Annotated in this window: 56 protein-coding genes and 10 pseudogenes; 34 read left to right on the plus strand and 32 right to left on the minus strand. The window is 64.7% G+C overall.

Annotation, left to right across the window (positions count from 1 at the left end; translation table 11 throughout):
- Positions 1 to 367 (plus strand): alpha/beta hydrolase fold domain-containing protein (locus ON20_RS30935; protein WP_245547592.1); only part of this gene is annotated, 367 nt, incomplete at its 5' end.
- A 10-nt stretch (positions 368 to 377) separates the two neighbouring features.
- Positions 378 to 731: a thiolase family protein gene (locus ON20_RS40800; protein ID WP_040841603.1), complete on the plus strand. Its 354-nt coding sequence runs from the start codon at positions 378 to 380 to the stop codon at positions 729 to 731.
- Positions 732 to 1201: 470 nt separating this feature from the next.
- Here the strand turns inward: ON20_RS40800 and ON20_RS39570 are convergent, their stop codons facing one another.
- From ON20_RS39570 to ON20_RS35375, 6 genes and pseudogenes are all read right to left on the minus strand, one after another.
- Positions 1202 to 1483 (minus strand): SDR family oxidoreductase, encoded by a 282-nt coding sequence (locus ON20_RS39570; RefSeq protein WP_438803461.1) that lies wholly within the window; start codon positions 1481 to 1483, stop codon positions 1202 to 1204.
- Positions 1463 to 1848: pseudogene (locus ON20_RS37115) on the minus strand (MarR family winged helix-turn-helix transcriptional regulator); the annotation flags it as partial. The pseudogene ON20_RS37115 and the gene ON20_RS39570, both read right to left, overlap by 21 nt.
- 17 nt (positions 1849 to 1865) lie before the next feature.
- Positions 1866 to 2507, minus strand: coding sequence for a type 1 glutamine amidotransferase family protein (locus ON20_RS30955; protein WP_040841604.1), 642 nt, complete (start codon positions 2505 to 2507; stop codon positions 1866 to 1868).
- Positions 2508 to 2845: 338 nt separating this feature from the next.
- Entirely contained in the window at positions 2846 to 3196 is a 351-nt protein-coding gene (locus tag ON20_RS30960) for a DUF3703 domain-containing protein (RefSeq protein WP_040841605.1), read from the minus strand.
- A gap of 26 nt (positions 3197 to 3222) precedes the next feature.
- A complete protein-coding gene (locus ON20_RS30965; protein WP_157229148.1) occupies positions 3223 to 3567 on the minus strand; it encodes a hypothetical protein in 345 nt (114 codons plus the stop codon).
- A gap of 480 nt (positions 3568 to 4047) precedes the next feature.
- A pseudogene (locus ON20_RS35375) lies at positions 4048 to 5617 on the minus strand (CaiB/BaiF CoA transferase family protein); the annotation flags it as partial.
- A gap of 37 nt (positions 5618 to 5654) precedes the next feature.
- Here ON20_RS35375 and ON20_RS35380 point away from each other — a divergent pair.
- Both ON20_RS35380 and ON20_RS37120 read left to right on the plus strand, forming a co-directional pair.
- The gene (locus tag ON20_RS35380; protein ID WP_040841607.1) at positions 5655 to 6011 is read left to right on the plus strand and encodes a hypothetical protein; all 357 of its coding nucleotides are present in this window, start codon (positions 5655 to 5657) and stop codon (positions 6009 to 6011) included.
- 848 nt (positions 6012 to 6859) lie between these two features.
- Complete coding sequence (locus ON20_RS37120; RefSeq protein ID WP_051163680.1) at positions 6860 to 7246, plus strand: hypothetical protein; 387 nt, start codon at positions 6860 to 6862, stop codon at positions 7244 to 7246.
- A gap of 470 nt (positions 7247 to 7716) precedes the next feature.
- Here ON20_RS37120 and ON20_RS37710 read toward each other — a convergent pair whose 3' ends face one another.
- Positions 7717 to 7950 carry a hypothetical protein gene (locus tag ON20_RS37710; RefSeq protein ID WP_040841608.1) on the minus strand — a complete coding sequence of 78 codons (234 nt, stop codon included), beginning with the start codon at positions 7948 to 7950 and terminating at the stop codon, positions 7717 to 7719.
- Positions 7951 to 8307: 357 nt separating this feature from the next.
- On the opposite strand from ON20_RS37710, the pseudogene ON20_RS30990 reads away from it, so the two are divergent.
- Positions 8308 to 9539: pseudogene (locus tag ON20_RS30990) on the plus strand (Tn3 family transposase).
- On the opposite strand, the gene ON20_RS35385 reads toward ON20_RS30990, so the two are convergent.
- The gene (locus ON20_RS35385; RefSeq protein ID WP_040841609.1) at positions 9440 to 9967 is read right to left on the minus strand and encodes a helix-turn-helix domain-containing protein; all 528 of its coding nucleotides are present in this window, start codon (positions 9965 to 9967) and stop codon (positions 9440 to 9442) included. The pseudogene ON20_RS30990 and the gene ON20_RS35385 sit on opposite strands and share 100 nt — an antisense overlap.
- A gap of 35 nt (positions 9968 to 10002) precedes the next feature.
- Here ON20_RS35385 and ON20_RS31000 point away from each other — a divergent pair, with 35 nt between their 5' ends.
- Entirely contained in the window at positions 10003 to 10881 is an 879-nt protein-coding gene (locus tag ON20_RS31000; RefSeq protein ID WP_083865543.1) for an alpha/beta fold hydrolase, read from the plus strand.
- 564 nt (positions 10882 to 11445) lie between these two features.
- On the opposite strand, the gene ON20_RS31005 is transcribed toward ON20_RS31000, so the two are convergent.
- The 3 genes from ON20_RS31005 to ON20_RS37125 form a co-directional block, all read right to left on the minus strand.
- Positions 11446 to 12234 (minus strand): class I SAM-dependent methyltransferase, encoded by a 789-nt coding sequence (locus ON20_RS31005; protein ID WP_040841610.1) that lies wholly within the window; start codon positions 12232 to 12234, stop codon positions 11446 to 11448.
- A 7-nt stretch (positions 12235 to 12241) separates the two neighbouring features.
- A complete protein-coding gene (locus ON20_RS31010) occupies positions 12242 to 13201 on the minus strand; it encodes a hypothetical protein (protein WP_040841611.1) in 960 nt (319 codons plus the stop codon).
- Positions 13202 to 13350: 149 nt separating this feature from the next.
- Positions 13351 to 13512: a hypothetical protein gene (locus ON20_RS37125; RefSeq protein ID WP_157229152.1), complete on the minus strand. Its 162-nt coding sequence runs from the start codon at positions 13510 to 13512 to the stop codon at positions 13351 to 13353.
- A gap of 384 nt (positions 13513 to 13896) precedes the next feature.
- Here ON20_RS37125 and ON20_RS31020 point away from each other — a divergent pair.
- A pseudogene (locus tag ON20_RS31020) lies at positions 13897 to 14554 on the plus strand (PIG-L deacetylase family protein).
- Between the two features lie 212 nt (positions 14555 to 14766).
- On the opposite strand, the pseudogene ON20_RS40805 reads toward ON20_RS31020, so the two are convergent.
- A pseudogene (locus ON20_RS40805) lies at positions 14767 to 15300 on the minus strand (IS5 family transposase); the annotation flags it as partial.
- A gap of 556 nt (positions 15301 to 15856) precedes the next feature.
- Between ON20_RS40805 and ON20_RS41195 the strand changes: the two are divergent.
- The 3 genes and pseudogenes from ON20_RS41195 to ON20_RS31035 all read left to right on the plus strand — a co-directional run.
- Positions 15857 to 16366: pseudogene (locus ON20_RS41195) on the plus strand (transposase); the annotation flags it as partial.
- A gap of 213 nt (positions 16367 to 16579) precedes the next feature.
- A complete protein-coding gene (locus ON20_RS41200; protein WP_438803460.1) occupies positions 16580 to 16702 on the plus strand; it encodes a hypothetical protein in 123 nt (40 codons plus the stop codon).
- Positions 16703 to 16908: 206 nt separating this feature from the next.
- A complete protein-coding gene (locus ON20_RS31035) occupies positions 16909 to 17469 on the plus strand; it encodes a site-specific integrase (RefSeq protein ID WP_051163684.1) in 561 nt (186 codons plus the stop codon).
- 96 nt (positions 17470 to 17565) lie between these two features.
- Here ON20_RS31035 and ON20_RS31040 read toward each other — a convergent pair whose 3' ends face one another.
- The gene (locus ON20_RS31040) at positions 17566 to 18228 is read right to left on the minus strand and encodes a response regulator (RefSeq protein ID WP_040841614.1); all 663 of its coding nucleotides are present in this window, start codon (positions 18226 to 18228) and stop codon (positions 17566 to 17568) included.
- Positions 18225 to 19238 carry a sensor histidine kinase gene (locus ON20_RS31045; protein ID WP_051163685.1) on the minus strand — a complete coding sequence of 338 codons (1014 nt, stop codon included), beginning with the start codon at positions 19236 to 19238 and terminating at the stop codon, positions 18225 to 18227. Before ON20_RS31045 ends, ON20_RS31040 begins: the two co-directional genes overlap by 4 nt.
- Positions 19239 to 19418: 180 nt before the next feature.
- Between ON20_RS31045 and ON20_RS31050 the strand changes: the two genes are divergently transcribed.
- The 4 genes from ON20_RS31050 (at position 19419) to ON20_RS31065 (ending at position 21791) form a co-directional block, all read left to right on the plus strand.
- Positions 19419 to 19694 carry a cation:proton antiporter regulatory subunit gene (locus tag ON20_RS31050; RefSeq protein ID WP_040841615.1) on the plus strand — a complete coding sequence of 92 codons (276 nt, stop codon included), beginning with the start codon at positions 19419 to 19421 and terminating at the stop codon, positions 19692 to 19694.
- Positions 19691 to 20194, plus strand: coding sequence for a CBS domain-containing protein (locus ON20_RS31055; protein WP_245547594.1), 504 nt, complete (start codon positions 19691 to 19693; stop codon positions 20192 to 20194). Before ON20_RS31050 ends, ON20_RS31055 begins: the two co-directional genes overlap by 4 nt.
- A gap of 16 nt (positions 20195 to 20210) precedes the next feature.
- The gene (locus ON20_RS31060; RefSeq protein ID WP_040841616.1) at positions 20211 to 21497 is read left to right on the plus strand and encodes an ArsB/NhaD family transporter; all 1287 of its coding nucleotides are present in this window, start codon (positions 20211 to 20213) and stop codon (positions 21495 to 21497) included.
- 90 nt (positions 21498 to 21587) lie between these two features.
- Positions 21588 to 21791, plus strand: a complete 204-nt coding sequence (locus tag ON20_RS31065; protein ID WP_051163686.1) for a Rossmann-fold NAD(P)-binding domain-containing protein — start codon at positions 21588 to 21590, stop codon at positions 21789 to 21791.
- A 165-nt stretch (positions 21792 to 21956) separates the two neighbouring features.
- On the opposite strand, the pseudogene ON20_RS41205 reads toward ON20_RS31065, so the two are convergent.
- From ON20_RS41205 to ON20_RS31075, 3 genes and pseudogenes are all read right to left on the minus strand, one after another.
- Positions 21957 to 22067 (minus strand): annotated as a pseudogene (locus tag ON20_RS41205) (FAD-dependent monooxygenase); the annotation flags it as partial.
- Between the two features lie 173 nt (positions 22068 to 22240).
- On the minus strand, positions 22241 to 22732 hold the full coding sequence (locus tag ON20_RS31070; RefSeq protein ID WP_040841617.1) for a GNAT family N-acetyltransferase: 492 nt from the start codon (positions 22730 to 22732) through the stop codon (positions 22241 to 22243).
- 71 nt (positions 22733 to 22803) lie between these two features.
- Positions 22804 to 23226, minus strand: a complete 423-nt coding sequence (locus ON20_RS31075) for a hypothetical protein (protein ID WP_051163687.1) — start codon at positions 23224 to 23226, stop codon at positions 22804 to 22806.
- A 25-nt stretch (positions 23227 to 23251) separates the two neighbouring features.
- On the opposite strand from ON20_RS31075, the gene ON20_RS31080 reads away from it, so the two are divergent.
- Entirely contained in the window at positions 23252 to 23494 is a 243-nt protein-coding gene (locus ON20_RS31080; protein WP_040841618.1) for a hypothetical protein, read from the plus strand.
- 75 nt (positions 23495 to 23569) lie between these two features.
- Here the strand turns inward: ON20_RS31080 and ON20_RS31085 are convergent, their stop codons facing one another.
- The 5 genes from ON20_RS31085 to ON20_RS31105 all read right to left on the minus strand — a co-directional run bounded on the left by ON20_RS31085 (position 23570) and on the right by ON20_RS31105 (position 28890).
- Positions 23570 to 24652: a tartrate dehydrogenase gene (locus tag ON20_RS31085; RefSeq protein WP_040841619.1), complete on the minus strand. Its 1083-nt coding sequence runs from the start codon at positions 24650 to 24652 to the stop codon at positions 23570 to 23572.
- The gene (locus tag ON20_RS31090) at positions 24649 to 26121 is read right to left on the minus strand and encodes an NAD-dependent succinate-semialdehyde dehydrogenase (RefSeq protein ID WP_040841690.1); all 1473 of its coding nucleotides are present in this window, start codon (positions 26119 to 26121) and stop codon (positions 24649 to 24651) included. The genes ON20_RS31085 and ON20_RS31090 overlap by 4 nt, the downstream gene beginning before the upstream one ends.
- 244 nt (positions 26122 to 26365) lie before the next feature.
- Complete coding sequence (gene tsaA / locus ON20_RS31095; protein WP_040841620.1) at positions 26366 to 26770, minus strand: tRNA (N6-threonylcarbamoyladenosine(37)-N6)-methyltransferase TrmO; 405 nt, start codon at positions 26768 to 26770, stop codon at positions 26366 to 26368.
- A 377-nt stretch (positions 26771 to 27147) separates the two neighbouring features.
- Positions 27148 to 28101 (minus strand): hypothetical protein, encoded by a 954-nt coding sequence (locus ON20_RS31100; protein WP_040841622.1) that lies wholly within the window; start codon positions 28099 to 28101, stop codon positions 27148 to 27150.
- Between the two features lie 114 nt (positions 28102 to 28215).
- Positions 28216 to 28890 carry a TetR/AcrR family transcriptional regulator gene (locus ON20_RS31105; protein WP_051163688.1) on the minus strand — a complete coding sequence of 225 codons (675 nt, stop codon included), beginning with the start codon at positions 28888 to 28890 and terminating at the stop codon, positions 28216 to 28218.
- A gap of 124 nt (positions 28891 to 29014) precedes the next feature.
- On the opposite strand from ON20_RS31105, the gene ON20_RS31110 reads away from it, so the two are divergent.
- On the plus strand, positions 29015 to 29524 hold the full coding sequence (locus ON20_RS31110; protein WP_040841694.1) for a methyltransferase family protein: 510 nt from the start codon (positions 29015 to 29017) through the stop codon (positions 29522 to 29524).
- Here the strand turns inward: ON20_RS31110 and ON20_RS35405 are convergent.
- Both ON20_RS35405 and ON20_RS31115 read right to left on the minus strand, forming a co-directional pair.
- Positions 29521 to 29785 (minus strand): annotated as a pseudogene (locus ON20_RS35405) (ferredoxin). The gene ON20_RS31110 and the pseudogene ON20_RS35405 overlap by 4 nt on opposite strands.
- An 81-nt stretch (positions 29786 to 29866) precedes the next feature.
- On the minus strand, positions 29867 to 30211 hold the full coding sequence (locus tag ON20_RS31115) for a MerR family transcriptional regulator (RefSeq protein WP_040841623.1): 345 nt from the start codon (positions 30209 to 30211) through the stop codon (positions 29867 to 29869).
- 66 nt (positions 30212 to 30277) lie between these two features.
- On the opposite strand from ON20_RS31115, the gene ON20_RS31120 reads away from it, so the two are divergent.
- Positions 30278 to 31084: an aminotransferase class IV gene (locus ON20_RS31120; RefSeq protein WP_040841625.1), complete on the plus strand. Its 807-nt coding sequence runs from the start codon at positions 30278 to 30280 to the stop codon at positions 31082 to 31084.
- A gap of 13 nt (positions 31085 to 31097) precedes the next feature.
- Here ON20_RS31120 and ON20_RS37140 read toward each other — a convergent pair whose 3' ends face one another.
- The 3 genes from ON20_RS37140 to ON20_RS37150 form a co-directional block, all read right to left on the minus strand.
- Positions 31098 to 31295: a hypothetical protein gene (locus ON20_RS37140; RefSeq protein WP_157229153.1), complete on the minus strand. Its 198-nt coding sequence runs from the start codon at positions 31293 to 31295 to the stop codon at positions 31098 to 31100.
- A gap of 41 nt (positions 31296 to 31336) precedes the next feature.
- Complete coding sequence (locus ON20_RS37145; RefSeq protein WP_169332411.1) at positions 31337 to 31486, minus strand: hypothetical protein; 150 nt, start codon at positions 31484 to 31486, stop codon at positions 31337 to 31339.
- A gap of 154 nt (positions 31487 to 31640) precedes the next feature.
- Complete coding sequence (locus ON20_RS37150) at positions 31641 to 31817, minus strand: hypothetical protein (protein WP_157229155.1); 177 nt, start codon at positions 31815 to 31817, stop codon at positions 31641 to 31643.
- A 224-nt stretch (positions 31818 to 32041) separates the two neighbouring features.
- On the opposite strand from ON20_RS37150, the gene ON20_RS31125 reads away from it, so the two are divergent.
- The 3 genes from ON20_RS31125 (at position 32042) to ON20_RS39580 (ending at position 34797) form a co-directional block, all read left to right on the plus strand.
- The gene (locus ON20_RS31125) at positions 32042 to 32899 is read left to right on the plus strand and encodes an IS110 family transposase (RefSeq protein WP_218002721.1); all 858 of its coding nucleotides are present in this window, start codon (positions 32042 to 32044) and stop codon (positions 32897 to 32899) included.
- Positions 32884 to 33264, plus strand: a complete 381-nt coding sequence (locus tag ON20_RS38330; RefSeq protein ID WP_218002722.1) for a transposase — start codon at positions 32884 to 32886, stop codon at positions 33262 to 33264. The genes ON20_RS31125 and ON20_RS38330 overlap by 16 nt, the downstream gene beginning before the upstream one ends.
- A gap of 249 nt (positions 33265 to 33513) precedes the next feature.
- Positions 33514 to 34797, plus strand: coding sequence for an NsdA family TPR-like regulatory protein (locus ON20_RS39580; protein ID WP_245547595.1), 1284 nt, complete (start codon positions 33514 to 33516; stop codon positions 34795 to 34797).
- Positions 34798 to 34813: 16 nt separating this feature from the next.
- On the opposite strand, the pseudogene ON20_RS40810 reads toward ON20_RS39580, so the two are convergent.
- Positions 34814 to 35194 (minus strand): annotated as a pseudogene (locus ON20_RS40810) (NUDIX domain-containing protein); the annotation flags it as partial.
- Between the two features lie 260 nt (positions 35195 to 35454).
- Here ON20_RS40810 and ON20_RS37155 point away from each other — a divergent pair.
- From ON20_RS37155 to ON20_RS39590, 4 genes are read left to right on the plus strand one after another with little or no spacing between them, the layout of a single operon-like run.
- On the plus strand, positions 35455 to 35625 hold the full coding sequence (locus ON20_RS37155; protein WP_157229156.1) for a hypothetical protein: 171 nt from the start codon (positions 35455 to 35457) through the stop codon (positions 35623 to 35625).
- A complete protein-coding gene (locus ON20_RS31135) occupies positions 35622 to 36539 on the plus strand; it encodes a phosphatidylinositol mannoside acyltransferase (protein WP_040841626.1) in 918 nt (305 codons plus the stop codon). Before ON20_RS37155 ends, ON20_RS31135 begins: the two co-directional genes overlap by 4 nt.
- A 37-nt stretch (positions 36540 to 36576) precedes the next feature.
- The gene (locus tag ON20_RS39585) at positions 36577 to 37101 is read left to right on the plus strand and encodes a phosphotransferase (protein WP_086009112.1); all 525 of its coding nucleotides are present in this window, start codon (positions 36577 to 36579) and stop codon (positions 37099 to 37101) included.
- Positions 37041 to 37382 (plus strand): phosphotransferase, encoded by a 342-nt coding sequence (locus ON20_RS39590; protein WP_368853946.1) that lies wholly within the window; start codon positions 37041 to 37043, stop codon positions 37380 to 37382. Before ON20_RS39585 ends, ON20_RS39590 begins: the two co-directional genes overlap by 61 nt.
- Before the next feature lie 213 nt (positions 37383 to 37595).
- On the opposite strand, the pseudogene ON20_RS31145 reads toward ON20_RS39590, so the two are convergent.
- Positions 37596 to 37847: pseudogene (locus ON20_RS31145) on the minus strand (cytochrome P450); the annotation flags it as partial.
- Between the two features lie 1450 nt (positions 37848 to 39297).
- Between ON20_RS31145 and scoE the strand changes: the two are divergent.
- The 6 genes from scoE to ccrA all read left to right on the plus strand — a co-directional run bounded on the left by scoE (position 39298) and on the right by ccrA (position 47807).
- Positions 39298 to 40167, plus strand: coding sequence for a (3R)-3-[(carboxymethyl)amino]fatty acid oxygenase/decarboxylase (gene scoE, locus ON20_RS31150; protein WP_040841628.1), 870 nt, complete (start codon positions 39298 to 39300; stop codon positions 40165 to 40167).
- Between the two features lie 74 nt (positions 40168 to 40241).
- Positions 40242 to 40733 (plus strand): FcoT family thioesterase, encoded by a 492-nt coding sequence (locus ON20_RS40815; RefSeq protein ID WP_040841629.1) that lies wholly within the window; start codon positions 40242 to 40244, stop codon positions 40731 to 40733.
- Between the two features lie 10 nt (positions 40734 to 40743).
- Positions 40744 to 41046, plus strand: a complete 303-nt coding sequence (locus ON20_RS31160; RefSeq protein ID WP_157229157.1) for an acyl carrier protein — start codon at positions 40744 to 40746, stop codon at positions 41044 to 41046.
- Between the two features lie 13 nt (positions 41047 to 41059).
- Complete coding sequence (locus ON20_RS31165; RefSeq protein ID WP_083865551.1) at positions 41060 to 44968, plus strand: type I polyketide synthase; 3909 nt, start codon at positions 41060 to 41062, stop codon at positions 44966 to 44968.
- The gene (locus tag ON20_RS31170) at positions 44965 to 46524 is read left to right on the plus strand and encodes a long-chain-fatty-acid--CoA ligase (RefSeq protein ID WP_040841630.1); all 1560 of its coding nucleotides are present in this window, start codon (positions 44965 to 44967) and stop codon (positions 46522 to 46524) included. The genes ON20_RS31165 and ON20_RS31170 overlap by 4 nt, the downstream gene beginning before the upstream one ends.
- 32 nt (positions 46525 to 46556) lie before the next feature.
- Entirely contained in the window at positions 46557 to 47807 is a 1251-nt protein-coding gene (gene ccrA / locus ON20_RS31175; protein WP_218002725.1) for a crotonyl-CoA carboxylase/reductase, read from the plus strand.
- A 631-nt stretch (positions 47808 to 48438) separates the two neighbouring features.
- Here ccrA and ON20_RS31180 read toward each other — a convergent pair.
- A complete protein-coding gene (locus tag ON20_RS31180) occupies positions 48439 to 49470 on the minus strand; it encodes a ferredoxin--NADP reductase (RefSeq protein WP_040841704.1) in 1032 nt (343 codons plus the stop codon).
- Between the two features lie 97 nt (positions 49471 to 49567).
- Here ON20_RS31180 and ON20_RS37555 point away from each other — a divergent pair, with 97 nt between their 5' ends.
- Both ON20_RS37555 and ON20_RS31190 read left to right on the plus strand, forming a co-directional pair.
- Positions 49568 to 49744, plus strand: a complete 177-nt coding sequence (locus ON20_RS37555; RefSeq protein WP_169332412.1) for an AMP-binding protein — start codon at positions 49568 to 49570, stop codon at positions 49742 to 49744.
- 476 nt (positions 49745 to 50220) lie between these two features.
- Positions 50221 to 50802 (plus strand): putative glycolipid-binding domain-containing protein, encoded by a 582-nt coding sequence (locus ON20_RS31190; protein ID WP_040841706.1) that lies wholly within the window; start codon positions 50221 to 50223, stop codon positions 50800 to 50802.
- A gap of 162 nt (positions 50803 to 50964) precedes the next feature.
- On the opposite strand, the gene ON20_RS31195 is transcribed toward ON20_RS31190, so the two are convergent.
- Both ON20_RS31195 and ON20_RS31200 read right to left on the minus strand, forming a co-directional pair.
- Entirely contained in the window at positions 50965 to 51924 is a 960-nt protein-coding gene (locus ON20_RS31195) for an acyl-ACP desaturase (RefSeq protein ID WP_040841631.1), read from the minus strand.
- A gap of 84 nt (positions 51925 to 52008) precedes the next feature.
- A complete protein-coding gene (locus ON20_RS31200) occupies positions 52009 to 52779 on the minus strand; it encodes a sigma 54 modulation/S30EA ribosomal C-terminal domain-containing protein (protein WP_281032942.1) in 771 nt (256 codons plus the stop codon).
- 492 nt (positions 52780 to 53271) lie between these two features.
- Between ON20_RS31200 and ON20_RS31205 the strand changes: the two genes are divergently transcribed.
- Both ON20_RS31205 and ON20_RS31210 read left to right on the plus strand, forming a co-directional pair.
- Positions 53272 to 53601, plus strand: a complete 330-nt coding sequence (locus ON20_RS31205) for an ArsR/SmtB family transcription factor (protein ID WP_040841633.1) — start codon at positions 53272 to 53274, stop codon at positions 53599 to 53601.
- 216 nt (positions 53602 to 53817) lie between these two features.
- Positions 53818 to 55473, plus strand: a complete 1656-nt coding sequence (locus ON20_RS31210; protein ID WP_083865560.1) for a SulP family inorganic anion transporter — start codon at positions 53818 to 53820, stop codon at positions 55471 to 55473.
- Positions 55474 to 56145: the final 672 nt, after the last annotated feature.

Genomic DNA, 56145 nt, shown 5'->3' on the forward strand with positions numbered 1-56145 from the left:
ACCGCTACGCCTCCCTGCGGGAGAACACCGGGGGCTACGGTCCCGAGACAGCCGCGCCGAAATCTTCAACGCCTTCTACATCGGCAGCGGCGCGGGCCCGGCCGATCCCCTCGTATCACCCGTCAAGCGCGCGGATCTCTCCGGTCTGCCTCCCGCCCTGATCATCACGGCGGAGTACGACCCGATGTGCGACGAGGGTGAGTTCTACGGCCGGCTGCTGGGCGAGGCAGGCGTGGAGGTGACGGTCGGCCGATATGCGGGCGCCAACCACGATTTCGTGCAGAACTTTTCGCGGATCCCCGGGGACCACGGGGTTTTCGCGGAGACGGCCGATTTCCTCGACCGCCGCGGTTTCGACCGGAAATAACCTCACGAACGTGCCCGCCACACCGGGAAAGAGCGATATGACACAAGAAGTGAGTGTTCATCCCCACATCTCACCCTGGGGTTGTTTCGGTCTCTACAGCTTCTTCATCGATGCCCCCGAGCCGGCCATCGTCGATACCGGGACCGTTTTGTCGCCCGCCGAGGGCATGGTGCCCGCGCGCGGACCTCGGCCGCAGTGTCGAGGAGGTTCGCTGGATTCTGCTGACTCACGGCCGTATCGACAGCACCAGGACGAGCTCGCCGCCCGGTCGCACCGGCTCGCGGCGGCGGCGTGGGACGAAGGGCTCTACGACGACCTGGTGGTTCCGGTGGATATGCGGTGCACGGCCAGGTATCGATCGTGAGACATTCTGTCGTTCGTCTCGCCCGAGGTTCCGATGGCAATCGCCGAAAATCCAACGAAGTTCATGTAGTCACTGGTCGGTGGTCGTAGCGCCGGGGCGGCGTCACCCGAGTGATGTGCAAGGCCGACGTAATCTGTTGGCTGACAGTAGCTTCGGGTGCGGTTGGCTATGTCCGCGGGATGGAACCGCTGAGGATGCGGTGGATGGTGGAGCGGCCGACGCTGTATTCCTCGGCGAGGTCGGCCGGACTCGCGTTGTCCAGGCCGGTGCGGTTGCGGCGAGTAGGAGAACCCTTTGTCGGTGAATATCCGCTCGGACGGCACTGCGAGGGTGAGCAGTTGCTCGGTTTGGATCTCGACATCTTGTTCGTCGGCGGAGCAGCGCACGTATCCGTATCCGACGCGGAAGGGCTCGGTCACCATCCGATCAGGCCAAGTCGCCCCTGGTGCTCGCGAACCACTGAGCGGAGTTCAGCGCGTGGTGTAGGCGCCGCCGTTGAGGTGGACGGTCTGGCCGGTGATATGGCGGGCAGGTGGGGAGGTCAGGGGTTCGATGAGACCGGCCACGTTGTCGGGACGCCCCGGCCGTTTGTCATGTGTCGCCGCGATCAGCTGCGCACGGCGTTCGTCGGTGAGTTTGCCCTGGAAGAAGTCGGTGTCCTCGATGTAGCCGGGCGAAACGATGTTTACCGTTATGCCTGTCGGCGCCGGCTCGGCCGAAAGGCCCGCCGAGGCGAAGCGCTGCGAGCCCAGTTCGTTCTGTAGTCGTGCGGCGATCTTCGCGTGTTCCGGGCCGATGCGGGCCACGGCCGCGCGCCCTTCTCGGTGACCGCGACGAGTTTCGCGCGGCGGTGCGCGGGATTGGGGCGATATTCGGTCAGGCCCTTGTCGACCAGCAGATCGGCGATTCGCTGCACGCTCTGCCGGGTGATGCCCATGGCGCGGGCGATCCCGGCCACCGGTAGGGGTTCGCGCCGCGCCGAGCCGAGCATCTGCCACCAGGCGGCGGTGAGTCCCGCCGGGGCGGCCGGTTTCTCGGCGATGGCGAAGAACTGGCCGTTGAGCCGGAAGGATGTGATGGCGACGGTTCTGAAGAGTTCCTGTTCGCCACCGGGCATAGGCCCTCCTGTGTGGATCAGGGGCGGCCGGCGCTCCGTCGGGCCTCGTATTCGGCCAGGACCGCGTAGCCGGCGGGATCGCCGGCGGCGAAGAGCCGATACCAGCCGTCGAGCACGTGGGGTTCGTAGAGGTCGAGGGCGCCCAGGACTTCTCGGGCGAATTCGAACGGGGCCGTCGAGTTGGCGGTGATCACGCCGGCGTCGGTGACCGCGGGTTCGTCGAGGTAGTGTTCGGCCCCGGCATAGCCGGAGGCGGTGAGGTATTCGGCGATATTGCTGGTGTGTTTGCGGTTGTCGAGCAGTCCTTGACGGGCCAGGCCGAAGGTCGCGCCGCAGATCGCGGCGACCGGGACGCCGGCGTCGACGAATTCTTGGGCCTTCCGCGCGAACGCGGTCAGTTCGTCGGTTTCCCATCCTTCGGCGCCGGGCAGGATCAGCATGGCGCTGTCGGCCGGGGTGAGGTCGGCCGGCGTCATATCCGGAATGATCCGCATACCGCCCATGGTGGTGATCGGTTCCGTGCTCGGGCCGACCGTGCGTATCGCGTATCGGCCCGGTTCCTTGTGCCAGGCTCCATTGTTGATATGCGCGGTGGCCGCGCCCACCTCCCAGTCGGCGAGGGTGTCGTATACGGCGAGGTGGACTATTCGTGCAACCATGACAGCATCGTGTCATTTCGGCAGGGGTGCTGTCATGGTTGGAGTTCCGGTAGCAGGCTCGTGGACAGCATTACGAGGCGTCCGCATCACCTTCTCCGGGTCCTGCGTCGGCCCCTTATGACCACGGGTGTTCTCTGGGGTGAGCCGAGGGGAAATGGTTCTCGATACCCCGTGCATGCGTGGGGCGTGTCTTGTCGGGCCTTCACGCCTGCGGTGTCCGTTTCGGGTGAAGATTTCGGTCCGTCGCATTCGTGAACTGCCACCCGGAAGTTCGGTGGCCGGGATCCGCGGGACCTTGTTCGGTGCCGGATCCAGGTCAGGGCGCGCGGATGCGCCCACTATGCCGCTGTCGGGTGGAGCAACGCATCGAGGTCGGGCGGCATCGGCATGGGCCGGCGCAGGCCGACGTTGGCTCGTCCGGTGTTGCCTTCGGGGTAGCGGCCGGATAATGAGCCCGGTGCGGCGACAATGATCCGGATGAACTGCCCGAATGCTTCGCGCCGATCGCGCTGACGGACGGCGAGGGCGAACATGGCGATGTGGTTGCAGGTGTGCAGCCAGGGGTCGGGTTGGGACAGGATGTGCGCACGTTCGAGGTGTGTCCACCGCTGTATGGGGTCGGAAGCGGTCTTCGCGGCATGCATTTCGTCGCGGTAGCGGGCGCGGGCCTGGGCCGGGATGCGGGACATGATGTGCCTTTCGGGGTTGGGTCGTTTCAGCCGAAGGAGAGGACGCCGATCGCGGCGGCGACGCCGGTGCCGATCGCGATCGTGGCGGCCAGTTGTGCGCCGGTGAGCAGGCGATGGTGTCGGATCCAGGTGAATACCAGCGCGGTGACCGGCAGGGCGACAGTTGCCGCGGTGACCATGCCGGGTGAGTAGTCGCCGAACCAGGCCGCGGAGCCGAGATGGACGGCGGCGTTGACCGCGAACCGCGGCATCTCCTCGAGGGTGTGGACCACGAACACCATGAACGGCGTCGACAGCACCAGCGGCCGGAGCAACGCCGGATCGAAGGCCGCGCTGGTCTGCGCTCGAGGGTCGGTAAGTGACTCGGTCATCGACGATCCTTCCATGAATCAATTAATGCGAATGTTACTATATATTGTGCTCGTGTGTGGTCGGCCTCATTTCGGGAAAAGGTCGGTCGCAGTGGTCACAATCACGCCCGACCGTACCGGACGCGGTCAGGGCGGTGGTGGGTGCGGACAGCAGGTGTTGCCACGCCTGCGATCGACGTCTACTTCTACAACCACAACGCCCCGCTCGAATAGATATTCGTGAGCCCCCCGCTACCGCGTCGGCGAGCCGAAACCGTTCCGACCCGCTCCCTTGGTCCGGGCGGAGCAGCCTGGTTTATCCGCCTTCGTTGAGCGCGGCCACCGGTTCGGCCGGCTGCCGAGCGTCGAGATAGCCGCTCAGGGTCTCGGCGGGGAGGCTCGATTGCGGTTCGAAACGTTGCAGCGCCTTGACGATGGCGTTCTGCGCTCGCCGGTCGTGGCCTGTGCTCCGGTGGCGGCCCGTCGCCGCCCGAGTTCTTTCGGCCCTGGTCGAAGTCGCGGCTCGCCGCCGATCACCCCACCCTTTTCGAGTGCGGTGATCTCCGCATCGGTGAACCCGAGCCCGGTAAGCAATGCGCGGTTGTCCTGGCCGGACAGTGGCGCGTGGCGCCGATGGTAGCGCTCAGGACCGGCCGACAGCCGCATGGGTACCGTGCTGTGCCGAGACGTGGGGTTGACCGGTGATCCGCCGGTTCGAAGAAGCCGCGGAACTCGAGCTGTGGAATATCGGTCTGCCGGTGCGGCTGCATCACCTTGCCCACGGGGACACCGACGTCCCGGAGTAGGTGCACGATCTCGTCGGCATCGCGTTCCCCGCACCAGGCGGCCACGTGTTCATTGATGTACTCGTGGCGCCGGCGGCGGCCGGTATCGGTGTCCAGTCGCGGGTCGGTCGCCCGCTCGGGTCGGCCGAGGGCCTCGCGCAGCCGGCGCCAGTGGTCGTCGGTGACCACGGCCACGGCGACCCAGCAGTCCTCGCGACCGAATTCGTCGATACCGGCGGCGCGGTACAGATTCTGCGGCGCCGTGGCGGGCCCGCGGTTGCCGGCCCGTTCGAGCAGCACCCCGTACGCGGGGTATTCGATGACCTGTTCGGCGGTGATATCGGGGGCCGCCTCCACCAGCATTCCGTTACCGGTGCGCCGCCGGTGTTCCAGGGCCGGCAGCAGAGCGACCGGAGCGTGCACCCCGGCATTCGGGTCGCCGAGGGAATACGGTTCCACGGATTCCGCTCCGGATATCCGGTGAGCCAGGCGAGTCCCGAGGTGTCCTCGATGACATAGGCGAAGGCCGGGTTGTCCCGCCACGGCCCGTCCGGCCCGAATCCGGGCATCCGCATCATGATGGCGTCCGGCCGTAAGGCCCGGACCGCGGCGTAGTCCAGGCCGATATTCTCGAGCACGCGCGGCGTGTAGTTCTCGGCTACCACATCACATCCGGCGATGAGCCGGTCCAGCACCGCTCCGCCCCGCTCGGTGCGAAAGTCAAGGGCCAGGCCCAGTTTGTTGGTGTTGAGCCTGGAGAAGATGGGTGATTTCTCCCATCACCGGTCCTCGGTGACCAAAACACCCGCGACGAGACGGGTGCCGTCCGGGCGACCGGCCGATTCCACGTGCACGGCCTCGGCGCACAACATAGCGAGGAGATGGGTACACGACGGACCGGCCCAGAAAGTCGTCATGCCCAGGACCCGCGGACCGCGGAAGGGCAGCGGATCGGCGGAACCGTCACCGGTCTGCCGGCGGGGGATATCGTGGGGGCGGTGGTGTTCGGTGTGTTCACCGAGCCGGGGCGCGTGTCGCGTGCGGCGGAGGATATCGGGGTGCGTTCGATACGGCGGGCCCGGTCGGACGAAGCCGTCGCGCGGATTGGTGGTGAAGAAATCCCGGGCCACATGATGGTCGACGGCCGTGGCATCGGCGCCGTTGACCACCGGCCCGTTGGGGATCCGGAACGCGGTGGCCAGTTCCCGGATCTCACTCACCTTGTGCTCGGCGAACCAGGCATTGCCCTCGGTGGCGTGTTCGGTGATCGACGGGTTGGGGTCCTCGCCCGGTCTGGACTCGCTGCTCACATCGGCGGAGACCGTGGCCGCGGATATGAACGGTGCGGGCGAGGCCACCCGCACGCTGCTCGAGGATTCGGTGCCACTGTTGGATTCCCAGGTGCGGACCGCCGATGCCATTCGCATCTGGGCCCGCGGCCTGGCCGGGGTGACGGATCAACTGGTCGCCGACGATCCCCGTGTGCGCACCCTGCTCGACACCGGACCCGTTTTCGCACAGGAGGTCTCGGGTCTCCTGGACTCGGTGCAGCCGACGCTCGGATTCGCCCACTACGACCCGCGGCCCGGCAGCTATATGGGTTCGGACGGAAAGTTGTATCAGCAGACGGACCTGGTGGCCGGCTCACGGGAGACGTGGCAGGAGATGTTCCCGCACTGATTCCGGGCCGAGCCATCGGATAGTAAGTGCCCCATCGGGTTCCGAATTCGGGAGGCCGCCGTGAACCCGGGTGTATCGGTCCGTGCGCTGGCGGTCATCGCGAATACGGGATGCCCTGCTCTCGGTCCGACACCGTGAACTCAGGGATACCGCGGTCTCGACGACGGAGCGCCCCGGTGTGGGGTCTCCGCCGGGGCTTCGGCCATACGCGTGTCCCTGTCGACTTCTGGGGTCGCCGTAGTTTCTGCCGAAAAAGCGGCGGATATGCCCATTCTCCCTGGTCGGTACAGCCACAACGAAGGGCCTGAACAGGTCTGGGCATACCTCCGAGCAGCATCCCCGTCAGGAGATACGGCGTATCCGCCTGGTTCCATCGATGAATTCCGGTGTAGTTCATCGGTCGGATTCGACGTCATTCGGGCCGAGATGGCCGGAGGTCGTATCGGTGAATCCCGATGGCACCCGAGCACGGCGTTCGCCGCACTCGACTGAACAACCCGGGCCTGGTCAGGTAGAGTAATCGACCACTGCTCAGCCGGGAAGCGACATCGGAATTCCTTACTGTGTCGGGACGGTGATCGGGATGGCGCTGGGGTCCACCGATATAACCAATCCGCCCGATTTTCGGCGAAAAGTACAGCGACCCTACCGATCCTGCCCCCGCCGAGGGACTGTCGAACGACATGGTCGGTTCGACAGTCCCTATCAACTCATGGCGGGGGCAGGACATGAGGTGCTCACGGAAGATATAGGCGCTCGACCGGTGGCACGAAATGGTGTGTCGACGGGGTTGCGCCGAAACCGTGGCCCCGCAGGGGGACTCTCGGTTGGTTCAGCAACTGCTTCCTATGAACGGCAGGTGTCACCAATGGCCGCTTTCGCTGCTGCCGTGGCCGCTGCCGCCGTGGCTGCCGTGGCCGCTGCCGCTGTGGCTGCCGTGGCTGCCGTGGCCGCTTTCGCTGCTGCCGTGGGCGCTGCCGCTGCTGCCGTGGCCGCTGCCGCCGTGGCTGCCGTGGTGGCTGCCGTGGCTGCCGTGGTGGCTGCCGTGGCTGCCGTCGTGGCTGCCGTGGCTGCCGTGGTGGCTGCCGTGGCTGCCGTCGTGGCTGCCGTGGCCGCTGCCGCTGCTGCCTACGGGCTCAAGCACCACCGGGGCGGCGAGCGCAGAGGCCGCCAGGACCGTCACCGGTGTCAGCGCGAGCGCGGCTGCGACGGCGCCGCGTGCCAGCATGCGGTAGTGTCTTGCGGGGCTGTGGTGGATAGACAGACTCATGGATATACCCTTCCCTGGTGCATGAGGTTCGGTCGGTGATCGCTCGGTCGTCCACTCGGGTTTGTACTCGCGTGCACTGGTGAAATCACGTCGAACAGCGGCCGTTCCGCTGTCGTGGAGAGACGTATCCCACCTGGAACGAGGCCTTACTCAGAACTGGCACATGGGTTGGCCATCAATACAGGTCACGATGGTTCGGAACCGTCGGACCGGGTCTGGAACAGGCTCAATGGTAGCCACTCCATACAGCCCGAACAACTTACTGCGGTCGGCGTGTACGAGTCGACGGATTTCGGACGCATCGGGCATTCCGACATCTACGGTCCGGGTGTGCCGGGGATGGAAACGATGCCGGATCGCCCGACCATTACCGTGGCCGTCGATCTGTGTGACCTCGCCCGCAGCGCAGTGCGGCTGCGGCGCCGAAACCTACTACTACTGCTGCGCCTCGACAGGAACGAGCCCGAGTAGCGGCATGTCGAACGGGTAGCGGCCCAGCGTATCCTCAACGAACTCGACCACCGTGTGATCACCGTCGATCTCGAGAACCTCGAATTCGTCGGCCTGGCCGTTGCCTACGGGCGCGTGCGGCGGGCCGTGCCCTTGTGGGTGCTCGTCGACGATCAGTTCGCGGATGAACTCGGCCAGGGCGTCGAAGACGTGGAACACCAGGCACCCGTCGGGAGCGGTGGTGTCGAGAGCCCGTGCAGGGACCGGAACCCGATCCCGCGGCGACGCGGGTCGGCCACGATCATGATCAGGTCCTGCAGGCTGCGGCCCGGCCGACCCCGGGGCCACCACGAGGGTGTCCCCGGCGCGCATGTAGCTCGGGCAGGCAGCGACCGCGACCGGAGCCGACTGATCGTTTGTTGTTTCGGTGACGCACCGGGTCCGCTCCGGCGATGCGTGGAGCGGGGCGGCTCTCCATCGCGCGAGAAGGGCGGACCGCTGTCCGAATCCGTCTGCCGGACGAAGTGGAGAGACCCATGAGACCGGGATGGATCCGCCGCTCAGACAGGTCGAAGGATGAGATCAGCCAGTTGCCGGTTCGACACCCTCGCCGCCGCCGACACCGCCCTGATCGAGGCCCAGGCGCGGATCCCACTGGCAAGAGCGTGGGGCGGTGGGCCGGTCGCGTCGGTGGACGGGCTGCGTTTCGTGGTTCCGGTCCGCACCATCCATGCCCGACCCAACGCCGAGTACTTCGGACGCAAACGCGGTATCACCTGGTTGAACGTGATCAACGACCAGGCCGCCGGCCTCGCCGCGCAAGTTCTCCGGGCACCCCGCGCGATTCGCTGCACGCGGTGGATGTGGTGTTGTGTCAGCAGGGTGGGACGGTGCCGGAGGCAATCATCACCGATACCGGTTCCTACAGCGATATCGTGTTCGGGCTCCTATATCTGCTGGGTCGCCAGTATCGCCCGCAGCCGGCGAATCTGCCGGATCAGCGGTTGTGGCGCATCGACCCAGCCGCCGACTACGGACCGCTGGACAAGGCCGCACGCGGATGGATCGATGTCGAGCGGATCGGCCGGCATTGGGAGGACATGTGCCGGATCGCGGTCTCGATCCACACCGGCGAAGTGTCCGTGCACGAGGTCACCCGCATGGTCTCCCGCGACGGACAACCGACCTCACTCGGGCACGCTGTTTCGCATTTCGGGCGGATCTTCAAGACCCTGCACGTGCTGCGACCGGCCGACGACGAACCCTATCGCCGCGAGATCAAAGCCCAGGCCGACCTCACCGAGGGCCGCCACGACCTGGCGCGGCGGATCTTCCACGGTCGCAAGGGTGAGATGACGCGGACCTATTACGAAGGCATGGAAGACCGGCTCTCGGCACTGGGTCTGGTCCTCAACTGTGTGGTGCTGTGGAACACCGTCTACAGGGATCGCGCGCCGGCCGAGCTGCGCGGCCAGGACTACCCGGTGCTGGATGCGGATGTGGGCGGCTCTCGCCGTTCATTCGGACCCACATCGGCATCGACGGGCACTACAGCTTCCGTCTACCCGACCTCGGAGGAACACACCGGCCGTTACGCGATCCCGACGCCCGCGACGACGAATGAGGCCGACACCGAAAGTGTCGGTCGGCGCAGACGCTTCGGTATGCCGCCTGTCGTGGTGTCGATCTCGACGCCCTTTTCATCGCATCACGTCGGTAGCGGAAAGAAGATCGGGCTGATGAGGTATCTATGGCGGTCACCCTCCGGTGAGTTCGAGGCGACCGACTCGAGGACTTTCTGGAGCTGAGTTATGAGGTGGGCGCGTTCGTCGTCGGTGAGCCACACCGGCATTTGGATGTAGGAGACGTTGTCGCGGTAGGGCTCGGCACCGGTGGTTTGCAGGTAGTGCTGAAAACTCGACGCCAGCACACTCATGGCGGCAGCGAATAAGGATTGATGATCGTCGGTGGTCAATGCGGCCATCTCTGCGGGCGGCATCGCCGCGCCACCGGGTGCGAATCGGTAGGTCCGTTCGACTGCTCCGCGGCGCCGCTCTTCGCGATGCACGATCAATATGCCGGCGTCGAGCAGCACGGCGAGCTGGCGATACAGCGTCGGCCGCGAGACGTCGGGTAGCGAATCCAGCAACGAAGCGGCCGTGAACTCGCGGCCATCCATGACGGTGTTGATGATGCGGATTCGCACAGGGTTGCGAAGAACCTCTACCAGCTTCATATTCCAATGGTCTCATGAAGTGATACTGTTCTCATATGTCGATACCAATCACGTGGCCGATGGGTGAGCGCGTCGCGATCGACGCACGAAGTCTGTGGGTCGTGCGCGCCAAGCCCCCCGGCGATCCAGTTCTCTTCCTTCCGGGCGCCGGCAGTTTCGGACTGGACTACTACCGGGTGTACAACCTGGTCGAGGAGCACTGCACCCCGATCCTGTACGACCGTGCGGGCACTGGATGGAGCGAGGACGTAGCACTTCCCCGCACCCTGGACGAAGTCACCGACGAGATCGCCGATCTACTCTCCGCCCTGGGAGTCGAGTCGACCGTGACGCTGGTCGGTCACTCCCTCGGGGGCGCCTACGCCCAACACTTCGCGCAGCGCTTTCCTGATCGGGTCGCCCGGCTCGTGCTGATCGATCCACTGCACCAGGACTGGGACGACTTCGTGCCGCCCGAGCTGCAGTTCGGCGCGGCACCCGCCACGGACAACGCGCAGATGCCCGAACTTCCGGCGGAAGCGATCGACCAGATACGGACCGCAATGGAAATAGCCTTCAGCGAATTCCCGGCCGAGATCGGCAAAGCAGCTCTGGACCTGCACATGAGCACCGAACGGTTCCCCGTCGGGTTCCTGGAGGGTCTGAACGCGGCGCACCTGCTCAACGAGCTTCGGGAAGGAGGTCCGCTGCCGAAGTCCCGACGCAACTCATCAGCGCGACCGGCACAGACGCACAGCAACGCCTTTTTGTGCCCGCGGACCTTCTACGGCAGCAACTGGAGGGGAGTGAACGGCTCTACGACAGTATCGCCGAAAGGTACTCATGGGTGGAGCGCATCACGGTTGCGGATGCATCGCACGCGAACCTGCCCATGGTCCGCCCAGATGTCATTGCCGCCGGCATCGCGTCTGTGACGCCGGACCACCGGCAGCGCTGACGATCTCATCGAGGGCGCATGCCGCGACGCGATCGAACGCGGCTGTCCTCGATATCGTGCTCCAAAGAGCCTGGGTGCTCAGACCTCCGACCACACCGGCGGTCGGGCATGGTTCTGCTGGACTGATTCAGCGGCCAGTCCGACGCCGTGCCGTATCGCTGTCCGCCTGATACCGGCGAAGTCCCTCATCGGACACGCGCGCATATTTGGCGAGGCTGCGCACCGAGGTATGCCCTGATAACTTCATCAACACCGGTGTCGACGCGCCGTCTTCTGCGACGTGTGTAAGTGCCTGTGTACGAACTGATCGTTTAGCGTTTTCGTGCGTGTGGGCCGGGAAGTACGGTTCGGCTGCCGGGGCGGCTGTTGGTGGCTTATCGTCGGATCGGGGTTCGGTCTGTGTCGGGGAGGTGGTGGCGTAGCTGACCACGGTGGCTCCGCGAAACGCCGGACACCGCGGTCCTTGGGTATGATCTGTTCGCGTTTCCGGCAGCGGTACTCACGCCCCGTGCTGATGAATGGCGGGTAAGGGATTACAGAATCACGGGTGGCTCGGAGAAGTGGGCGAGCCGGCGTGAACTACCAACATCGACTTGGTCAACCGTAGGTCGCGGTCGGCAGGGCAGGCGATTTCCATGTCTTCACAGGTCAGCCCTGCGCCTTCGGCGGTTTCTTCGAACAGCAACGTCGACGTGTAGTAGCGCAGGAATTCATGCCGGTTCGGAAAGACGAGGCCGGCATCGATTGTTTCGGTTCGCACGGTATCGAAACGTTCTCGCACGATGGGAAGGATTTCCTCGCCGAGTCGTGCGGCGCGGATGCGTGTGCGATCGTCGATGCGTCGTCCGGTGAGGCGTTCGTTGAACTCGTAGAGTTCGAGTGCGTTTTCAGCCGTCGAGCCGATGAGCAGCAGGTGGCCGTCGGCTCGCATGGTTCGGGTGAGTTCGCTGATGGTGAAGTTCGGATCCTTGGCGTTGTAGATCGCGAAGACCGATGTCACCAGGTCGAACGTGCCGTTCTGGAATGGGAGAACCTCGTCCATGGACTGCTCGACCAGGGTGAGTCCGTGTGCATCAGGGTAGGCGGCGCGAGCGGTGTCGAGCAGTGCCTTGTCGCGGTCGAGTCCGACCACGTGGCCACCGGGATGTAGGTGGCGCAGATAGATTCCGAGGTGGTTGCCGTCCCCGCAGCCGAGGTCGAGCACGGCCTCCCACTGTCGGGTGCTGACGAATTTCTCGATCCAGGCATCCAGGTCGAATGTGCCGAAGAGCTTGTTCGCTCTGATGCGGTCGGCGAGCCTGTTTTCCTTCTCGTGGAAGCTCAAGTCCATGGTATCCTCAGCGGATTGTTGCCGGTGTCGGGCCCGGCTGCAACATCAGGGTGGGCAGGCCCAGGTGCGTGATCGCGTCCGGCAGTGTCATCGCGCTGGGTAGTTGATCCAGATAGGTTGTCCACCAGTGTCGATCGCGTTTCCAGGCGTCGGTATAGGCGACACAGAAGGCGGGTGTGATCTCGTCGTGGGCGGTGATCGCCGCCTGCAGCGCGGTGTGGATCGCGGCGTCATCGTGGCCGTGGGCGATGCGATCGGCGAATGTGTCGAGCAGCGAGCCCAGGAAGCGGCGTTTGCTCGACAGGAACGCCCGCCAGAAGGTTCGATCCGCTTGGCCCGGGGCGATCCCGTGACGTAGACCGCTGTGCAGTCCCTGGGCGATCACCTCGCCGAATTGCTCGCGTGCGGCTCTGTTCGGATCGTCGAAGGGACGGTACTCATCGTTCACGGCGCGTCCGGTCAACGCGAGCCGTGGAAAAGAATCCTCATCGAGTAGATACAGCCAGTCATCATTGTATATCTCGGGGAAGAACGCCGGTCGTTGTCTGGGGGCGGTCATCAGCACACCGCCCGCGAGGAAGGTGTTGGGCGTTTCCCCGATTCGTCGGCAGGCATGTCCGGCCACGGATAGATCGGGAAACCCCTGCACGGTCAAACCGGTCACCGCGTACTCGCCGAGCAAGTCGGACGCGGCTTGGACATGGCCGGGATCTTCGATCCGTATATCGTCGTCGAGGAGGAAAACCCTTTCCCAGCCGACAAGGTGGGCGAGTACGAGTGCGGTATTGCGTTTCACGCTGACTTCGACGTGATGCCAGAACCGGGTTGGACGAAGCACTTCGGTGGTGGCGAAGGCTTCGGGGGCCGGTGGACAGACTTTGCCGTTGAAATCGATCGCCACCACCGGTACACGGCAATAGGCAGCTTTGTCGACGACATCGCGCGCAGTGATCTCCTTGCTGCACATGACCACAAGCGTGCAACCGAGGGCTTCTGCGAGATGGAGGTGTTCTGCCGTCCGGCCGGCCGGACGCGCAGCGGGCACCACGATAGCGTCCACGCCTCGGTTGCTACGCTCTGCGGGAGATTGCGTTCTCGTCATGCAGTGGCAAGCTGCTAGATGATATCGACCGGCAATACTGCGAAGGCTCGCACCGCGTGGTTATCCAGCAGTGTGGTCCAGTTCGGGTCGACCCCGTCCGCGATCGGCTGCGGGGAAGTCGCCCCGAGGGTTTCCCAGGCGTGTCCGGCGAACTCGAGCAATGTAGCAATGATCATGAGACATCCTCCCGGAACGGGTGCGGTGGGCAGCCGAATCATTGGTGCTGTCAACAGGTTACCGTCTTATCCTCGCGGGTGATTCTTATGCGTGGGAATGCATTTCGGTGCTCGATATGTTTCGCTCGTGTCGGACTCGCAACAGCAGTCCGGTGATGGCATCGAGGAGTGGACGGTCGTGACATATCGTTCCCGAGTCTCCTCGGAGGTTCGGCGTCTTGTCCCGTATCACGATGTGCATTTCGGCCACACGGAATACGTTCTGTGGCCGATACGCCGGACGGAGCACATCAAAGGCAAAGACTATGCGCTCAACCGCACCGGGATCGGTCGGCGACCGCGGGTGGTACAGGAACCCGGCCATGAAGCGGGCGTGCAGATTTGATGTCGTTGACAGGCGAGAGCCTGACCGAGATCGCTGTCCTCGGCGCACATTGTGACGACGTCGCGATCGGCCGGTGGCACGCTGCTGACGTTGGCCGAGGCGAATCCTGGACTGCTGGTCAAAGCCCTCACCCTGTGCGGCCGGGGGTCCGATCGGGAAATAGAGGAGCGGCACGCGCTGGCCGCCTTCTGCCCAGGGGCGCAGATCAGCGTCACCGTCTCCGACATCACCGATGGAAGCGCCCCGGCCGAATGGGCACGAACCAAGCACGCGCTACGGGAGTTTCGCCACGGTTGCGAACCCCAGCTCGTTCTGGCACCGAACCGCGAAGACGCCCATCACGACCACCGGCTCCTCGCCGAGCTGGTAACCACCGAGTTCCGCGACCATTTGGTACTGCGGTACGAGATAGTCAAATGGGAGACCGACACCCCTCGCCCGACGGTGTTTCACCCGCTGACACCAGAGGTAGCGGCCGCCAAGGCGAGATTGCTGACCGAGCACTACCCCTCGCAACGATGTAGGCACTGGTTCGACGAGCGTACCTTCCTCGGATTGGCACGTATCCGCGGCGTCCAATGCGGGACCGAATACGCCGAGGCATTCCTCCTCGACAAGGCAATAGTCGGCTTCCATCGGCCGACCAGCCGGATGTAAGTAGCTGCGTACGAACCGATCATTTCGGTAGCGGGTGGGTCGTGATGCGGGCGAGTCGCCGCCGCATCACGAGGGTCATGGCCCACCAGACCATGGCTTCGTGGTGTTCGGGTAGTCGTTCGTAGTCGTGGACGCAGCGGCGGCGTTGGGTGATCCAGGACAGGCTGCGTTCGACGACCCACCGGCGGGGAAATACTTCGAATCCGGTGGCGGTGGTGCTGCGTGTGACGCTCTCGATGATGTATCCGAATCGGGTGTGCCCAGGTCACGAGCTTGCCGGCGTAGGCGCCGTCGGCCCAGATCCGGGTGATGGTTTCGTACCAGGCGCCCAGGAGGGCCAGGGCCGTGCGGGCACCGTCACGGTCTTGGATGTCGGCGGCGGTCACGACCACGACCAGCAGCAACCCGATCGTGTCCACCACGACATGGCGTTTGCGGCCGGCGATTTTCTTGCCCGCATCGAATCCGCGGCTGCCGGCGCCGACGGTTTCGGCGGCCCGCACCGATTGCGAATCCATTACCGCTGCGGTCGGTTCGCGGGTGCGGCCTTCGGCGAGGCGGAGTTGTTCACGCAGGTCGTTGTGGACCGCGAGGGTGAACCCGCTGCGGTTCCAGCGGGTGAAGATCGCGTGCACGGTGCGCCATCCGATCCCGAAATCGACCGGCAGGTTCCGCCACTTGACGCCATTGTCGACGACATAGGTGATCGCGTCGAGGACCTGGCGGCGGCAATATTTTTCCGGGTGCCCGCCACCCGCTGCGGCACGACAACCATTCCGATCGGTGACCTACCAGCCGAAACCTCACCGGATTCACCAGGATTCGCCCCACCACCGGCCCCGGCCCGCCCGGCTACCGCGCCCGGTCCATCTTCCTCACCGACGAGCTCGACCATCGTCTCTCGGGTGATCTGCAACCGCGACAACCGCCACTCACACGCCTTGAGCTCCGTGGCCAGCTCACCGATCCGCTCACGCAACCGCTGCGCCTGCTGCACGGTCGCGGCCTCGCGCCGGTCGAGTTCCTCACGCCACGACACCATCGCTGCCTCCCGCACGGGGCCCGCCCCCGATCCGACGATAAGCCACCCACAGCCACCACGACAGACAAACGATCCAACCCAGCTCACACGCCCCGAACCGCTGAACGATCAGTTCGTACACAGGGGGACTGTAAAGACAACGGTGTAACTCCGAACCAAGGAGTAGCACTGTGACATCTGATGTGGCGGCAGCCGAACTAGCCGATACTGCTGCGGTGGCCGGGCGTAAGGAAGCGAAAACCTCGGCGGTGGATGCCGAGCTGGTGGGCAAGCCGGTGGAACAGGCCCGCGCCGGCGGGATGCAGCTCAGTGGCGAAGGAGGGCTGTTGCAGCAGCTGACCAAGATGGTGGTCGAATCCGCCCTCGAGGGCGAGATCACCGACCATCTCGGCTATGACCACGGCGATCCGGCCGGACGTGGAACCGGCAACTCCCGCAACGGCACCCGCTCCGAAACCGTGGTCACCGACGTCGGGCCGGTCGATATCGACGTCCCGCGTGACCGGGCGGCGAGTATCGAGCCGCAAATCGTGCGGAAGCGGCAGCGCCGGCTCAACGGGGTCGAGAACATGGTGTTGTCGCTGTCGGCGAAGGGCTTGACTCATGGGGAGATCTCGGCGCATCTGCGGGAGGTTTATGGCGCCGAGGTGTCCAAGCAGACGATTTCCACCATTACCGACAAGGTGATCGACGGGATGGCCGAGTGGTGCAACCGGCCGCTGGATTCGGTGTACCCGGTGATCTTCCTCGATGCCATCCACGTGAAGATCTGGGAGAACTCCTGGTCGGAGTTCGTTCCGTTCCTGGCCTTCGACACGCCGACTGCCGCCGCGGCGGTGTCGATGATCTCGCCTTTACGGATCCATGCCCAGAACGAGCGCTGGACCTCGACCGATATAGCAGGGCGCCCCAACACAAAACCCCTCGTCATGATGGGTGTTGCGTTGACCTCTTGAACCCAAGCAGCCCTGAAATGCGTCTACATGGCGATCATGAGCCTCGACCCCACCGGCGCCGGGCAGAAACGCTGGGTCACCAGGTGGAAAGCCGCGCTCAACGCCTTCGACATCACCTTCGAAGGCCGACTCTCCGCCGGACGAAAGTAACCGAACCACACCGAGTTACACTGTTTTCTGCAGACCCCCGCCGAGTCACACTCGAAATCTGCGGCCAAGCCGAGATCGATCTCTGGCATGCCGAGAACAGCACGCACCGCCGACGAGCGCTGCGATGCTTTCTGCTCTGGTGCATCGAGAGCAAACTCCTGCGTCGCCTCCGCCTGCCGACGTTCGAATCCCGCAGACGCTCACCGATGCCGCCCGAGGACCGCATCGCGGTGATCGGACGGGTGTTGACCGACGATGATCAGCCGCTTCGTTCACGCGCCGCCGCCATCATCGTCCTGCTCTACGCTCAGCCACTCAGCCGCATCGTCCGGCTCACGATCGACGACGTCGTTCACGATGGCGACCACGTGCTGCTCCGCCTCGGAGAACCTCCGTCACCGATCCCGCAACCTGCCGCCGATCTGCTCCTGGCCTGGATCGATAACCGCACCAACATGAACACAGCGACCAACCGCGACTCACGCTGGCTGTTTCCGGGCCGGCGAGCCGGCCAACCCATGCACGCAGCCACGCTCGGTGGCCTGCTCAGAGACCTCGGCATCGCCAACGTCGCGGGCCGAACCTCCGCAATGCGTCAGCACATCCAGCAGATGCCTGCCCCCGTCGTCGCCGACGCCCTCGGCTGTCACCACGTCACGACCACCAGGCTCGCCGCCGAAGCGGCCACCACCTGGAGCCGTTACGTCGCCGCCCCCAGGTTCCGATCACCCGACGGATGGACCCCGGCGAGAACACACGACAGTTGAATATGCGACCTCACCAGTCCGGACCCCCAGGCCCGCGGTGTGCGGTGACCGCTTCGATCGGGATCGGCTCGGAAGCCGAGGCGGTACAGGAAGCGATCAGGGTTCGATCAGGCCGACGCGAATGGCATAGCGCGTCAGCGCCAACCGGTCGCGCAGGCCCAGTTTCTGCAGGATATTGGCGCGATGCCGATCAACGGTCTTGACGCTGATGTACAGGGTGTCGGCGATATCCCGCGCCGAGTACCCCTCGGCGATGAGCTTGAGCACCTCTTCCTCGCGGGGAGTGAGGACACTGTCCGGCGGCGTGTCGCCGGCCTGGGCGCGGTGCAGCCATTCCCGGATCAGCGAGGTCACCGCACCCGGATAGAGGAACGGCTCTCCCCGCAACGTCGCACGGCACGCCTCGAGCAGATCGCGGTCGGCCACGGATTTGAGTACATAGCCGGAGGCGCCGGCCCTGAGGGATTCGAAGAAATACTGCTCGTTGTCATACATCGACAGCATCAGCACCCGTATATCGGGATGCGCCCGGTTGATTTCCCGGGCTGCCTGGATACCCGTCATCCGTGGCATGGCGATATCCAGAATCACCAGATCGATCGGGGTCTCGTTCACTTGTTGGACAGCGTCGTAACCGTTGGCGGCCTCGGCGACCACGGTGAGATCGGGTTCGGCGTCGATGATCATCCGCAGTCCCGCGCGGACCAGCGTGTGATCGTCGGCCAACAGGATACGCGCGGGCGATGCCGGACTGCTCATGGTCGGCTCCGTGGGCCTTTTCGCGGAACGGTCAATTCGACGACGGTGCCCCGACCGGGTGCCGAATCGATGGCGAGGACGGCGTCGACGAGTAGCGCACGCTCCCGCATACCGCGGATACCGGCCCCATCGGTGACGACACCGCCGCGGCCGTCGTCACTCACCCGCAGGACGAGACGGTTCTCGTCGATGCGCAGAACGAGCCGGGCGCGGCGGGCCTGGGCATGGCGGACGATATTGGTCAGCGCCTCCTGCGCGACGCGGTAACAGACCAGCTCGATATTCGGGGCCAGGCGGGGCAGGGTGCGGTCGATATCGCGGGTGATCTCGAGGCCGCCCGTGGCGGCGAATTCGCTGCACAGCTCGCTCAGGGCGCTGTGCAATCCGAGATCGTCGAGGATATCGGGCCGCAGCCGGCGGGCGATACCGCGAACCTCGTCCATACAGGACCGCACGGTTTCCTGGGCGTTGCGCAGATCGTCGATCACCTCGGCGGGAGCCTTGTCGACGGCGCGCTTCATCGACAGCAGTGCCACGGTGAGGCTTTGGCCGATCTCATCGTGCAGTTCCCGGGCGATACGTCGGCGTTCGCCTTCCTGAGCGGCCAGAGCCGAGGCGCTGGCGGTGGTCCGCTCGGATTCGAGCCGGTCGACCATCGCGTTGAAAGTATCGATCAGATGGGCGAGATCGCCCTGGGCGGGACTGTCCAGGCGTCCGCTGCGGCGCAACGGATCCACCCGCTGCATCGAGGCGATCAGGGCGCCCAGCGGGGCCAGGCTCGAGCGCAGCAGCAGCGCGTTCGCGGCCAGGATCACCGCCAAACCGACCACCAGCACCGGGATCTCGGCGACCCGGACCCGGGCGGACACCGTCGCCGGGGAGAGAGCCAACACCAGCGTGCCCAGGGTGAATACCGATCCGTTGATCAGGAAGATCCGTCGGAACAACATATCGGCCGGTGTTCGGGTGTGCCGCCGAAGGAGCCCGCCACCGCTCGCGGAACGGTCCATTCTGCCAGTCTGGCCGCCGGAGCCGATGGTGTCCATGAGGTCTGTCACCCATGTGGACAGCCGGTCACTACACACCGCGCCCGGCCGGAAATGGGTGTTCGCGCCGATAGTGGGTGACCCCGCCACGAACCAGACTGGTGATCGCAACGGTTCGAGCAGGTCGCGGGAGGAGTTCGAGTGATGGACATCGACCGCAGGACGGTTCCCGGCCGGGGCGTTCTACACCACTTCCGGACCCGCGCGGGCGGGCGCTTCGCCCTGTTCACCACCGGTAACCGCAAACAGTTGTTCGTCTACGACGGGCAGCCGCGCGATGAACCATCCCAGACCATCGCCCTGGAACCCGACGAAGCCGACCAGGTGGCCGAACTCCTGTACAGCGCCCCGCTACGGGACCGGGTGACCCGTCTGGAACGGCGCCTGGATCGCCTCCTCGACAGACGAGGCCGCCCATGAACATCACCCCCCGTTTCCTGCACGCCCACCGAGATACTGTCATGCAAGCACGCGATATCGCGATCCAACTCCCGACCGTTTGTGTCGACGACCCTGTCGCCAAGGCCATGCGGCTGATGGTGGTGAACCGCCTGCCCGGGATGATCGTCGTCGACGCCGCCGGCCGTCCGGTCGCCGTGCTGCCCGGCACCCAGGTGCTGCGCCTGGCCATCCCCAGCTCCTACCAGGACGATCCCGCCCTGGTGCGTACCATCGACGAACTCCACGCCGAACTGTTCTGGCACGGGCCCGGCCGCTGGACGGTCGGCGACTGCCTGCCCGAACGGGCCACCACACCGGCCACCATCGGACCCGAGGCCACGCTGCTCGAAATCGCCGCCCTCATGGCACAGAAACACAGTCCGCTCGTCGCCGTCGTCGACTCCACCCGTCGCCTGCTCGGCGCCGTCACCCTCGAACGTCTGCTCATCAGCCTGGCCATCGCCGGAAACAACGACTGACCGAACCGGACGGGTGATGACGAGCCAGATAGCCGCGCTGACGATTTTCGTCGGCGCGTTCTGGTTCATCGCCACCGAACGCGCGAACAAGGTCGCCACGGTCCTGATTGCGGCCGCGCTGATGGCCGTGACCGGGCTGATTCCCGGCGAAGAGGTCTTCTACAACGCCCATGCGGGCATCGACTGGAATGTCATTTTCCTGTTGCTGGGCATGATGATCATCGTTGGCGTGGTCAAACAGACCGGACTGTTCGACTATCTCGCCATCTGGGCCGCCAAACGCTCGAAAGGCAACTCGTTCCGGCTGATGGTCATGCTCATGACCATCACGGCGGTCGCCTCGCCCATCCTCGACAATGTCACCATCATCCTGCTGGTCGCGCCCGTCACCATCGTCGTCTGCGACCGGCTGCGTATTCCGGCGCAGCCGTTTCTCATCGCCGAGGTGCTCGCCGCCAATATCGGCGGAGCCGCGACCCTCGTCGGGGATCCGCCGAATATCATCATCGGCAGCCGCGCCGGCCTGAGCTTCAACGATTTCCTCGTCCACATGGCGCCGGCGGTGGCCGTCATCTTCGTGCTGTTCGTGGTGTTCACGCGGCTGCTGTTCCGACGGCACCTGCGCGGCGACGCCGAATATATCGACACCGTCATGGCTCTCCAGGAACGCCGCGCCATCACCGACCCGCGCCTGCTCACCCGCTCCCTGCTCATCCTGACCGCCGTCGTGATCGGCTTCGCGTTCCACACCGTACTGCACATCGCCCCGTCCGTCGTCGCCCTCCTCGGCGCGGGGGCCATGCTGTTGGTGTCCGACCTGGACGTCGGAGAGGTGCTGCGCGAAGTCGAATGGAACACCCTGGTCTTCTTCATGGGCCTGTTCGTCATGGTCGCGGGCCTCGTGCACACCGGGGTCATCGACCGCATCGGCGGTGCCGCGGTGCGCGCGTTCGGTGACAGTCCGCTGCTCACCTCGGCCGTACTGGTGTTCGGCTCGGCGGTGGTCGCCGCTTTCATCGACAACATCCCCTATACGACGACCATGGCGCCCGTCGTCGAGGAACTCGTCGCCCAGACCCCGGATCCCACGACCGGCCAGGCGCTGTGGTGGTCGTTCGCCTTCGGCGCCGACTTCTCCGGCAACGGCACCGCGGTGGCCGCCGGGGCGAATGTCGTGGCACTCGGAATCGCCCGTCGCGCGGGTCATCCGGTCACGTTCTGGCAGTTCACGAAATACGGCATCGTCGTCACGGTCCTGTCCACCCTGCTCGCCTGGCTCTACATCCTGTTTCGGTATTTCTGAACGCGACGTCCGATTCGCGCCGGATTCCGCCGTCGGGCCTTGTTGTGATGGATGGCGTAGAACCGCACTTCATGAAAGGAACCGCTCCGTTTGGCGAAGGCTCTCGCCGACACCCCGATCAAGGTCACCTCCATCTGCCCCGGCTGGGTGCAGACCGATCTCGCGCCGGGCAACCGTGAAAATGCGCCCACGTCCCCGGAGTCGGCGGCCGAGGTGATCCACCGGGCGGCGACCCTGCCCGATTCGGCGCCGTCGGGGACCTTCATCGACGCCGCCGGCAGCGTGCCGTGGTGACTCCGGTATCACGGTGACTCCCGCTCCCGGACCACTGAATCGTGGGTCGGGTAGGCAGCGGGTCGGCTCCGAGTGTTCGTATTTCATTCGCCGCCGAGAGCCGCACCAGGCGGAAGCCCTCCTCGACCATTGCCCGCTCGTAGTCGCGCACCGCCTCCAAGAGCGGGTCACCTCGGTCAATGCGCCGGCGAGGGCTTCCGCATCGCGTAACGCGGCGTTCGCGCCCGATCCGGCGGCCGGACTCATGGCGTGGATCGCGCCGCCGAATAAGGTCACGTTCGATGTCGGTCACGGCGGTCCGGCCCACCCGGCCCCGCCGCCGAGGCCCTGCGAACCGCTACACAGGAACCCACCGGAGCGGCGCACCGTGCCGTGGGAGGAATCCGGTCGTTCACGGCAGGGAGGCCGTCAACCGAGAGCGCGACACCGAGCCCACGGCGCGCGTGTGTTCAGCGAAGTTCGGTAGTGCCGGTCACTTCGTCGCCTTCGGTCAGGGTGTGGTGGGCACCGGCGTGGACGAGCCGTTGCGCCGCTGCGTTGTCGGCCGTCGTCACGGCCGTGAGGCGATGGGCGCCCAGGCGGGCGGCGATATCTCGCAGCTGCCCGGCGACGACTGTGCCGATACCTCGGCCGCGGTGGGAACGGCCGATCCATATACCCGCTTCCACGGCGTCGCCGTCGGGTTGCAGTCGAGCGGCGCCGACGACTCGGCCATCGTCGGTGATGAGGTACGTGTGCTCGATCGGTCGAGTGGGGTGAAGGGCGCGGCCACGATGGAATTCCACGAACGCCCGGCGGCGTTCGGGTGTCCATCCCGGTGGGCCCGCGACGGCCGGCATCACCTCGAGCGGATCGGCGTCCGCTACCGCTGCCTCGAGCAGCGACGGCAGGTTGTCGGTGGTCAGCGGGACGAGGGTCACGGAAGGTGGCTGCGCGGTCATAGCGCCCGACTCTCCCAATGGAAGCGACCTGCGGGCAACCGATTTATCACTCTTGCCATGACCTGCCGTGCTCACGGTCGGGGCCCATCGCGAAAACCATTGGCCGGCAGATCGAAGGCGCGTTCGGCCTCGGCGACGGCGATCGGGTAGCGCTGTGCCGCACTGCGTCCGGCGACCGGTTCGCGCCGGTTGGCCTCGCTGAGGTTGCGCCGCACCACGATGATGGCCCCGGGCGCCGGTCGCGCGTCCAGATCCCCCGACGGGCCGAGTGCTTCGGCGAGCGACCTCTCGCCACCGGTGAGGAATTGGGACAGCCGCGCGTTCAGTGTCGGCGTGTCCGGCACCAACCGGTAGCAGTCCAGCACCTCGGGTAGCTCGCATAGACCGGTGTCGGGTTCGCGGTTGTCCAGACCGGTTCGGAACGCGGCGTGCAGTGCGGCCAAGGGAGTCTGCCCACGTGCCCGGTCCCGCACCACGCCGGTACTGCCGGCCACCTCTGGTCCGCTGACCCTGCGCGTCGTGGCCGAACTCGCCGACGGCGCGGTGCCGACGTATCGAGCGCTGCTGGACCGAGAGAACGTGTCCGACCCGGTGGACCTGGCCCTCATCGGTGACGAGGAGGTCATGGCCGAGGGGGTGGCCCGCTATGCCGAGGCGGGTGTCGACGAGTTGATCTTCGGCCTCACCGCGTCGGGATCGCGGCGCGGCGAAGAACGAACCTGGGCACTGTTCGGCGAACTGAGCAGGACCGGGCGCGGCTGAGCACGAACACGATGCCGCGGTGCCGAGCGGCGCCTTCGGGCCGGGTACTCGGTGCGGGAGTCGGTCGGGTTCCCGCTACCGTAGTGCCGTACCCCCTCTGCCGCCGGCGAGTTCGGTGGCGCGTTCGGCGATGGCGGTGCCGAGCTCGGCGGTGGTGCCGGTGCCACCGAGGTCGGGAGTGCGGATATCGCCTTCGGCGAGGACCTCGCAGACGGCGCGGTCGACCGCGGCGGCGGCGTCGGACTCGCCGAGATGTTCGAGCATCATCGCGGCGGCGAGGATTTGGGCGACGGGATTGGCGATGCCCTGGCCGGCGATATCGGGGGCGCTGCCGTGCACGGCCTCGAACATCGAGGGGGCGTCACGCTGCGGGTTGATATTGCCGGAAGGGGCGAGACCGAGGCCACCGGTGACGGCGGCGGCGAGGTCGGAGAGGATATCGCCGAACAGGTTCGAACCGACGATCACGTCGAGCCGGTCGGGGTGCAGCACGATCTCGGCGGCCAGCGCGTCCACGTGCATCTGCCGTGTCCGCACATCGGGGTAGTCGGCGGCTATCCGGTCGAAGACACTGTCCCAGTACGGCATCGAGTGGATGAGGCCGTTCGATTTGGTGGCCGAGCACAGCCGCCCGGTGCGCTCCCGGGCCCGCTCGAACGCGTAGCGGATGATGCGCTCGCAGCCTGCCCGGGTGAATACCGACTCCTGCAGTACGAACTCCTCGGGCCGCCCCGGGTTGTGGATGCCGCCGATCTCGGAGTATTCACCCTCGGAGTTCTCCCGCACGATGAGAATGTCGAGGTCGTCGGCTGTGCGGCCGCGCAGCGCGGATTCGATGCCGGGCAGCAGCCGCACCGGCCGCAGGTTCACGTATTGGCCGAACGCCCGCCGTAGCGGAATCAACAGACCCCACAGCGAGATATGGTCGGGCACACCCGGAAAGCCCACGGCGCCCAGTAGGATCGCGTCGAATCCGGCGAGCCGTTCGGCTCCGTCCGGCGGCATCATCGTCCCGGTGCGCAGGTACTGCTCGCAGGACCAGTCGAATTCGGTCCACTCGATACCCGCTAGCACCGCGTCGAGCACTGTGACCGCCTCGGCGGTCACATCGACGCCGATGCCGTCGCCGGGAATGGTCGCTATGCGGTAGGTGCTCACAGCCGTACTCCGATGTACTTGGTTTCCAGGAACTCGTCGATGCCGGCGAGCCCGCCTTCGCGGCCGAGCCCGGATTCCTTGACGCCCCCGAACGGCGCGGCCGGGTTGGACACCACCCCCTGATTCAGCCCAACCATGCCGGTTTCGAGCGCCTCACACACGCGCAGCCCGCGCCGCAGGCTTTCGGTGAATACATAGCCCACCAGGCCATAGGGGGTGTCGTTGGCGCGCGTCACGGCCTCGTCCTCGGTGTCGAAGGCGGTGAGACAGGCGACCGGGCCGAAGATCTCGGTGCGGCACATCCGCGCGTCATCCGGCACATCGACGAGGACTGTCGCGGGATAGAAGTTCCCGGGCCCCTCGATGGGCTCGCCGCCGAGTAGCACTCGTGCCCCGCGCGCCCGGGCGTCGGCCACCAGGTGGGTCACCTTCGTCACGGCATCCGCATCGATCAGCGGGCCCACGACGACGCCCGGTTCGGTGCCTCGGCCCAGGGGCAGCGCTCCCATGCGCGCCGTGAGCCGTTCGGCGAAATCGTCGAGCACACCGCGCTGCACGAAGATCCGGTTGGCCGCCGTGCACGCCTGCCCGATATTGCGCATCTTCGCTGCCAGCGCGCCCTCCACGGCCGCGTCGAGGTCGGCGTCGTCGAAGACGAGGAACGGGGCGTTGCCACCCAGCTCCATGGAGGTGCGCATAACCGTCCTCGCGCACTGTTCCAGCAGCTTCTTGCCGACGGCCGTGGACCCGGTGAACGACAGTTTGCGCGAGCGCTCGTCGAGGATCACGGGGGTCATCAGCGCGCCCGGGTCGGAGGTGGTGACGACGTTCACCACACCCGCCGGTACTCCTGCCTCATGCAGGATCTCGGCCAGCGCCAGCGTGCACAGTGGTGTCTGCTCGGCGGGCTTCACCACACAGGTACACCCGGCGGCCAGTGCCGGTCCGATCTTGCGGGTGCCCATCGCCATCGGGAAGTTCCACGGGGTGATCAGCAGGCTCGGGCCCACCGGCTGCCGCGTCACCAGGAACCGGGATCCTCCCCCCGGCGCGGTCATGTATCCGCCGTCGAGGCGTACGGCCTCCTCGGCGAACCAGCGGAAGAACTCCGCGGCATAGGCGATCTCACCCCGTGCCTCGGCCAGCGGTTTGCCCATCTCCAAGGTTGCGATCAACGCCAGCCGGTCGGCGTCGGCGAGCAGCATCCGATGCGCGCGCATCAGGATGTCGCTGCGCTCACGCGGCGGCGTGCGCGCCCAGTTGTCCTGGGCGGTCGCTGCCGCCTCGAGAGCGGCCAATCCGTCGTCCGGCCCCGCGTCGGCCACCTCGCACAGCGGCTGCCCGGTGGCCGGATCCACCACCGGCATGGTTTTCGCCGCCGCGCGCCACCGACCGTCGATGTAAAGCCCCGTGGGCACACTGGCGACAGCGGTCAACTCGGTCTGTGTGAGCGCGGTTTCGGTGAGCATGACGATTCCTCCTGCGGCGGTCGGTATCAGCTGTTTCACCGCATACCGTGCATATTGTCGACAATCCTACAATAGCTGTGGCGGTCGAGTAGTCGTCAACTCCCGTGGCTCCGGCGCATATGGTCTCCGGTGGTACTCACGGCCCACGCCAGAGGGGGTCAGAGGCAGGTGCGGTGGCGCAGAGCCCACACAACTTCGTGGCCCGGCCGGGGCGGCACGTGCAGGCCGGTAATCGAAGGACCGGTCACCGGTTCGGAGTGAGGAGAGGTTTGAGATCGAGGATAGGGGTGCCGTTCAGGGCTTCGAGATTGCGGACGTGGACGCGGGCTCCGCTGATGGCGAGGACGTGGATATGGTGCAGGCCGATGGGGTTGGGCCGATGTGGTGCCCGGGTGGCGAAAACCCCGGTGAGCGCGCGGGTCGCGTCGCCGCGTGGGTGGATCATGAGGGTGTCGCGGTCGGCGCGGTCGAGCCAGGTGAGCAATATGAGTTCCATGCCGGAAGTGATGCCGTCCAGTGCCCGGGTATAGCGGTCGTCGAGAACCAGCCAGGCCTCCGGGGCTCCTTCGTCGGGCTGCCGCGGTGCCGTACCGAGATCGGTGAGCTCGGATTCGACATGTCCGATCGGGTACAGCAGGTAATTCGTCACGATGTGCGATTCTCTTTCTCTTCGGTCCCTGCCGTGCGCTCCATGCGTCGGGTCGGTGGGTCCTGGTGGTGAAGATCTTGGCATGGTTCCGGGCCCATCGAGTTCTCAGGCGCAGACCGCGGGCCGATCGACTCGCCGCACGCTCGATAGCGCCGGGTTCGCCGACGGCCGCCGGCTCCTTGGTATGGGCGTCGACTCGGTAGCCACGGCCGTTGAACCGACCGGTGCCGCTGTACTGGGGTCGTCGGCAATGACAGCGTGATTGCCGGCCGCACGTTGGCGAACCGTTTGCCGAGCTCGACGCCGAGATCATCGGAGCCCGCACGCCGTCGCACAGGGCTTCCGGTATGGGCGGGGGCGTTCCGGTGGGTAAGAGGTCATAGGGACCAGCGGGCGCGCAGGACCCCGTCGGCATCAGGTAACACACCCCCGAGCAGGGGGCTCTGCTCATCGCTCGTCATCGGGAGGACCATTGCCGCTCGAGCTCGCGCCAGTCGCACGGGCAGTTGGGGGTGGTCTTCCTCGCTGATCCAGAGGTCGGTGATGTGCCCCTCGTGGTCTTCCCAAACGAGTTCGAGTGACTCTTCCCGGGGAAGTGTTTCGAGGACGGCCGCCAGGTCGGTGGACAGCTCCGGCCATACGTACAGTCGGGCGCGTGGTGTGAGTCCGGCGCGGACAGCACCGATGGTGTCTGCTTCGAGGCGATGCCAGCGGGCGGCGTTGGCGACGTAGACCTCTTGCAGTAGCACCGATCCGCGTCGGGTGACGAGGTCGGTCGCTTCGGCCCAGAACGCACTGTCGGCGGGGCGCTGCTCGCCCGGCTCGTCGAGAGACGGGTCGTACGGTGAGATCTCGCGCCGGCGCTGGAACAATCCGAGCGCACTGGTGCGCGCCACCGCTCGAGCGCAGGATCGGTCACTGCCGATGTACATGTACTGGTCGTATCCGATATGGACGAAGAACCTTTCCTCCACCTCCAATCGGCACCAGGCACCGTTGTCCCGCAGCATGGTGCGCACGAGTTCGAGGCCCGTGTCGAGCGGGATCCACGCGCCGTCGTGATAGCCGGCGAGATCCGGCGGGAACACCGCGCGCAACCCGTGGCCGTCGATCGGTGCTTCCAGGCCGAAGTTGATCGGGCCTGCGAGTTCGGGGTCGCGAATCGTGAGTCGAGTTACCGCGGTGTCCTCCGCGAAGCTCCGTGCGGCGGCGAGATAGGCCGCCTCCACGTCGCCGTGGTCACTGACACTGTCCTCGGTGCCACGATAGAAGCCGCGCTTGTCACGATCGGCCGGATCGTACTTGGTCACCTCGTAGACGAAGGGGAGCACGTCGTGACCCTACAGCGGTATGAGCGGTCCGACGATCACATAAATCGTGCGGCCACCGGAAACCCTCGCCGCCTCCGGGTGCGGGTGATGATCGCCTCTGCAAGCCGTGGCTCGTCACAGCGTCTTGTTGCGGCGCAAGGCTTCTGACTGCCGGGATTCCGGGTCGGCTCCCGTGAAATGTGCCTCCAGCTCGGCCTCGCTCACGGCGGGTGCCATGGATTCGGATTCGGCGTGCGGCCGCAGCCCGTCGAGGACGATCTGGAGATAGCGTGCGTTCAGGCGTTCGGCGGCGGGTCCGCTCAGTATCGCGGTCGGCTGCGGCCGAGCGGTTGCGAGTGTGAGCAGATCCGCGACCGTCAGGTCGGGTCGTACGGCACCTTCGGCCTTGGCCCGGTCGAGCGTCGTCCCGACGGCACGGGCGGCATGCCGGCGTGCCTCCTGGAACTCCGTATCATCACGCGCTCCCTCGAGCAGGTGTGGTAGCAGGATCGGCACCGGGTCGCCGAGTCGCAGTTCGTATATCCGCCGGAGCACTCTGGCCAGGCATCGACGACCGTCCGGCTCCTCGGCCATCGCCGCCTCGACCTCGGCCACGACGCGGCCCATGTTCCGGATCGCGACGGCTTTCAGTAGGGCGAACCGGTCGGGGAAGTGCCGGTAGAGCGTGCCGACCCCCACCCCGGCCGCCTCGGCGATCTCCTCCATCGGAACCTGGCTGCCGCGCGCCAGGAACAGCTCGCGTCCGACCTGGAGTATCCGGTCACGGTTGCGGACGGCATCGCTGCGCATCTCATCTCCTCGGGATTTCGTACGTCACCACATCCTCCCTCGAAGTAAGCGGAGGAAATCATCCGTTTCTTGCGTTAGGCTGACAATCGGACGAATTACTCCGCTCGGATGGGAGGTGTCGATAATGATCTGGCGCCAAATCAGGGCGATCGCGCCCTTTCCCGGCATGGTCACAGTGGTGGTTCCGGCCCTGATCCTGTGTGCGAACGGTGCGAGTGCCGGACTCGGGAACCTGCCGACGGCTGTGCGGGCGTCCGCGATCGGCGCGGGGGTACTGCTGATCGCGCTCGGACTCGGCCTGTTCGTATGGACGGTCGCGTTGTTCGCGCGGCACGGGAAGGGGACCCTCGCACCCTTCGACGCGCCGACCAGGCTGGTCGTCGAAGGGCCGTACCGGCACGTGCGCAACCCGATGTACGCAGGGGTCTTCTCAATCCTTGCCGGCGAGGTTTTGCTCTTCCGGTCCTGGGCGATCCTGGCGTGGTTCGCCATTTTCGCCACGGTCGTGGTGACATTCGTGCCACACAAGGAGGAGCGCCGGCTGGCAGACAGGTTCAGGGATCAGTACTCCGCATACCGGGCGCACGTTCCCCGCTGGGTCCCACGCCCGACGCCGTGGACGCCGACGTTCTAGGTGGGGATGTCGGCGATAGCGGCCCTGGCTCGGACCACATCAGGTGTCGCGGCGGCCGCCGATCCGGATTCCGGCAGTCCGGTGCCGGCGTGCGCCGGACAGTCCAGCAACGCCCGGATGACCGTGTCCCGGTCGGCGGGCTCCACCGTGGCGTCGCCGGTGAGGGACGCATAGCCCCGTCGTCGAGCGGGAAATGGTTCGGGGTGTGTTCGGTGCAATCCCGAATCCGTCGCAGAGCGTGCGGTCCAGCCGAATTCTCATGAGCGTGTCTCCATCCCGGCGTCTTCGGACGCGGGCGCCTCGCTCATGTCCCCGTCGCCGGTCCCGGAAACCGGGAGCTGTTCATTGCGCGCGCAGAAGCCCCAGTAGTGTCTCGCGCTGCCGGGTGAGACGGTCGACCTCGGCGTCGATCGCCTGCACTTCGTGGCGAAGGATGCTGTCGACCTCTGCGCAGAGTTCGACGCGGGGTTCGTCGCCATGAACGCAGGACAGCAGGGATCTGATCGATTCGGTGTTCAGGCCCGCCGCGAGCAACAGCCGGATTCTACGGACCACATCGACGGCTTCATCGCTGTAGTCGCGGTAGCCGTTGGAGCGGCGGGTCGACTTCAGGAGGCCCTGTTCCTCGTAATAGCGCAGCAGCCGAGGAGAGACCTCTGTTCGTTTCGACAACTCACCGATCTGCATCGTCTTACTCCCGGCAGCGACTTCGGTTTGGCATTGACATCGGTGTCACAGTTTACGTTCGGGAACATGACTGCTCGGTATACGACTCTGGTGGACGGCGCACCGGCCGCCCCGGACACGCTTTCCGGAATCGCGTTCGCCGGATTCGCGCACTTCACGGCGATGCAGGTCCGCGAGGGCGGAATTCGTGGCCTCGATCTGCACTTCGATCGGCTGCGTTCGGCCTCGCGGAAGCTCTTCGGTGCGGAGGCGCCCACCGAGCAGGTTCGAGACCATCTGCGGAGTGCATTGTCGTCATCACCGTTGGATCTGTCGTTGACGGTGACGATCTTCGATTCGAACGGCGAATTCACCAACCACGATCGGCCGCCGTCTCTGCGCACACTGGTACGAACCGGACCTCCCTCCGCCGGACCGACCGGACCATTGGCATTGGCGGTCTTCGAACACGAGCGGTTCATGCCCGACATCAAGCATGTCGGCGAGGGCGCCAAGACCTTCTTCATGCGCCGTGCCCGCGCCGCCGGGTTCGGCGATGCCGCATTCACAGACCGCCGCGGCATGCTCACCGAAGCATCCATCTGGAACCTGGCATTCTTCGACGGCGACACCGTCGTCCGGCCCGATGCCGAAACCCTCACCGGCACCACCATGGGCATCGTTCGACGCCGGCTGGCCGAGCTCGGCGTGCCGCAGGACATCCGCCCCCTCACCACGGCCGCAGCAAGCCGGTTGGACGCGGCGGTGGTCATGAACTCCTGGACACCGGGCATAGCAGTACACCGCATCGCCGACACATCGATGCCGGTGCGGCCCGACCTTGTCGGCGTTCTGCACGACGCATACGCGGCCGAACCGCTTGTCCGACCGTAGTGACGCCGCCGGTTCACCGCTCGCTCTCGGTGTCATCGGCCTCGGCCGGTGGGGCGTCGGTCATCAACCGTTCGAGCGTGCTCTGCTCGCCGTCGGTGGGGAGCCCGCCGTGTAGCTCGGCGAGGTCGATGGGGAAACCGTCGTCGCCGAGGTAGGCGATGGTGCCGCCGGAGAAGATCAACAGCCCGCGGATGCGAGGGTTATCGGTCAACTGTGGCTCCGGTGGGTGTCCGAGTGGTGTAGGCGGTGGGGTCACCGGTCCTTGTCGGTGTCCGGGTCGTCGAGGGATCGCAGTCGGTGCGCGATCTTCTCCAGGATCTCGATGTCGGGGACATGCTCGAGCAGCGGTTCGCCGAACGCGGGCCATTGGGCGAACCGTATCCGCTGGGGTAGTGCCATCACATCGCCGCCGATACATATGTCGATCCGTCGAGGAAGCGACGGCAGCCGGGTGCCGCGGGAAAGCCGGGCACGAGGCGTGTGTGGTCGCTACCGGCCGAGGTGATGGGAACGTAACGCTCGTCGGTTCGCCACCGGTTGGCCGACTCGACGGGGGTCATAGTGTCCTGCCCGGGTCCGGGGTGATCTGGCCGGTGTCGACAAGGGTTGTCCAGGCGGCGCGTTTACGGGCGCAGGACAAGGTGTCGCAGTCGATATGGGCCTGCATGGCTGCGTGGGCCTCGTACCTGGTGAACGGTTCGTCTGGTGCTTCGTGGGGCCCTACATTTCCCACTGTGCCTCCTGGTCTTCCGGAATGATCTGGAGTGTGCGAGCAGGGCAGGGATGGTTTTCGTGTGGCTGCCGTTGATGGCCAAATTGGCTCGGCCCCCTGACCTGCTGCTTCTTCCCGACCGCTGATTGGAGACTGCGGCATCGGATCGCTGTGTAGGGCCATGTCGGCGGGAAGCGGCCCGCACGCGCACGCAGTGAACACAGCCGGGAAGAAAGGATGAGCCTGTGTCTGTAGCTGTTGGTATCGATGTGGCCAAGGAGGTGCACTGGGCAGCTGTCAAGGTGGCCGAGACCGGGAAGGTGATCGCCAGTCACAAGGTCGACAACACTCCGGCCGATATCGGTGATCCGATCGACGAAATCAGTTCCGCCGCAAACGGACACGGACCGGTGACCGTCGGTGTCGATGTGTTGGGTGGGATCGCGTCGCTGCTGGTGGCGATGCTGGTTGCCGCCGAGATCACGGTGGTGCATGTGTCCGGACTGGCGGTGAACCGGGCCCGGCGCGGCACGGTCGGCGGCGAGCACAAAAGCGATCCCAAAGACGCCGCCGTGATCGCCGACCAGGTGCGGATGCACGACAATCTGCGGCCGGTGCTGCCCGACCGAGACATCGATGTCGAGCTGCGGCTGCTGACGGTTCGGCGGCGTGAACTCGTCGAGGACCAGACCCGCCGCGCCAACCGTATCCGGGACCTGCTGACCAGCATCCACCCCGGGCTCGACCGGGTCGTCAATGTCACCACCAAAACCGGACTGCACCTGCTGACCCGCTACGTGACCCCGACCCAGATCCGCACCGCCGGCCGGCGCCGCATACTCAAACACCTGAGCAAGGTGCCCTACGTCGCACACACCAGGCTGGAGGCTCTCGCCACCGCGGTGGTGGACTCCGCTCGCGACCAGCAGATCACGGTACCCGGCGAAGCGATGGCCGCCGAGTTGATCGGCGAGTTGGCCGGCGAAGCGCTGCACGGCCGCGACCAGCTGATCCGCATCGACGAACGTATCGAGGCCCTGCTGCACACACACACCCTGACGCGGCCCTCATCCGCAGCCTGCCGGGGATGGGGGCGACGTTGACGGCAGAATTCCTGGCCATCACCGGCGGCATCGACCGATTCCCGAGCCCCGACCGGCTTGCCTCGGTCGCCGGACTGGCACCGGTGCTCAAACAATCCGGCAAATCCCGCTACCTCCAGCGCTCCACAGCCGGAAACAAGGCACTCAAACGGGTGTTCTACCAATCGGCGTTCAGCGCCGTCAGATACGACGACACCAGCCACGCCTACTACCGGCGCAAACGCACCGAAGGCAAAAATCACCACCAGGCCGTGCTCGCCCTGGCCCGCCGCCGCGTCAACGTCCTGCACGCCATCCTCCGCAACCGGCAGCCCTACAACCCGAACCGCACCGCCCCGTCCCACACTCACACCGAGGCGGCTTGACAAACACATTGGAGAGCCAATTCGGCGCCCATATGCCCGACCGCATCTCGGTGACGGGGTCGGCGCTGATCTCTGTCATCGGTGACCTCGGCTGTTGTGGTTGTGTGAAATTGGTGTGGTGCTGTCAACCAGAGGACTTCATGCAGGTGGCTTTGCGGAAGGTGTGCAGTGAGGGTGGGTGTGTGCAGCGGGGGTGTGCACTATCGCGGGAACGTGGCGATCATCCGGGCGGCCTGCCGCACTCCGTCTATGGGACGTCGGGCCAAGCAACCCAACCGGCAGCTGGCTGAGCTGTTCGAGGAAACGGGTGCCAGTCGGAAAGGATTGGCGCGACGTGCGGTTGAGCGTGGTAAAGCCATTGGGGTCGACCTCGGATTGGAGTTCTCGCTGAGCCTCGCAGAGGCGACCGCCGCTGCGATTGCCTTGTGGAGGAGTGATGTGGAGCGTAGGAGGTTCCTCATGGACGCGTCATACGCCGTTGCCGTGTATCCGGCTGCCTCGATGCGATGGTTGACGATGCCAGGCCCGGAACATCCTGTCTCGTCCGGTTACCGACGGATCGGTCAAGATGATGTGGATGCTGTTCGCACCATGACCACGGCGTTTCGCAACCTGGACAATCAGGTGGGAGGAGGCAAGGTCAGACCGACCATCGTCCATTATCTGCACAGCTCGGTCGCCCCTTTACTGCACGGAAGCTACAACGAGTCGATCGGGCGCCAACTATTCGCGGCCACGCCCGAGCTGACCAAGCTTGCCGGTTGGGCTGCGTACGACTTGGAGGAACGTGGTCTGGCGCAGCGGTACTTCATCCAGGCGCTGCGCATGGCACGCGCCGCAAGCGATGCCGGGCTTGCCGGAGAGATCCTGGCGGCAATGAGCCACCAGGCTACCTACGTTGGCCGTTCGGGCGATGCGATCGACCTCGCATGTGCAGCACGGATAGCGGCGAGGACCGCTGGATTGGCCGCGCTCGAATCAGAGTGTCACCTGCTGGAGCGCACGGACACGCCGCCCGCTCCGCCAGGGCGGCGTGCGTGCGGTCGAGCCGATACCACCTGCCCCGCCTGGTTGGCCTATTTCGACGACGCCTACATGTCGGCCAAGACGGCGCACTGCTTTCGAGATCTCGGTGACTACACGCAGGCCGCGGAGTTCGCGGAGCAGTCCCTGAACATGTCGGACGGCTATCTCTGGGGGCGCACGTTCAATCTGTGTTTGCCGGCGTCATCCCGTGCCGACGAGGACCCACGAGAAGCTGTGAGGATCGGATTCGAAGCGCTCGACCTCGCGGTCGGCTTGGAGTCGCGCCGAAGCTTCTCCTACCTGCGGCAGATCCGGCACCGGCTCGCGCCCTACAGTGAGATGGGCGATGTCGCCGAGTTCAGGCGCCGGGTCTTCGCTATCACAGCTCGGGCAGACCGAGCGCTCGGTATAGGGCGACCACTGTTGCTGCGCCGACGATCTCACCGCGGTCGATCATGCCGATTGCGTCGAGGATCGGAATCCATCGAATGTCCTCGGCTTCATTGATGTCCGGTGCTGTGTCGGTGAAGTCGGCGCCGCGAGCAGGATAGATTTCCTGTGGGTGGTCGAGTGTGCCGATAGCAGGTTGGTAGGTGACCAGATGTTGCATGGTTCGTGGCCGCCACCCGGTCTCCTCTTCCACTTCACGGGCCGCCGCAGCGGCGACGTCTTCGGCATTGTCGACATAGCCGCCGGGTAGTTCCCACACCCACCGGTCATGATGAATCGGTGCCGATACATGAGCAGGGCTGCCCGTTTGTTGTTGAGGACCAGGGCCATGGCGCAGCGCGGCATTCGCGCGACATATTGTGTGAACTCGACACCGTCGGGGAGCTCTATATCCACAGCTGAAAGTTTGATGTGTCGATTCTCGTCCACGACACGCTCGCCGTGAATTGTCCATCGGGTACGGGCCACGCTCCGACGGTATCGCAACTACGACGTGCGCAGCGCTCGCCTCGAGATGGGGTGTGGACGGCTGTGTGGGCCGCGGATCAGGCGCGGATCACCGGTGACGAGCCGAAGGCGGTCTTCGAAGGTACGGTGGCTCGAGGCCCGTCGTTGCGTGATCCCGACGTCCGCGACGACGAATGAGATGCCGTTGTCGACATCGACGGCAGGCGGGTCGTTGCTCCTGTTTTCGGTAGAGAGGACACTTCAGGGATGAATCGTGGATATCGGCCACCGCCGAGCCTGTTCAGTCATCGCGAGGAACCCGTCGTCACCTCTTTCGCGGCCGGTGTGGGCGTGGTGTGCCGTCCGGTGTTCAGCAGCGTCGTATCGTATGCCGCGGCGGCGGGTGATGCCGCGGTGCCGGACGAGGGTGATCGGTGAACCCGACAGCATGGGCCCGGGATCTCGGGTACGCGGCCGGTTGGCGGCTGGTGCGGACCCTGCCGCAGCGGTGGGCGATGCGCCTGTTCGACCTCGCGGCCGATCGCGCGGCCCGCGACGGTGGACCGGACCAATTGCGGCGCAATCTGGCGCGGGTACTGTCCGTCGCGCCGGCGGAGGTACCCGACGAACTCGTGCACGCGAGCCTGCGCTCCTACGCTCGGTACTGGTGCGAGGCGTTTCGGCTGCCGTCGATGGATCCGGTGTGGCTGGCCGAGCGCATCGAATCCTCGGCCACCGGGCTCGAACACATTCACGAGGCGGTCGAACGCGGGAAGGGGGCGGTGCTGGCATTGCCGCACAGCGGCAACTGGGACCTGGCGGGGGTCTGGCTGGTACAGCGGGTGGGGTCACCGACGGTGGTGGCCGAGCGGCTGGCACCGGAATCTCTGTTCCGGCGTTTCGTCCGTTTCCGTGAGCGTCTGGGTTTCGAGATCATCCCGCACACCGGCGCCGAGACGCCACCGTTCCAGCAGCTGGCCGCGCGGCTGCGGCAGGGACGGATGGTCGGGCTGCTCGGCGAACGCGACCTGTCCGGCACGGGCGTGTCGGTCACTTTCTTCGGGGAACCGGCTCGCATGCCGGCCGGTCCGGCGCGGCTGGCCATCGACACCGGCGCCCCGCTGCTGCCGGTGCACTGCTGGTTCACCCCCGACGGCTGGGGCTTCGATGTCGGCGCGCCGATCGATACCGCCGGCGGAGTACGGCGCACGACCCAGGTGCTGGCCGATCGGTTCGCCGCCGGTATCGCCGCGCATCCGGCCGACTGGCACATGCTGCAACCGGTGTGGACCGCCGATTACAGCGCCGACCGGCTCACCCGCGAGCGTGTTCACAGCGACCCACCACGCTGACCCGGAAACCGCACCCCACCGCCCGGACGGTACATAGATGTATGAGGACAATAGCGTTCCGACGCCTTCGACCGGGCCGGCCGGTATCGATGCCGAACGCGTCACCGCCTGGTTCGTCGACAACGTCCCGAATGTCCGGCCACCCTTGCGTTTCGAGCTGAACACCGGCGGCCGCTCGAACCTCGCCTATCGCGTCCACGACGAGACCGGCACCCGCTGGGTCCTGCGCCGTCCACCCACCGGACATGTCCTGGCCTCGGCACACGACGTCGTGCGCGAGTTCGGCATCCTCGACCTGCCGGCCGACAGTCCGGTTCCGGTACCGCCGGTACTGGGCTGCTGCACCGACCACGCCGTGGACACCACGACCGGCCCTTTGGCCGAACTCCGCAAGCCCGGTGGCTATCTGGAGCGTCAGTTGCGCCGCCGGCATCGCCGGCTCCCACCGGCGGTGTCGGCCCCGGACCCCTCTGGGAGGTCCACGAACTGCTCACCCGTCGGATGCCCACCGAACGCTGGACCGGTATCGCCCACGGTGACTTCCGCCCGGGCAACCTGCTGATCGGGCCCGACGGAACCGTTCGAGCGGTCCCGGACTGGGAACTGTGGACCATCTGCGACGTCATGGCCGATGTCGGCCGGCTCGCCGCCTGGTCCTCGGCCGATCCGTTCGGCTGGGCCCCGATCCCGCCGACGGCTGCCTCGATGTCGACGCGGTGCTGTCCCGCTACGCAGCCACCACGGGCCGGGCACTCGACGATCTGCCCTACTACCAGGCCTTCGCCCTGTGGCGCCTGGCGGCCATCGCCGAGGGAGTCGCGGCCCGCTTCCGCGCCGGGGTGATGGGGGCGCAGGATGTCGACGTGGACGAGCTGTCGCGGCGTCCCGCGCGGCTCGCCGAAACCGCCCGCGAGATCCTTGCGAGGGGCGAGTCGATCCGACGCCTGGGACGTGGCCGCGTGGCGTGAACGGTCACGATGGACGTCTCACCGGCCCGTCCGTGCCGCGGCCACCGCGGACGGGGTCGCGCCCGGTTCGGTGCGAGTCGGTGGTTGCCTATGTCCGGCCGGTGGTGAAGGTGATGTGCAGGTCGCGCAGTCCGCGCAGCAGGAAAGTCGGTTCGTACTCGTAGCGGTGGTCGTCGGTGGGGCCGTATTCGTTCTCGTCGATGGCGATATCGCTCATCCGGTCGAGCATCCGGTTCAGCGTGACCTGTCCCTCCACCCGGGCCGGCGGCGCACCGGCGCAGGTGTGCACACCGCTGCCGAAAGCGATGTGCTCGCGGGCGTTCTTGCGGTCGAGGCGCGGCCGGTGTGAAGGGCAGCGGCGGGAAGGGGCCGCCGATGGAGACGCAGGCCGAGAAGACCTCGGTACATGTGACCGCCGAGTGACTCGGCGGTCTCGTACTGCCGACCCTCGAGGAACAGAGGCCGGACCTTGTCGGACACGGTCGCGGTAGAGCACGCGGCAGTGGCTCGGTGGAGGACGCGTGTTCGGCTACCCCGAGTTTGATCTCGATGGCGTGGTCGTGGTCCGGCCGGTTTCGATCCGGGGCCTGGTCGGGTGGTTTCGGTGCGTTGGCCGGCCAGGCCGTGCGCGCGTAAGAGCTCACCGCTCGGTCCGGGTGGTGTCGGCCTCGATCGGCGTTGTATCGATCGCCTGTCACCCGAACGCTATGCGGGACATCATTTCTCGCGGCCGTCCTCGACTCCACCGCCGCAGCCTATTCCAACTGCGCCAATAAGACCGTGATCACGAAATACCGCTGGAGTATCGGGAATCCTGAGTGCCTATCGCGCGACGCACGTATCCGCCGGCCGACGGGCCGGTGCGTCTCGAGCCATGACCGGCGACCGGCCATACCGGGTGGGACTGCGGCCCTCCGCCGGCGCGGCCGAGATACCCGAAAACACTTCGGGCCCATGGTCTCTGGCGAAGACGCATGGCCCGTCCGGTAGTACGGCGAGCCGCGGTGACGAATCGAGTCGGTTCTTCGATCGAAAGCGGTTGGAGGACAATACGTATCGTCAAGCCCGTGATCACCACGGTCCGACGACGAGTGAGCGTTGGGCGGGGAGCAGTGCTACCACGAACTGCGGACAGGTCCGCATGCATAGCACAACGCGCCCGCTGCTACTCGGAAACCGCAAAACTGCCCAGAACAGCAAAACCGCAGCTCAGATGTCTTGTCTGTCAATGCCTCCGCCCTGTTCCCGGTATCGCAGGTCGACATCTATCCCCGTGGCCGCCATGGAGATATGATGGTCGCCAACAATGACGCTGAACGGTCGGATCAGCACGGTAAGGACATCCACCTCGACTGACGCTTGTCGCACTGGGGTTCTGCCATGCCGGTTACCGCCGATTCGGTAACCGGCATGGGGAAGATTAACGCTGTGTTCGCTCTGGGATGGGAACCACCTCCGCATCTCGATAATCCGTCGTGTGTCCGAGCCGATCGCGTGGCGCGGGAAGATCGCCGTACACCGCGGTGGCGGCCTTCGAAGCGGTTCACTGCGCCGCTTGGCGAAGGGGGACGGCCGCGCCGGGATGGAAGACCCGGTAATAGTTCTGTCCTGCCGAGCTCCTGGACCGGGCCGTGGAGGGCGGGTTGGAGCCCGCCAACCGCTGATCCCTCTCCACGCGGGCCGCGCGTCGTGTCCACGCCACTCACAGCGCGCCCTGTGGGCCGCATCGCGGGCGTGGTTGACCGTTGCCTATGACGCACTCGATCGGGAGTATACCGAGGAATAAAAATATGCATATCAGACGACAGCAAGATGCCAAGTTCGGTGTTTCTGTTGAGGGCTTTGATGCCTTGTCTTCGAGCGACGAAGACGTGGACATTCTCAGACGGAGCGTCTACGAACAGAAGATCGTTGTTTTGAAGAATCAGAAGCTTACCCCATACCAGTTTGTTGCCTTGGGACAGCGGTTCGGTGTGCCCCAAGTGTATTACCAGCCCATGTATCATCACCCCGAGGTCGAGGAGATCTTTGTATCTTCGAACGTGCATCACGACGGTAAAAGAGTGGGTGTTCCACAGACCGGTAAATTCTGGCATTCGGACTATTCCTTCATGCCGCGTCCTTTCTCGATCACCTTCGTCTACCCGCAGGTAGTACCCGAAAAGAACCGTGGAACGTATTTCATCGACATGGGACACGCATATGCGCTGCTTCCTGAATGCCTCAAGTCCGCAGTATCCGGAACCAGGGCTCGTCACAGCGCACGTCGATACTTCAAAATTCGACCGACGGATGTGTTTCGACCTATCGGCGAGGTACTCGAAGAGATCGAGAAAGAAAGTCCGGACGTCTTCCACCCAACCATCGTCACACATCCGGTGACAGGCGAGGAGATACTCTATGTGAGCGAAGCTCTGACCCACGAGTTGCTGGGCGGGAACGGCACGGCGCTGGATGACAAACTGTTGCAGGAACTCTTCGAGGCCACTGGACAGCGAGATCTCACCTTTTCGCACGAGAACATCCACCTGCAGACCTTCGAAGAAGGAGACTTGCTGATCTGGGACAACCGAAGTCTGGTGCACCGAGCGCTACACACCAGTGAGTCAGAACCTGCAGTTTCATTCAGGGTGACAGTCATGGACGAGCACCCGTGGTGAGGAAATGAGAGCAAGTTATGCAAAGCCGAATATCTCACGTGGAATTTGCTCCTATCGACTGCGACCAGAATTTTATGGACCGAGTTCTCGAGCCGTACAAGACCAACTGTCGATACATTAAAACAGCTGTGGTGGATATGGATGGCCGTACCGATCGACTGCGCATCAGCGGTACATTCGGTATCCCGGAGTCGTGCTACATAGCAGATACCGGCCATTTCAATTCGGTAGAGTTCAATATCTGCTACAATCAAATGGCCTACTGCCTGATCGCAAAGGCCGTCGGCGAATCGTTGATCTCCCCATTCGACTCGTGGAACATGGAAGACTATTGGGAGCGCCAGCTTCCGAATATTCTTATCTACGACTTCCGGAGTAGATTCCGACGACCTATGCTCAGCGCATCCTTCCTGGGATCTCTCGAGTTCATCGAAGTAGCCCAACGGCATGGTGACCGACCGCTCGTGACAATCGACACGACATGTCAGTTCTCGGACGATTCGGGCTGCAGCTCCGAGGGGTCCGTGAAACTGGCCATCACCAACCCCCCGATACGTGGGCAATAGGGTCCTTGCGGTGGAATTCGGACCTGTAGACAAGCAGCTTCTGCGCCGCCTGCCGCGGTGGGAGCGCGACGTGGTTCTCGAAGACTTGGTGACCCAGATATTCAAGGGCCTGTTGTTCATGGAGAAGTCCGACGAACTCCCATTCGACGAGAACTACTTCGACATGGGTCTTACCTCATTGCAGCTTACAGAGGCAAAAGAAAAGATTGAACTAACTCTTGAATGCGAGATCGAGACGACTCACCTCTTCAACAATCCGACTATTGCACACCTCGTTGAGCATCTGAACGAAATTATCGTCGGAACCGGCTGAACTGGAACGAAATATGATCTGCAATGATTACCCCATCGCGATTGTTGGGATCGGCCTCCGGTTTCCAGGAGGAAACAACTCCCCGGCCGAATTCGCGCAGTTCCTGAAGGATGGCCGATCCGGGATTACGAAGATACCTCCAGGGCGATTACCATCCGTTCCGCCCGATGTCTGCACGGACGGTGGCTACCTCGATGACATCCAGGGATTCGATGCGAACTTCTTCAATATCTCCCCGAGAGAGGCGGCATTCGTAGACCCTCAACACCGGCTGACGCTGGAGACTTCATGGGAAGCCCTGGAGAACGCGGGAATCGACCCCCGTACGCTCCGTCACGGGGATACGGGAGTGTATGTCGCCGTCGCCGGCATGGATTATGCCATGGAAATAGCCCGGCTTCCGGTCGAGCAAGTCGAATTGTACGCGGGCACGGGCATGCTCCATTGCGGTGCCTCGGGCCGAGTGTCGTACTTTCTCGGACTTCGCGGACCGAGCATGAGCGTCGACACCGCTTGCTCTTCGTCTCTCGTGGCGGTGCACCTGGCCGTACAGGGCCTACGCATGGGTGAATGCAGTCTGGCCCTGTGTGGCGCTGCCAACACCATAAGCGATCCGACTTATCCTGTCATGGCCGGCCGGGCGGGCGTATTGGCCGAGGATGCCCGCTGCAAGACCTTCGACGACGCCGCCGATGGCTACGTACGTGGTGAGGGCGTTGCCATGATAGTGCTCAAACGCCTCGATGACGCACGCCGCGACGGTGACCGGGTTCTCGCGATCATTCGCGGTTCCGCCGTGCGTCAAGATGGTGAGAGCGCCGCTCTCATGGCACCGAACGGCCAGGCTCAGGCATCGCTCATGCGGGCAGCCCTCGAGAACGCAGGTCTCACGGCCGACGACATCCAGTACGTCGAAGCGCACGGTACGGGAACTGCGCTGGGTGACCCGATCGAGATCAGTGGTCTCACAGAGGTCTTCTCCCGCACCCGTTCCGTCGACAACTCTGTATTCGTGGGTTCCGTCAAAACGAACATCGGACATCTCGAATCGGCGGCGGGTATGGCCGGCCTCATCAAGACAGTCCTGCAGTTCCAGGACGAAACCATCTATCCCCATCTGAACTGCAGTACGATGTCACGTCGAATCCCCTGGGAAAAAATTCCGATCAGGATTCCGCTCGAGGCGATACCGTGGGAGGCCGCTACCCGTCGTGCCATAGTGAACTCGTACGGTGCAACAGGGACGATTGCCTCCCTCGTACTCGAGGAAGCCTACTCGAGAGCTCACCTCCCGCAGCAGCCCGAACGTAACGACAAAATTCCTGCGATCTTCACATTGTCGGCCAAGGATCCGACCTCTCTGAGGTCGACGCTCGACTCCTATGCGGAATTCCTGAAGGGTGCAACGGACCAGGACCTGGTCGACATCTGCTACACGTCGAATGTGGGACGTGCGCACCATACCTGGCGAATCTCGAGTCCCATCGGTACCACCGCGGAACTTACCCAATTCATCGAGCATCAACGGGAGCGGCTTCACCGGCTGCGAGCGAACGGTGGTTCGCCGAATGTCGCGGCGATGTTCCCCGGGGGAGGTTCGCAATACCGTGGTATGGGCCGGGGCTTCTACCGGAGATTCCCGGTCTTCAGGCACCACGTCGACCAGTGCAGCGAGCTATTTTCCGGTCATATCGACTACTCGATCAAAGACGCGATCATCGGGAACGGCGAGCAGGACCTACCAAGCGGGGCAGGGATACTTTCGGCGAGCATTTTCACATTGGAGTATGCCCTGGCCCGGCTGTGGCTTTCCCTCGGCGTACGACCCGGCGTTCTGGTCGGCCACAGTCTCGGTGAGATCGCCGCTGCCACTGTGGCGGGAATCTTCGATGTCGAGGATGCCGCTCGCCTGATTTCCTTCCGCGGTGCACTCCTGGACAAGACCTCACCCGGGTCGATGGCTGCGGTCGAAGCCGCGCCTCGGCAAGTGCAACGCATTCTCGAAGACTTCCCGGATGTATCACTCGGCGCCGTGAACGGGCACACGCAGTGCGTTATTTCGGGCGAGAGCGGGTCCGTAAAAAAGATCGGATCGATTCTCGAGGGCAAAGGTTTCAAGGTAACGCACCTACACGTCCCGGTGGCTTCTCATTCGCCACTGATGGATGAGATCGCCGCCGACTACCGAGCCTTCCTCGCGACGATCGAGTTCGGTGATCCCGAATATCCGATAGCGTCAACAGTGACAGGTGCCATCGCGAAACCGGGAGAAATGACGACAGTCGAATACTGGATGCGCCACCTCCGCAACCCGGTGAACTTCGCCGAAGCCGTTCGCTCCATTGAAAACCGAGGAAGCCAGGTGTTCCTCGAGATCGGACCCGGCGCGGAAATGATCGGCATGGGTAGGCAGTGCACCACCCGCGACGACCACATCTGGCTCGGAAGCATGCACCGTGCCGACCTCGGCGGAAAAACGATACTTCACTCGGTATCCCGATTGTACAACGCTGGACTTCCTATTTCTTGGACTGCCTGGCACGACGGCGTCCGCGGTAACCGAGCTGCCCTGCCAACCTATTCCTTCCATCGGAAACCGTACTGGATTCCCGCATCTCATGAGCACACGGATGTCGACGACCTGATGTCGAGTCATCCGCTCCTCGGCGCCGAGATTTCTACGGAATCGGAACGAACCAAGGGTGTAAGAACCTTTCGAACCCAGGTCGGCTCGTCTCGACCGGCATATCTTGCCGGACACACGCTCGGTGGAACGCCCGTTTTTCCGGGCACCGGCTTCGTCGAGATGCTACTCGCTGTACAGGACATCTTGTTCGGCGAAGCCACACGTCCGATCGGAAACCTCGGATTCCATGAACCACTATTTCTTTCACAAGAAACCACCTCCCTCCGAATCAGCGTTCAACAGTGCCTTGGTGGCCCGCTGAAAGTTAAAATTCTCAGCGGCGACGGAGAGAGTGGAGGTGCGGCGGATCGTCTGCACGTGAGCGCACAGATCGGCGGGAGCGCGGATACCGATCTTCTCGATTTCAACAAGGCAATCGATGAGATGCGTTCGATTTCGGCAGCGGATGCGGCAACCGAATTGGTAATGAATTCGGCGGATGTGACCGAGTACTACCGTCGACGCGGCGTCGACCATGGCTCCATGCTTCGGACATTGCGGCGGGCGACCAGATACGCCGGCGCTACCGTTATCGGCGAGCTCGAAGTACCGGCCGCGACGCTGGTGGACTTCCTGCATCCAGCCCTCCTGGCAGGGGCTTTTCAGAGCATTGCCTGCTTGCTCGGAGATAAGTTGGCAGACAACGTCACCTTCGTATCGGTTGGCGCCGAACGGGTCCGTCTCTTCCGGAAACCGCGTGGCTCTGTGCTTCGCAGTGTGCTGCACGTGCTTCACGCCGACGAAGAGAAGATCACGGCTGATCTCGCACTGCTCGATGAGAACGGCGATCCGGTGTTCGGTATGAACAAGCTTGTCTTGCAGCGTATTTCGGCAACGAATTCCGCCGTCGTCGAAGTGAACACTTCACGATCCCCCATCGTGAGTGAGTTCGAAGCGAACAAGGCGATCAGAGGTGAGGCCGCGACATTCGATCTCGGTTCCTGGAAATGTCTTCCTGTCGAACAACGCCGCCGATCGGTGTGCGCGTTTCTTGCGTCCTGCATCGCAGAACTACTGCACTTCCAACACCCGGACGAACTCCCGGCCGGCGCCACATTTTTCGAGATCGGAATGGACTCGATAATTGCCATCAAACTAAAGAACGCCGTCGAAGACGCTTTTCGAATACGGTTGGAAGCCCGCGCGATCTTCGAGAATCCCTCCATCGACGACCTTGCCGAGGTTCTCCTCGCGAAGGCGACCATCGGTACTCTTTGTGATTCGGATCCGAGATGACAGAAACTTACAGAGTCCAGGATACACTGGTTGGAACAGTCAAAAGACAGGCGACCGACCTTCCGGAAAAAGTCGCGATTGTCTGCGGTACTCGTTCCGTGACCTATGCGGAACTGGATACCGAAAGTGATCTGACGGCAAGTGCGCTGGTTGCGGAGGGAATTAGTAAAGGATCCCGAATTGCGTACCTCGGCAAAGAGTCGGAAATCTGCTACGAAATCCTCTTCGGCTGCGCGAAGTCCGGTGCGGTACTCGTACCGATAAATTGGCGCCTCACGTCCGCGGAGATCAGTCATATTCTTGCCGATTCCGCGGTGCGGCTGATTTTTATCGAACGAGAGTTCATGTGCGCGGTCGAAGACATATCCGATGTTCTTCCGGCTCTGGACTCGACCGTTGTCCTCGATGACCCTGACACTGGATTCGCGGATTGGAAGCGTCGGAATTCAAATGTGCCCGTAACCGCCGTTGCGCATACCGAAGACCCAGTCGTTCAGATATATACCAGCGGCACGACGGGCCTGCCGAAGGGCGTAGTACTGGCGCATCGAACTTTTTTCGCGGTACGCGATATTTTGGCACGAAATAATCTCGACTGGATAGACTGGCGGACCGACGACAGGAACCTGGTCGGCCTCCCCGGCTTTCATATCGGCGGGTTGTGGTGGGCTGTGCAAGGAATAGCTGCCGGTGTAACCAACATAATACTTCGCACCTTGAACAGCGGTGAAGTTCTCCGCGCACTACGCCAATGGGGTGTGACGACCACCTGCATGGTCCCGGCAATGATGCACATGCTCGCAGCGGAACCGAGTGCGTCATCGGCCGACTTCGCGACCCTACGCAAGCTCGTATACGGCGGATCGCCGATTTCGGAAGCGCTGCTGGCCCGCTGTCGCACCTTGATGGATTGTGAATTCGCTCAGATATACGGGCTCACGGAAACAGGAAATACCGCGGTATGTCTGCCACCATATGCGCATACAAGAGGCGGCCATCTCCTCAGGGCGGCAGGCCTACCGTATCCGGGAGTCGAAGTTTCCGTTGTCGACAAGCAAGGAAACGAACTCGAAGCGGGTCGGATCGGTGAGATCAAAATCAAATCCCCCGCATGCATGACGGAGTACTGGGGACAACCCACCGCCACCGCGGAGACGCTCCGGGACGGCTGGGTGTACACCGGAGACGCTGGGTACCTGGACGCAGACGGTTACATCTACATCTGCGACCGTATCAAGGATGTTGTCATCGTGGCAGGTGAGAACGTCTATCCGGCGGAGATCGAGAGAGCTCTGGAACAGCTACCCGCCGTTGTGGAAGCGGCCGTCATCGGAATACCCGACGAACGATGGGGAGAACGCCTTCACGCAGTCGTTGTCCGGCGCAACGGGGAGGCGGTCACGTACCGACAACTTGCCGACGGCCTGCGCAAGTCGCTCGCCAATTTCAAGATTCCCACCAGTTGGGAGTTCGCGGACAGTATCCCGCGCAACCCCAGTGGAAAGGTTCTGAGACGTCGGCTACGGCAATCCTACAGCAACGGTCGGCACCTCTGATGTAACCGTGAGAGATCCAAGGAATTGCTATCGTGAAGCAGATATACGACCTGGGTGAGATGCCGCCTACCGGTGTGGTACCGGATAAGATGTATGCCTCTGTCATCAGGAGTGATCGGTACGGCCCGCCCGGCAAAGCATTCAGGACCGAAATCATCGACGTCCCTCCCCTGGGGCGTGGCCAAGTGCTTGTCTATATGATGGCGGCCGGTGTCAATTACAATAATGTATGGGCGGCTCTGGGAAAGCCGGTCGATGTGATCGGTGCCAGGCGACGCAAAGGCGAGGCCGAGGATTTTCATATAGGAGGGTCCGAAGGGTCGGGAATAGTATGGGCGGTCGGAGACGGGGCGCGCGATGTGAAGGTGGGCGACCATGTAGTAGTGTCTCCAGGCTTCTGGGACGAGACCGCACCGGACATCAGGGCCGGGGCGGACCCGATTACCTCGTCCACCCAGAAGGCCTGGGGATATGAAACCAACTTCGGCGCCTTTGCCCAGTTCGCGCTGGTCCAGGACTATCAATGTATTCCGAAACCCGATCGCCTGTCCTGGGTTGAGGCCGCGGCATATATGCTTACCGGCGCAACGGCCTACCGTCAGCTTACCGGTTGGAATCCGAACGTTGTTCGTCCGGGTGAGCCTGTTTTGATCTGGGGTGGATCCGGCGGCCTCGGCTCGATGGCCACGCAAATTACCAGGGCTCTCGGCGGAATCCCTATAACTGTGGTATCGAGCGAGCAGCGCGGTGAGTACAGCTTGCGACTGGGCGCGCAGGGAGTGATCAACCGAAACGACTTCGGTCATTGGGGACGACTTCCGGACATCGGCGATTCGGATGCATTTGATCTGTGGCTGCAGGGGGTCAGGTCATTCGGAACTCGGTTTTGGGAGAAACTGGGAGAACGTCGGGCGCCAACAATTGTGCTGGAGCATGTAGGTCAGGACACCATTCCTACATCCATCTATCTTTGCGACAACGCTGGGATGGTCGTGCTCTGCGGCGGCACGTCAGGTTACCATGGTGATGTCGATCTGAGATTTTTGTGGATGCGTCAGAAACGGTTGCAGGGTTCGCATTTTGCCAATCTCCGACAATGCCATGAGGTCACCCAGCTCGTCGCACGAGGATATATCGATCCGTGCCTGAGCTATGTAGGTTCCTTCGAGGAAATAGGTATGGCTCATCAACTGATGCACGACAACGCGCATCCGCCGGGAAATATGGCGGTCAGGATAAACGCACACGCCGAGGACGACCAGTACTCCGGCTGTACCTCGTAATACGGTGTCGCCGATTTTGCTGCCGGCCGAACGGGTGGGCGGTAGCCTGCGTGTCCTGTGCTGATCTCCTGGCGAAACCGACTGCCTTCTGGCGCATTCGATCGATCCGCCGGGACCCGGAACGGATCCGGCAGTGATCGATCTGGCGACGCCGACACCAATACCGCGCCCCAGCAGGCGCACTACCAGTGCAGGCGCGTGCTACATCACGAAGCGCAGCCGGAGTACCGGCCGAGTGGTGTTCTGGGAGCGTCCTCGGTGGTGGACCCGGACGCCGCTCCCAGTGTTGACCGGTGCGCTCGGCCGGGATCGGAGCTATCGAGCGCGAAGCACGCGCTCTCGCACTGCGCCCGGGCCGCACGGCATAGTAGTGAAGATGCCGTGAGGGCACCTTCGGCACCGGTTGGCAGACGCCAACCGGTAGCGGCTGTTCCGAGATCGCTTTCTTGCGGAGGGGATTGCCCGGGCGACGGGGCGGAGGTGTACCGAAGAGAGCGCAGCGGCACAGGGACACAGCCGTGGGACCGACTCCGCGGAGGACGCTCCGACCGAGATGCGGATCGAGCGACTGCGGGAGCGCGCAGGTACGTCCCGGCCCGTTTCGGTGACTCGGTGAGGTGCGCTCGTTCGTCTATGCATCGTAGTCGACCGTTACCGATGGAGTATCCGGTACCGCCTGGCAGGTGAGGACGTAGCCGCCGGCGACCTCGTCGTCGGTGAGTGCGTCGTTCACCCGCATGGTGACCTTGCCCTCGGTCAGTTTGGCCATGCAGGTGGCGCAGCTGCCGGATTCGCAGGAGAACGGGGGAGCCAGCCCGGCCCGGCGGGCGCTTTCCAGCAGGGTTTCGCCATTGCGGCGGGGTACCGACCTCTTTTTCCGGCCCAGAACGATGGTTACCGTACCCTTTTCGGGTGCCGCCGGCGTATCTGCGGGAGTGGTCGTGGGTGCGGCGGCTCGGACCGGCGGGGAAGAGGGCGTACCGGTGTCGAAGCGTTCGGAGAACACCCGGCCGGGGCCGGTCAGCGCCGATTCCACCAGCTCCATGAACGGATCCGGCCCGCACACATAGGAATCCGTTCCCGTGTCGGCGCCCACGAATTCCCGCACCGTCGCGGTCGTCACGAAGCCGCGTTCGTCGTCGAGGTGCCGGATCACCGTCAACCGTCCCGGGTATCGGTCGGTCAGTTCGGCCAGTGCCGATTCGAAGATGGCCGAGGTGCGGTCACGGTCGGCGCACAGTAGCCGTACGGTGCGGTTGGTGCTCGCCAGGACGCTCTTGGTGAGCGACATGATCGGAGTGATGCCGCTGCCTCCGGAGAATCCGAGCATCGGTCCCAGGGCGGGGCGCAATAGGAAGCGTCCGGTGGGTGGGGACAGTTCCACCACGTCGCCTTCGGTGAGGTTGTCGTGCATCCAGGTGGAGACCTTGCCACCCGGTACCCGTTTGACCGTGGTCGTGAACTCGGTGTCGGTCTCGGGAGCGCTGGACATCGAGTACGAGCGGAGCAGCTCGCGCCCGTCCACCGGGATCTTGAACGTACAGAACTGTCCGGCCCGGTAGAAGAACGGCCCGTCGTGCGGTTCCAGCACATAGGTGCGAGTATCCGGAGTCTCCTTGACGATCCGGGTCACGGTCGCTCGGCGGAACAGTGGTTTCGCCACGACCACCTCCTTGGTATCTATATTCTCTTCTTGGGAGAATATTATTATCAAATTCGGATATGATCGGTCGTGCCCGAGTGTTGGATGAGGAAGACCGGTGGGTGAACCGATAGTGCTCGCTTTCGAGGAGCGGGAATTCGGCCGCTCCCGCCTGGACGAGCCGGCCGACGGCCCGGCCGCGGTACTCGCCGACCGCGGCGTGCGAGCCGGACAGCGGGTGGCGCTGATGTCGTCGAACCGTCCCGAATTCGTGGTGACGATGTCGGCGGTATGACGGTTGGGCGCGGCGGTGGTGTTGATCGGTCCGGCCTGGAAACACGACGAGGTCCGGCACGCACTGAGCATATCCGGCGCGGAGCACGCCGTGGGCGATCACCCCGTGCCGGCCGAACCGACACCCATGCTGTCGCTGGACGACGAGATACCGTCGACCGACAGCACCTTCGGAACACCCGACCCGAACGCCGACGCTGTCCTCGTATCCGCTTCCGGCACAACGAGTTCCCGAAGACTGTGCGGCATACCCACGCCTCGATCACCGCTGCCGTCGGGCACTGGCGCGATGTCCTGGGCCGCACCGCCACCGATCGCATCCAGGTCGCCACCCGCCCTCCCAGAAGGACTGAACGGTCGTAGCGGAGCGGCGGAGACGACACCGGCTCGGCAGCGGTGATCGGCGACGTCCGAGCAATCGTCGTGACACCGCTCCACAGTCGACCGGTACTGCCCGGTTCCAGGAGAATGGACGGCATGGGATTCGCCGAGTTGCCCACGACCGCGGCATGGGCGCACGAGGGTGGCCGCTCCGGTTTCGAGGTCGCCTATTTCGCCACACTCGACAGGGGGCGGAGTATCGAAGGCTGCACCACAGCTGTCGAGGACGGCGAGACCTGGTTCGTCGAATACGCGATCACTCTGAACGCCGACTGGACCACCTGCACCGCCAGAGTGACCGGCCACTCGTCATTCGGACGACGATCGATAACGCTCGAGGGCGACGGTGCCGGGCACTGGCTGCTCGACGGGCGGCCGGCTCCCCACCTGGACGGCTGTCGTGATGTGGACCTGGAATCGTCGGCGATGACCAATACCCTGCCCGTCCACCGTCTCGGGCTTCCCGTCGCCGAACGAGCCGCGGCGCCCGCCGCCTATGTGCGGGCATCGGATCTCACCGTCCACCGATTGGAGCAGGAGTACCGCCGCATCCCGGACCGCGGCGCGGACCAGCGGTACGACTACAACGCACCGGCATTCGACTTCACCTGCCATCTGGTCTACGACCGGTCCGGTCTGATCCTGTCCTATCCGGGGATAGCCGTCCGCGCGGCCTGAACCGCGCATCGGTCGCGGGGCCCGGCTCGGTATTCGGCCGGGATGTCTTCGTCGATGGGCGGAGGTTCCCCGCATCGGCCCCCGATAGCCGAGCCCATCGAGGTCGTCGAGATATATCTCGGTCGTGAACCATGTTCGGCAGCGGGATATTTCGATGTTTGATCAGAGCCGGGCGTGTTCGCGGGCCCGGACGCGGTCGCGTTGTTCTTCGAACCGGGGTATCCGCACGTGTTCGAGGTTGTCCAGGTAGGCGGCGAGTCGTTCGCGGGCTTGTTCGCCGCGGGAACCGAAGTCGGCGCGGCCGAAGATGTTCCACTGCCGGATGACGGGTTGGAGGACTTCTTCGAGGTGTTGGCGCAGGTCGTAAATGCCGTGTTTGGCCATGAGGACCCCGTTGCGGCGGAAGTTCGGCATGCCGGTGCCGGGCATACGGAAGTTCTCCACGATCAGGTCGATCGCTTCGATGGCCTGATCGGGCACCAGGTCGAGGGCGGCACCGCACATGGTCCGGTAGAAGATCATGTGCAGGTTCTCATCGGCGGCGATGCGTTGCAGCATGCGGTCGGCGATCGGGTCCTCACACACGGCGTCGGTATTGCGGTGGCTGATCCGGGTGGCCGGCTCTTGGAGGGACACGTACGCGACCGAGTACAGAAACCCGGCCTGATCGGCCGCGGTCAACTGGTCACCCGGCGCGGCGAAGCCGTTGGTCATGTGAATCATGCGGTCGTTCTCCAGGGCGACGGGATCGACGCCGCGGGTGACGACGAGATAGTCGCGGAGGACGATGCTGTGGCGAGCTTCTTCGGCGGTCCAGCGGCCGACCCACGAACCCCAGGCGCCGTCGGGGGAGAAGTTCTCACTGATCTCGCGGTGATAGGAGGGCAGATTGTCCTCGGTGAGAAGGTTCGTGATCAACGCCGCCTTCGCCACCTCCGACAACCGGGATTGCTCGGGCTTCCAGTCGACACCGCCGAGCAGCGCGAAATTGCGGCCCTCGTCCCACGGCACATAGTCGTGGGGGTGCCACTCCTTGACCATGGACAGGTGCCGGTCGAGAGCCTGCCCCGCGACGGGCTCGAGCTCGGTGAGGATCTCCAGCTGTGTCAGATCGCGCGCCAATGTTGTTGTCTACTCTCTCGAGAAGAAACGGGGGGACCGAAGGTGTTCGATGGCGGCCTTATCCGGGGCAGTCGGCAGCGACCGCTACCGGGCAGGTGCGCCGAGGGCAGGTGCCGGCGACGGAGCGGTGGCGTCGGTGTCGCGGTCGGTGGGTGTGATGAGGGTGAGGTCGGCGTCGTAGCGGCGGTACATCAGATGGCCGCGGCCCGAATTCGGGTCGGTGTAGAACAGGAACGGCAGTCCGTACTCGCACACCCGAGCCGCGGCCCGGGTTTCGGTGATTGTCGGTGCGGGACGGGGATTGATCGTCAACGGTCCCGGCCCGTCCGTGGCCGAACGCGGCGGATGGACGCTGTACCGGCGGGCCAACCGCAGCCCGCGGGGGCCGGCACGGTAGATGACGGCGTCCTCGCCGGTGTCGGCATCGATGAACAGATGCACGTCGTAATCCATCGCATCCATTACCGCCGCGGCCGCCAACGGCCGGCTGACCGTCAAGGAGACCGACTTACGGCGGGCCAGTCCTCCCGGCCCGGGAGAATCGAGGGGCGGGCGAGTCGGATCCGGCCACGACCGCGGCTGCCACGACGTCCGCAACGCCTTGATCTGCCGTTCCAGCCGCACCACGGCCGGGAGCGCATCACCGTGGCCATGCGTCAACGTCTGGACCCGGGCCGGTATATCGCCGAGGTGCAGATTCACCTGGATCAGCAGCGGGCCACTGTCGTGATTCGGCCCGGTGATCCGCAGTCGGGCGCCGCCGGGGACATGGTCTCGCTGCAGTAGTCGACCGACCGCGCCGGCGAACCGCTCGCCCTCGAGCGCCGGCACTCGGCCGCCGGCGAACACGGTCACATCGGGAAACGATATCGACGACCATGCCTGCGACGCCTGTAACACCGCGCCCTCCACTGTTCTCGGTCCACCGATCCATCGTCGGCGGCCACACCACTGTGTTCGCTGCGTGGGGCATCGAACCAGGGCCGAAAGTCACAGAAATGCGCAATTCAACCATTTCATTGTTTCGCAATCAGCGGGTCCGACGCAGTGCGGGGCCGAACCGGCGCCGACCCGCCACGTGGAGTTGGCCGCGGGGCACACGACCACTTCCGGGCAACCCGTCGACGGCCACACCTCCGATTCGCACCGCACTACGACCTCCTCCTGCCTCTGGTTCCGGCCCGGCCACTCCGCGGCACGCAGTATCCGACAACGAGCAGAGGCGCGGATAGGGCCGAAGGACTCGATTGTGCGAGCGCGATCACCCCACCATTTGCGCTGTTTGCTAAACTCTGCAATCAATAGGTCGGTGTCGATACCGGGTGCCGGTGGAAGGGAGTGGCTCGCATGCCGGGACTGTCGCAGCCGCTCTATCAGATGAAGGCCGACTTCTTCAAAACACTCGGTCACCCGGTGCGGATCAGGGTCCTCGAACTGCTCAGTCAACGTGAGCACGCTGTCTCCGAAATGCTCACCGAGATCGGTATCGAGGCGGCCAATCTGTCACAGCAACTATCCATCCTGCGTCGAGCCGGTCTGGTCACCGCCCGCCGGGAAGGGTTGTCGGTCATCTACGAGCTCACCACCCCCGAGGTCGCCCAACTGCTCGCGACCGCCCGCGCCATCCTCACCGGCGTCGTCGCCGGCCAGGTCGAGGCGCTGGAACAGCCCGCGTAACCGGATCCGCGCACCGAGTCGGGGTGTGCCATGATGCTGATTGCAATTTTTCTAAAATAAGTATCTCATAACTTTCGCGAAGGGAAATATCGTAGTGATCGACCCTCTCACCGGAACTGTGCAGGCCCCGACCGACCACGAAGGCATCCCGGCCCGAGGGGCCGAGATCTCCGAGTTCGCGGCATCGCAGCTACGTCCGGCGAAAGCCCGGTGAACGTGCTCGCCTTACTGCCCCGCTGGTCGGACTGGAGGTCCGCGGTTCGCGCCCCTGGCAACGACCTGCTCGCGGGCGTGATGGTCGCGTTGGTGGCACTGCCGTTGGCGCTGGGTTTCGGGATCTCCTCGGGACTGGGTGCGGCTGCGGGTCTCGCGACCGCGGTCGTGGCGGGTATGGTGGCGGCGGTCTTCGGCGGGTCCCGGTTCCAGGTGTCCGGACCCACCGGAGCGATGACCGTGGTCTTGGTGCCGATCGTCGATCGGCACGGCGCGAGCGGGGTACTGGCCGTAGGGCTGCTGGCCGGTATCGTGCTGGTGGTGCTCGCGGTCGCCGGAATCGGACGGGCTGTGCGATATATGCCGGTGCCGGTGATCGAGGGCTTCACCGCCGGCATCGCGGTCGTTATTGCGCTACAACAGTTCCCGACCGCCCTCGGTATCGCTCACGCCGAGGGCGACAAGGTATGGCGGGCGGCCTACGATGCGGTGCGGCAATACGTGTCGCACCCGCATCACATGACGCTCGTGACCGCACTGCTGGTCGCCGCCGTCGTACTCGCCGGCGGCCGGTATCTGCCGAAGCTGCCGTTCGCGCTGATCACAGTGGCCACCGCGACGGTCGTGGCGCAGGTATTCGATCTCGACCTCACCCCCGTCGGCACCATTCCGTCAGGATTGCCGGCCCCCACCCTCGGATTCCTCCATCCCGACCAGCTCGGCTCACTGGTGGCGCCCGCCCTGGCGGTGGCCGCCCTCGCCGCACTCGAATCGCTGCTGTCGGCCACCGCCGCCGATGCGATGGCGGTGGGCACCCGCCACAACCCCGACCGCGAACTGCTCGGTCAAGGACTGGCCAATATTGCCGCACCATTGTTCGGCGGTGTCCCGGCCACGGGCGCCATCGCCCGTACCGCGGTGAATGTGCGCTCCGGCGCCCGCACCCGGCTCGCGGCACTCACCCACGCGGTCGTGCTCGCGGTGATCATCTACCTCGCCGCACCGCTCGTCGCCGACATCCCCGTCGCGGCGCCGGCCGGGGTGCTGTTGGCCACCACCGTGCGGATGGTGGAGACCGCGTCGCTATCCGCCATCGCCCGAGCCTCGCGAGGGGACGCCGCGATCATGGTGGTCACCTTCGCCGTGACGGTCGCGATGGACCTGGTGACCGCGGTGGCCGTCGGTGTCGGCATCGCCGTCGTGCTCGCACTGCGGTCTGTCGCAAAAGAGGCTCGGCTGCAGCGGATTCCGCTTCGATTGCCGATCGACGACACCGATCACGTGGCCGAGGAGCGCGAATTGCTACCCGACCACATCGTCGCCTACCGTCTCGACGGTCCCCTGTTCTTCGCCGCCGCACACCGGTTCCTGCTCGAACTGGCCGAGGTATCGGATGTGCACGTCGTCATCCTGCGCATGTCGCACGTCACCGCCCTCGACACCACCGGCGCACTCGTGCTCGAGGACGCCATCCGAAAACTCGAACACCGTCACGTCACCGTGCTCATGTCCGGACTGCGCGACGACCATCGCCGCCGCCTGGAGGCGATCGGAGCCCTGCCCGGCGGCGGTGCGCAGCACCTCTTCGAACACACCCCCGACGCCATCGCCTATGCCCGCGACTGCGTGGCCGGCGTGGCGGAACAACCCTGCCGATGAGCGACCGAACGAACCGGTACTCGCACGGCGGATCCGCCACATCCGCCGCGGATCCCATCCCGGTCATCGAGCCGCGGGTGCTTGTCCCCGCTCATCCGGGGCCGCTGGGGATGGCAGTGGCCGTGATAGCCGCGAGCCGCGGTGCGGACCTGCCGGGCTATAGCCCCCGAGTCACTCTCCGGCGTGTACGGCACCGTCGATCGGCGCGCTGGGCTTCTCCTCGCCGGTCGTCGGGCAGGATTGGGAGGCTTCGAACGGACGGGCGCCGCAGCGATACGAGGCATCGGATCCGCTCGGTGGTGATGGAGCTGTTCAGCGAGCGCGGCTACGACAAAGACCTCCCTGCGCGAGATTGCCGAACGGCTGCGCGTGACCAAGGCCGCGCTGTACTACCACTTCCGGACCGAGGAAGACATCGTGGTCGGCCTGTCGGAGGATCTGCGCCGCGGTATCGACGACATCGTGCAGTGGGCGCAGGCCACCCCGCCGGGCCGGGAGCGGGCCGAGCAGATCGTCCTCCGCTACGGAGCACTGCTGCACGGCCTGGGCAAGGACATGGTCCGCTTCTGGACCGAGAACCGGCCGGCCTTCCGTGATCTCGGTGTCGGTGCCGGCCTGCGTTATCAGTTCCGTGTGCCGGCCGACCTCATGGTCGGCCCCGACCACACCCCC

Source organism: Nocardia brevicatena NBRC 12119 (genome assembly GCF_000308495.1).
Classification (GTDB): Bacteria; Actinomycetota; Actinomycetes; order Mycobacteriales; family Mycobacteriaceae; genus Nocardia; species Nocardia brevicatena.

Bases quoted from the DNA above. Each gene is read 5' to 3' on its own strand.
- ON20_RS30955 (WP_040841604.1), bottom strand. From the start codon at position 2,507: ATGGTTGCACGAATAGTCCACCTCGCCGTATACGACACCCTCGCCGAC.
- ON20_RS30960 (WP_040841605.1), bottom strand. From the start codon at position 3,196: ATGTCCCGCATCCCGGCCCAGGCCCGCGCCCGCTACCGCGACGAAATG.
- ON20_RS30965 (WP_157229148.1), bottom strand. From the start codon at position 3,567: ATGACCGAGTCACTTACCGACCCTCGAGCGCAGACCAGCGCGGCCTTC.
- ON20_RS37120 (WP_051163680.1), top strand. From the start codon at position 6,860: ATGAACGGCAGGTGTCACCAATGGCCGCTTTCGCTGCTGCCGTGGCCG.
- ON20_RS35385 (WP_040841609.1), bottom strand. From the start codon at position 9,967: ATGAAGCTGGTAGAGGTTCTTCGCAACCCTGTGCGAATCCGCATCATC.
- ON20_RS31000 (WP_083865543.1), top strand. From the start codon at position 10,003: ATGTCGATACCAATCACGTGGCCGATGGGTGAGCGCGTCGCGATCGAC.
- ON20_RS31005 (WP_040841610.1), bottom strand. From the start codon at position 12,234: ATGGACTTGAGCTTCCACGAGAAGGAAAACAGGCTCGCCGACCGCATC.
- ON20_RS31010 (WP_040841611.1), bottom strand. From the start codon at position 13,201: ATGTGCAGCAAGGAGATCACTGCGCGCGATGTCGTCGACAAAGCTGCC.
- ON20_RS37125 (WP_157229152.1), bottom strand. From the start codon at position 13,512: ATGATCATTGCTACATTGCTCGAGTTCGCCGGACACGCCTGGGAAACC.
- ON20_RS41200 (WP_438803460.1), top strand. From the start codon at position 16,580: ATGGCGATCATGAGCCTCGACCCCACCGGCGCCGGGCAGAAACGCTGG.
- ON20_RS31035 (WP_051163684.1), top strand. From the start codon at position 16,909: ATGCCGCCCGAGGACCGCATCGCGGTGATCGGACGGGTGTTGACCGAC.
- ON20_RS31040 (WP_040841614.1), bottom strand. From the start codon at position 18,228: ATGAGCAGTCCGGCATCGCCCGCGCGTATCCTGTTGGCCGACGATCAC.
- ON20_RS31045 (WP_051163685.1), bottom strand. From the start codon at position 19,238: ATGGACCGTTCCGCGAGCGGTGGCGGGCTCCTTCGGCGGCACACCCGA.
- ON20_RS31050 (WP_040841615.1), top strand. From the start codon at position 19,419: ATGGACATCGACCGCAGGACGGTTCCCGGCCGGGGCGTTCTACACCAC.
- ON20_RS31055 (WP_245547594.1), top strand. From the start codon at position 19,691: ATGAACATCACCCCCCGTTTCCTGCACGCCCACCGAGATACTGTCATG.
- ON20_RS31060 (WP_040841616.1), top strand. From the start codon at position 20,211: ATGACGAGCCAGATAGCCGCGCTGACGATTTTCGTCGGCGCGTTCTGG.
- ON20_RS31070 (WP_040841617.1), bottom strand. From the start codon at position 22,732: ATGACCGCGCAGCCACCTTCCGTGACCCTCGTCCCGCTGACCACCGAC.
- ON20_RS31090 (WP_040841690.1), bottom strand. From the start codon at position 26,121: ATGCTCACCGAAACCGCGCTCACACAGACCGAGTTGACCGCTGTCGCC.
- ON20_RS31105 (WP_051163688.1), bottom strand. From the start codon at position 28,890: ATGCGCAGCGATGCCGTCCGCAACCGTGACCGGATACTCCAGGTCGGA.
- ON20_RS31110 (WP_040841694.1), top strand. From the start codon at position 29,015: ATGATCTGGCGCCAAATCAGGGCGATCGCGCCCTTTCCCGGCATGGTC.
- ON20_RS31115 (WP_040841623.1), bottom strand. From the start codon at position 30,211: ATGCAGATCGGTGAGTTGTCGAAACGAACAGAGGTCTCTCCTCGGCTG.
- ON20_RS31120 (WP_040841625.1), top strand. From the start codon at position 30,278: ATGACTGCTCGGTATACGACTCTGGTGGACGGCGCACCGGCCGCCCCG.
- ON20_RS38330 (WP_218002722.1), top strand. From the start codon at position 32,884: ATGGGGGCGACGTTGACGGCAGAATTCCTGGCCATCACCGGCGGCATC.
- ON20_RS39580 (WP_245547595.1), top strand. From the start codon at position 33,514: ATGGGACGTCGGGCCAAGCAACCCAACCGGCAGCTGGCTGAGCTGTTC.
- ON20_RS37155 (WP_157229156.1), top strand. From the start codon at position 35,455: ATGAATCGTGGATATCGGCCACCGCCGAGCCTGTTCAGTCATCGCGAG.
- ON20_RS39585 (WP_086009112.1), top strand. From the start codon at position 36,577: ATGTATGAGGACAATAGCGTTCCGACGCCTTCGACCGGGCCGGCCGGT.
- ON20_RS39590 (WP_368853946.1), top strand. From the start codon at position 37,041: ATGCCCACCGAACGCTGGACCGGTATCGCCCACGGTGACTTCCGCCCG.
- scoE (WP_040841628.1), top strand. From the start codon at position 39,298: ATGCATATCAGACGACAGCAAGATGCCAAGTTCGGTGTTTCTGTTGAG.
- ON20_RS40815 (WP_040841629.1), top strand. From the start codon at position 40,242: ATGGACCGAGTTCTCGAGCCGTACAAGACCAACTGTCGATACATTAAA.
- ON20_RS31165 (WP_083865551.1), top strand. From the start codon at position 41,060: ATGATCTGCAATGATTACCCCATCGCGATTGTTGGGATCGGCCTCCGG.
- ON20_RS31170 (WP_040841630.1), top strand. From the start codon at position 44,965: ATGACAGAAACTTACAGAGTCCAGGATACACTGGTTGGAACAGTCAAA.
- ON20_RS31190 (WP_040841706.1), top strand. From the start codon at position 50,221: ATGGGATTCGCCGAGTTGCCCACGACCGCGGCATGGGCGCACGAGGGT.
- ON20_RS31205 (WP_040841633.1), top strand. From the start codon at position 53,272: ATGCCGGGACTGTCGCAGCCGCTCTATCAGATGAAGGCCGACTTCTTC.